Origin of the sequence: Oricola sp. (assembly GCF_022763245.1) — a bacterium.
Classification (GTDB): Bacteria; Pseudomonadota; Alphaproteobacteria; order Rhizobiales; family Rhizobiaceae; genus Oricola.
Window position 1 is genome coordinate 56,831 of record NZ_JALEGV010000012.1, and the last position, 54,679, is coordinate 111,509.

Sequence of the window (54,679 nt, forward strand, 5' to 3'; positions counted from 1 at the left end):
GCTCGCGCGCCGGGTTCTCGAGGATCGTGTCGCCCTTGGCGAGCACGGCCGCCATCAGCGCCACATGGGTCGCGCCGACCGACACTTTGGGGAAACGGTAGCGCGTGCCGATCAGCCCGTTCTTGGCCGTCGCGTGCACATAGCCGCTCTGGATGTCGATGTCGGCGCCGAGCGCCTCCAGGCAGGAGATGAAGAGATCGACCGGACGCGTGCCGATGGCGCAGCCGCCGGGCAGCGAGACGCGCGCCTCGCCCATGCGTGCCAGAAGCGGCCCGATCACCCAGAAGCTCGCCCGCATCTTGGAGACGAGCTCGTAAGGCGCGGTGATGTCGACGATGTTGCGCGCGGTGAAATGCACGGTGCGCGCATAGTCGGACGCCTCCGACTGCCGACGGCCGGTGACCGAATAATCGACGCCGTGATTGGACAGGATGCGGATCAGCGATTCCACATCCGCCAGATGCGGCACGTTCTCCAGCGTCAGCGTGTCGTCGGTCAGCAGGCTCGCGATCATCAGCGGCAGGCTCGCGTTCTTCGCGCCGGAAATCGGAATGACGCCGTTGAGCGCATTGCCGCCCGTGATTCTGATCTGGTCCATATGTGCTTTTCCAATCCCCTCGGCGGGCTCGAACGAGCCTGAAGTGCAGGTTTTCGGCGTTTAACGCATCGCCATGGCCGCTTCAAGGCAACGCCGCCCTTCTCCACGATCACGATATGCCGACGCGCATAAACCATCGCGCAGCGCTCGAAATCGGCGCCTAAACTTCGGTTATAGGAGCCGGTTTACCAACCTCCGGTCAATGGCGGGTGCACCGTTTCATTCCCAGTTTCGTCGCGTCCGATACGGACCGAAAACGAAACGAAAGGAAGACCCCATGAAACGCATCATCCCCCTGCTCGTCCTGCCGCTCGCCCTACCCTTCGCCGCGATCGCCTTCCAGGCCCCCGCCACCGCAGCGACCGGCATTGCCGTCGGCGACATGGTCGGGACGACCGAGACCGCCATCCGCGACAAGCTGGAGGCGCTCGGCGGCACGGTCGACGATATCGAGACGGAGGACGGCGTCATCGAAGCCGAGGTCGTGATGAACGGCACGAGCGCCGAGATCGGCATCGATCCGGAGACCGGCAAGGTCCTCAAGATCGACAATGACGACGAGGGTGACGAGGAAACCGACGACGACTGATCGTCGGTCGAGGGCTGCCGGCGGCCAACCCGGCAGCCCTTTCATTGCGTAACGGAAGCGCCCGCGCTAGCTAGCGACGGCACGATCGAAAGCGGAGATGACGATGCCGGCACTCGCCGCCAAACGCCTCGGACTGACCGGGCTCTTTGTCCTGCAGGGCCTGTGCGCCACGTTTCTCGGCTTCGAGATGCTGGCCGATCTCGCCGGCTGGGAAAGCCGCACGAGCCTGCGCGAGAACGACATGTTCGAATATGCGGTCGTCACCGCTCTGCTCGTCAGCCTCGTCTTCACGGGCCGCGAGATCTTCAGGCTTGCGGCCCGCAACACCCGCATCGAACGGCAGCTCCAGGCCGCCTCCGGCGCCTTCCAGGAATTGCTGGCCGAGCATTTCGACGAGTGGGACCTGACCACGTCCGAGCGCGACGTCGCGCTTCTGGCGATCAAGGGCCTGTCGATCAACGACATTGCCGGCGTGCGCAACACCCGCGACGGCACGGTCAAGGCGCAGCTCAACGCCATCTACCGCAAGGCCGGCGTCACCGGCCGTCCGCAACTGATCAGCCTCTTCATCGAAGAACTGATGGGACGCACGCCGCAGGCGGAGGGCACGCCGGCCGAATAGGATCGGCCGGCAGCGGCGTCAGTGTTCGGCGCGTTCCGCCCAGCCCGCAAAAGTCCGCTCCAGGAAGACCACGGCGTAGTAGAGCACGATGCCGAGGAAGGCGAGCGCGATCAGCACGGCGAACATCAGCGGATAATCGCCATTCGTCTCGCCGGATTTGAACAGCGCGCCCAGGCCGCGCCCGTGCGGGGAGACGATCTCCACCAGGTTCGTGCCGATGAAGGCGAGCGTCACGGCGACTTTCAGCGCGCCGAAGAATTCCGGCAGCGTCTTCGGCAGGGCGATCTTCGTGAAGATCGTGTAGCGCGAAGCCCCGAGCGAACGCAGGATGTCGCGATATTCCGGCTCAAGCGTCGACAGGCCGATGCCCACCGACACCGCGATCGGGAAGAACGAGATCATGAAGGCCATCAGCACGGTGTTGAAATTGTGCTGACCGATGAAGATCAGCGCGATCACCGGCACGAGGGTCGCCTTCGGAATGGCGTTGAAGCCGACAAGCAGCGGATAGAGCGCCGCACGCATGATCCTGGAAAAGCCCATCAGCATGCCAAGGAACGTGCCCACGAGCACGGCAATGGCGAGGCCGGCGACCGTGCGCCACAGCGTCTGCCAGCTCATGATCAGGAACAGGTTCCAGTATTTCGCGAAGGCCGGCGGCAGGTCTGAGGGCGACGCCATCTTGTAGTTCGGCCAGCCATTGGCCCAGACGAGCAGTTCCCAGAGGATGAGGAAGACGACGATCGCGGCGATTGGAACGCCGATCTTGCGCAGCGCGTCGTTCATGCCGCTTCCTCCTCGGAGCGCCCCTGGGCGATGCGGATCTGGTCGCGCAGCGTATGCAGCATGTCGGAACATTCCGGCGTGTAGAGCCCGTCGATCACCCGCGGTCCCGGATAGGTGACGTCGAGCACATATTGGGTGGTCGCGGGCCGTCCCGAGAGCACGATCACCTGGTCGCCGAGAAAGACGCTCTCGCGCAGGTCGTGGGTGATCAGGACGCAGGTGAACGGCTCCTTCGCGCGCAGGTCATGCATGGTCTGCCACAGATCCTCGCGCGTGAAGGCGTCGAGCGCGCCGAAGGGTTCGTCCATGATGAGCACGTCGGGCTTGTGGACGATCGCCCGGCACAAAGAGGCGCGCTGGCGCATCCCGCCGGACAGTTCAGAAGGCCGTTTCGTTTCGAAGCCCTCGAGCCCGACCATGGACAGCAATTCGAGCGCCCGGGCCTCGCGATCGCGCTTCGGCATGGAGGGCGCCACGATTTCGAGCGGCAGGATGACGTTTTGCAGGATGGTCCGCCATTCCAGCAGCACCGGGTTCTGGAAGGCCATGCCGACGGTCTTGCGCGGCCCCTTCACCAGTTCGCCATGCAGCCAGACTTCGCCCTCGTCCGGCTTCATCAGCCCGGCGATCAGCCGCGTCAGCGTCGACTTGCCGCAGCCCGACGGCCCGACCACGGCGCAGAATTCGCCTTCCGGCACCGCGACATTGAGATTTTCGAGCACCGGCAGCGGCCCGTTCGGTGTCCGGTAGGCGTGCGTCACGCCCTTGATTTCGATGAGATTGGCCACCCGCGCCCCCGCAGAGAAATCCGCCCGCCGAAAAACCGGCGGGCGGCAGGATTGTCGTTACTGCAGCATGAAAGGCTCAGCCGGCAGAAAGGACGGGTCGAAATAGAGCGAAGCGTCCGGCTCGGTCTGGAACTCGTAGACCGACTTGGTCTGCTCGATGGACTTAGCCATGCGTTCGTCGTCGATGCCGCCGAGCCCGTTTTCCTTCACGTAGTCGGTCAGCACGTTGTCGGCGATCGACATCTCCAGGCGCTCGGTCTCAAGCGAGGCGTCGGCGGCCGGATTGCGCTTGGTCAGGTACTCGATCGCCGCTGCCGGGTCGGCGACGGCGTCCTTCCAGCCCATGGCCACGGCCTTGACGAAACCCTTGACCAGTTCCGGCTTTTCCTTGGCATAATCCGTGTTGACGAGGATGGCGTTGCCGTAGAGGGCGACGCCGTAATCCGTCATCAGAAGCACGGTCTGCTCTTCCAGCGGAATGCCGAGACGCTTCAGGTTCAGGGTCGAGGAGAAGGAATAGCCCGTCACAGCGGCCACCTTGCCTTCGGCAAGCATCGGCTCGCGCGTCGGGAACCCGACCGGCTCGACCGTGATCTTGTCCATGTCGAGATCGTTCTCGGCGGCGAAGATCGGGAACTGCGCCCATGCGCCGTCCGGCGGCGGCGCGCCCAGCACCTTGCCTTCCAGGTCCTTCGGCGCCTCGATGCCGAGATCCTTGCGGCCGACGACCGCGAAGGGCGGGCTGTCATAGATCATCATGATCGCGGTGACCGGCGCGCCGGGGTTCTGGTCGAGGAAGCGCATCAGCGAGTTGATGTCTGCCAGGCCGAACTTGTAGGCGCCGGTGGCGACTTTCGGGATGGCGTCGAGCGAGCCCGCGCCCTCGGCGATCTCCACGGACAGGCCCTCGGCTTCGAAATAGCCCTTGTCGATGGCGATGAGATAGGGCGCGGCCGGTCCCTCGAATTTCCAGTCGAGCGCATAGGAGACCTTCTCCTGCGCTCCGGCCTGCGAGACGGCGGCGGCCAGCACCGCGGCCGCCATGAAGAGTTTCTTGATCACGTCGGTCTCCCTGGATCTGTCTTTGCACCATGATTGATGCTGCGGCGCACATCGAAGCTCATGATCAATTTTTGATCAAGTGGAAAATTTGCGCAATTTGTGCCCATAAAGTCGACATCGAGCACCGCGGCGTGACGACGTCAGGCCTGATCGTCGCTTTCGCCTGCGTCGCTCTCGCCCGCGGCATTGAGGCCCTCCGGCCGCGAATCGGCGTCGCCGGCCCGCTTCGCGCGCGCCTGCGCCTTGCGCCGGGCCAGATTGGCGCGCAGTTGCTGCGCCAGCCTTTCTTCCCGATCGCTCTTGTCCGAAACCTTGGCCATGCCTGAAGCTATGACGTATTTCGCGGCAACGGCAAAGCCCCGGCCAGAAGCCCGCCAATGGGCAAGGCTTGAACACGCAATGTGAATTGCCGGTGATTACGCCTTGCGCTCCCAAACCGCTTGTGGCAGAAGCCGGCCACGATTTTCCCGGACACGCTGCCGTAGCTCAGGGGTAGAGCACTCCCTTGGTAAGGGAGAGGCCGAGAGTTCAAATCTCTCCGGCAGCACCATCCAGGGTCAGTGACCATCGGCCAGCGCTTCGGCGAACCGCCTGACCTTCGCACCGGGCATACCTCCACAGACCGACATCCAGCGCGGATGCCCTGATTCGCCTGGAACACTGCTGTTTCACGACAGGTTCAGAGGCAATCCTCTTTTGCCGTGTCGATCAGGAGCCGGCGACGGAAGGTGCAGATCGCACCCGTGCGAGTTGCGTCACGGCGTCTGATCCTCCAACAATTCCAGTTGTTCCGATGGCTGATTCAACCCAAGGAGGAAAATGCCGACCATGAGACGGGCGAAGCATCCTCGATCGGTTGATGACGAGCGCACCTTCCTGGCCAGGCTGAGCCTCGCTGGCGTGATCGGATTCTTCGTGTTTCTCGTCGCGGTTGCGGCCGCCCTTTCGGTCGGCGTCATGGCTTTGCTGACCTTTCTGACTTCCGGCGGCATGCTGACGGATCCGATGACGCTGGCGGTCGACAGCTTCTATGCGATCCTGGGCGGCGAGATCAGCGAGACGTTCCGGCAGGTGCCCTACAGCCGGGCGATCGAGATACTTCTCAAGTTTTTATCCATCCTGCTGCCCAGTCTCCTGCTCGGCGCCGTCGTCTACAAGATGACGCGCCCGCGACGCCGGATGACCATCTTTCGCCAGACGATCAACCTGGATCCCGACACCGAATCCCTGGAAGGCACGTTCTACATCGCGACGCGGTTGAGCGTTTACGACCTGCAGATCAACACCTACGCCCGATACTACAAGACCCATCTGGATGATGGCGCTCCGAACCCCTATCCCCTCAAGACCGTGCAACTGAGCCAGCGCACGATACCGCAGCCCTTCTCCTTCGTGCCGACGCGCGTGGCGGTTCCCGCTCGCGTCGCTCGAAGCGTCGAGGACTATGACGCCCTGGTCGAAAGCACAGCCCTCGCGAACGGCGAGGCGCCGAGCCTGTTGTTCCTCGTCGAGAACGATCGGGTCAGCCGGGTCCATGTCGACGGCGAGTCCATCGACCCGAGGCAAGGCGACACATGCCGCCTGAGCATCATCGTGTCGGGCGTCGTGCCCGAGGCGCAGTTCCAGCTCATCGAGACCGAGGGCTTCGATCTGAGACGGGACGTCAAGATCGAGGCCGCGCCCGAATTTCCGTCCGAGTTCCGGCCTGACAGGAAAACCTATGTCACCACGAACTGGGATGCGTTCGGCGAACTCTGAGAGACGCGCAGATTGGCCGGCCGGTGAAGTTCACCCGGGCCGCACCCGGCCCGGTCAGGGTATTGAATCGCCCGGCCACCATCACATCTGCACATGCTAAGACCGGCCTCGGACGGAATGACGCGATTTCAACACGCTTGTCGATGAGATGGAAAGATCGGACGACAAATCGGATGGTGCGAGACGTGATCAGCTGCGAGTGCCTCGAAAGGATCAGCGGGAGCCTGCCACAAGACAGGCTGGACGCCTGCGAGTACGAGGTCGTGTCCGAAACCCGGCTTGACGGGATGGCCCGGCTCGAAATCCGCTATTCCGTCGACGAGACGCTTGAAGTTCCGGCGACTGTCCTCCTGCCGGACCGTCGCGGCTTTCGGACGGCCGTCCTCGCCCTGCATCAGACCACCATACCCCAGGCGCTTGGCCGGCGCGAGGTCGTCGGGCCTGGCGGCCGGGAGGACATGCATTACGGCCGTGAGCTCGCGATGCGGGGATTCGCGGTCATTGCACCGGACTACCCGCTCTTCGGCGACTATGAGATCGACTGGCGGCGGATCTACGACGAATTCGGCTATGAAAGCGTCACGGCCAAGGGCATCGCCAACCATGTGGTCGCGATGAATGTCTGCGCGGCGATGACGGAGGAGCCGCAATGCGATTTCGTGTCGATCGGCCACTCGCTGGGGGGATCGAACAGCCTGTTCGTAGGCGCGCAAGACCCCAGGGTTGTCGCGTCTGTATCAAGCGCCGGCTTCGGCAGCTTCCATACATACGCCGAAGCCTCGAAGACCGGCGACCTCACAGGTTGGGCCCGGGCCGACAAGTACATGCCGTTGATCGAAAGCCGTTTCGGCCTGTCCGCGGAGCGGCTGGGGTTTGATTTCGACGAGATTCTGGCTTGCCACAACACCGGCAAGCTCTTCTTGAACGTCCCCGTCTTCGATGACGTGTTTCCGTTCGACCGTCAGAAGGAGATCATCCTGAGGGCCCGGGAACGGCTACGCGACCGTGGCATCGACGGGTCTGTCGAAGCGCATTTCCCCGAGGTCGGCCACGCTTTCCCGAATGAAATTCGGGCATCGGCTTATGAATTCATCGAGAAGCACGCCATGCGCGCTTAAGTACCGGGATCGGTTCAGCCCGATCCCGGCTCTCGAGCGCATCTCGGCTCGACCGGGCTGCGACTTCGACGCCTGTCGCGGGACAGGCGTCGAAGAGCGTGTCAGCTCTCGTCTTCGGTGTCCGCGTCCGGGCCGTTCTTGCCGACGCTTTCCGCGCAGCCGATCGCGTTGCGCTTGTCGGTGTAGGTTTCCGAACGCACCATCGTCTCGCCATTGGACGCGACGAAGCGGTTGAAGAACTGGCCGTCCTTGGAGCCAGCGATTTCCCAACGGTACCCGGACCCTTCCTCGCCCTTCGTCAGATCCACGATCGGCGCGCCCGGCGCGTTCTTCTTCAGTGAATCGATGCAGTTCTGCGCGCTTGCCTTGGCCTTGTAGCTTTCCGACCAGACCATGATTTCCGAGTTGTAGAGAAACTGGACGCCGAACTGGCCGTCCTTGCGCGCAACAATCTTGAACTTGTGGGGCATGGTTATTCCTCTCCGAGTCGCTTTACGGCAGCTTACGGGTGTTACGCCGCTGTTCACAAGCCATACCCGCGTCAAACCGCCTGCCGGCCGGCAGATTCCTGGCCTGTCGGATGCCTTGAGCTCTCGGCGCGGACGATTCGCGGCACCGGACCTGCCCTAGCGTCACACTCCATTGACCCCTGTCAACAACGCCTCCCCGCCCGCAGGCTAATCTGGCTTCGCGATGCGCCTGAGGTCGGGACGCAAGTCGCGTCGGCCGCCGGCTTCATCGACACGTGGAGGAGTGAGACAATGAACAAGAAAACGACACTTGCCCTGATCGCGATTTCGGCATTTGCCCTTCCGGGAACGGCCGCCGCTCAAATGACGGCCGGTGAAATCGAATTCCAGCAGGCCTGCGCCGCCTGTCATGGCCAGAGCGGACATGGCGACGGGCCAGTGGCCGCCTATATGAGCGTTCCCGTGCCTGACCTGACGAAGGTTTCGGCGCGCCGGGACGGTGTCTTCCCCTATCAGGAACTCATGGACATGATCGACGGCCGCAACGCCGAACGGCAGCCCGGCCCGCATGGCACGGGAATGCCCGTCTGGGGCGACCGCTTCATGCTGGACAGCGGCCACCCCAACCCGGTCGAAAACGAGATCAACACGCTTGGCCGCATCTCGTCTCTGGTCAATTACATCTACGCCATCCAGGAATAGGCGTTCATGCGGGGCGCCGTCCGGATCTCACGGGCGGCGTCTGCTCCATGCGTTGACGAAGGCCAGCTTCTCGCGAATGACCGGCGTCAGCACGAAGGGATAGATGTCCTGGATCCCCATCGAACGGTTGACGTGGTTGAGCGCAAGGCCCAGTCCGGCGCCCGCCGTGATGAGCCGCTCGCCGTCCGGGTCGCGATAGGCTTCGTAGTCCGGTGACGGCAGGTCCGCAGATCGCAGCCCCGCGGCGACGAAACTGTCGGTCAGGTCGGTCAGATGCAGCAGATGGGCGAAACTCTCCGCCCAGTCCTCATGCGGATGGCTCGACGCGTAGGGCGTGACGTGGCGCTGGTTCCAGTCGGGTGGCGCGCCGTCGCGATAATGGATTTCCAGCGCCTCGCCGTAATCAGCCCGCTCATCGCCGAACAGGGCGCGAAACCGGTCGGTGAACCCTTCCTGCGGGCTCAGCCGTTCGAAAAAGAAGAAATGGCCGAGTTCGTGTCGGTAATGGCCGATCATCGTGCGCAGCCTTTCGCCGAGCGCCGTGCGCCGTTGCGTTCGCTCGGCGTCGTCGGCCTCCGTGACGTTGATGGTCACGACACCCTCGGCATGGCCCATCGTCACGGGAACGGAGCCTGCCGCGGTCTCCTCGGCCAGAAGATGGAACACCGGGCGGGGGCCGTCATCGCTCGACGTGAACCAGCCGAGCCGCATGAGATTGGCCAGCACCCAGCGCTTGGCGCGCTCGCTCGCCGCCCACAGGTCCCGGTTGTCGCCGTGGAACGTGTCGGGAATGACCGCCGTCATCTCGCAGGAGCGGCACAGCCCGCCGGGCGTCGCGGCCTGCCAGTTGCAGCCCACCTGCTGACGGTTGCCGCAGGCATCGGCCAGCGGCAGCATCCGGTCGTTTTCCGGATCGTAGCTTAGCTCCATGCCGCAAAGGCATGCCAGGCTTTCGAAAGGGAGCGGCGTGCCGCAACCCGGACAATGATGCACTTTCATCCATCGTCTCCCTTGAACGACAAGCGGACGGACCGCCGATCCGGCCCGCGCACGAGACACAAGTCGCGAAGCGATCCGCGGTTCCCGGCGCCTGCGACTTCTTTCGATCGCGGCGCTCCAGTCTCGACCGTCAAAACGCTTTGCGCAACGCGCATGGCCGGTTAGACAGGGGCATGACGAAGGCATCCCCGCTCATCGTTTTCTCCGATCTCGACGGAACCCTGCTCGACCATGCAACCTATGCGTGGGACGCCGCCAGACCGGCACTGGATGCCCTACGCGAACGCGACATTCCGCTGATCCTCGCCAGTTCCAAGACGGCCGCCGAGATGGGGGGCCTGCGCGCAGAGATGGGTTTCGCGCACTGCCCGGCCATTGTCGAAAACGGCGCCGGCCTGCTCGAACCGGAGGGCGCCGGCGCTTCCGGCGATGACGGTTCGGACCATCAACGGTTGATCGCAGCGCTCGACAGCCTGCCGGCCGACTTGCGCACGCACTATTCCGGCTTCTCAGACTGGGGCGTCGACGAAGTTGCCGCCCGCACCGGCCTGCCGCGCGACGCGGCCGCCAAGGCGGCCGAACGGCGCTTCTCCGAACCCGGCCTCTGGTCGGGCGACGAGGGCGGACGCCGCAAATTCGAGGCCCTGCTCGCCGAAAAGGGTGTCACGGCGCGCCAGGGAGGCCGTTATCTCACCCTCTCCTTCGGCGCCACCAAGGCCTCGCGCATGGCCGAGATTGCCGAGCGCTACGGCGGCGGCGACCTTTTGCCGCGGCTGGTCGCGCTGGGCGACGCGCCCAACGACATCGAGATGCTGGAAGCCGCCGATCTCGGCATTGTCGTCGCCAATCCCCAAGGCGCGGCGCTGCCGGAACTGGCCGGCGAGGCCGAGGGGCGCATTCGGCGCACCTCGAAACCGGGCCCCGACGGTTGGAACGAATCCGTTCTGCGGATATTGGAAGAGATAGCGCGCGACGGCGAGAACAGGACCTGACAATGGCGGACTTCCACCAGAACGGCCATGTGGCCACGCTTCACAATCTGCGCGCCAGCGGGCCCGACACGCTCGAGCGAGAACTGGAAGTCCTGTCGGCCCAGCGCCGCACGACGCTGATCCTGCCCTCGCTCTATTCCGAGCTGGAAGGGCCGGCGCTCGCCAACATCGTCGAGCAGCTGTCCGCCGCGCGTTTCATCAATCACGTCGTCATCGGCCTCGACCGCGCCAACGAGCAGGAATACCGCCATGCGCGCGAATTCTTCTCGGTCCTGCCGCAGGAACACTCGATCCTCTGGAACGACGGCCCGCGCCTGCAGGCGATCGACGCGCGGCTGAAGGAGCACGGCCTGTCGCCGAAGGAGCCCGGCAAGGGCCGCAATGTCTGGTTCTGCATCGGCTACACGCTCGCGCGGCGCGATTCCGAGGTCGTGGCGCTGCACGATTGCGACATCGTCACCTATTCGCGAGACATGCTGGCGCGGCTGGTCTACCCGGTCGCCAATCCGTCCTTCTCCTACACTTTCTGCAAGGGCTACTACGCGCGCTACGCCGACGGGAAGATGAACGGTCGCGTCAACCGCCTGCTCGTCACGCCCCTGCTCCTCGCTCTGTCGAAGACCATCGGACACCGCGACTACCTGACCTATCTGGCCGCCTTCCGCTATCCGCTCGCCGGCGAATTCGCGATGCGCACGGCCATCCTGCCGGACATGCGAATTCCCTCGGATTGGGGCCTGGAGATCGGCGTCCTCTCGGAGGTCTGGCGCAACCTGTCGACCCGTCTCGTCTGCCAGGTCGAGGTCGCCGACGCCTATGACCACAAGCACCAGCCCCTGTCGGAGGAGGACCCGCACCAGGGCCTGTCGCGCATGTCGATCGACATCTGCAAGGCGGTCTACCGCAAGCTCGCCACCGACGGCACCGTCTTCAGCCAGGAGACGTTCCGCACCATCAAGGCGACCTATTACCGCGAGGCGCTGGATCTGGTCGAAGCCTATTACAACGACGCCCGCATGAACGGCCTCTTCATCGACCGCCACGCCGAGGAGCGCGCCATCGAGCTCTTCGCCTCCAACATCGTCGAGGCGGGCCAGACCTTCCTCGACAATCCGATGGAAACGCCCTTCATCCCCAACTGGAGCCGCGTCCAGTCCGCCGACCCCGACCTGATGCACGACCTCGCCATGGCCGTGAAGGCCGACGAAGCCGACTTTCGCTGACGCCCGATCGGGGAGACTCGACAGCGGCGGGGCTCAGCCGGTCAGACCGTTTCGCGCGCGCCAGAGGTCGTAGCGGATATGGACGACCGCGCCCTCGTCGATATCGTACTCCGACTGCGCGCGGCGCCCTCCGAACGGGTTGGCCGCCCAGCCCGGAAGCGACCATGGCGGCGGAAATCCCAGCGCCATCAACTCGTCCATGGCCTGCTTGTGCATGCGGCGGTGGACGATAAGGTCCTCCGGCGTGAAGCCCGGCGTTTCCGGTGGCGGGAATGCGATCTGACGCCGGGTGTAGAAACCGGCGTTCAATCTCCCGACGATGGCTCTCAGCAGCTCGAACCTTCGCACGTACCCGCTGCGCGGGTCGAAGCCCTCCTGCTTCGTCCGCTCGGGAATGTAGACATTGCGTATCGAATCGCTCGGCGCGCCCATCCAGAAGATCGTCAAAGCGGTCGACAGTTCGCAGTCCGGCTGCGCCGTGACCCATTCCAGCGTCTCATGGTCGCCGTCATGGGACGTGGCGACGGTCGCCAGGTGCCATTCCTCCGGCGTCTGCCGTTTCAGCCAGGTCAGCATGTCGCCGGTCTGAACGAGACCGTCCTTCCACCAGCGATTAAAGTCTTCCTGATCGTCCACCATGCCGCATCCCCCCGTCCTCCAAGCGGAAGCCGGAAGGGTAGCAGCAGGGTGTTAGAATTCCCTGAATGCGAGCAATTCCCGGGCCCTACCACCCGCGGTTGCTGATCCACCGGCACTGATAGGGCGCGAAGGTGATCTCGCCGCGCGACGGGTCGATCGCCTCCCCGCTCAGGAGATCCTTCCAGGGCGAACCCGTGATCAGGTTGATCGACACCACGGGGATCGTGATCTCTTCCTTGGTGACGTTGTGGATCGCGAAGATCGACTGGTCGCGGTCGAGGCTCTGGCGCCAGAAGCCGAACAGCTTCTCGCCCAGATGCAGGGTGAACTGCGTCGCGTTCGGGTGGAACGCGGGCTGGCGGGCGCGAATGCGAATGCGCGCCTTCATGGCGTCGAGCACACGCTTGTGGATGCTGGAGGGATTGTCCATCACCTCGCGCAATTCCGGGTAGTCCCACCGCCGGCGGTTGATCGTGCGGTTCTGGCCGGTCCGCTCGACACCGGCATAGTCGTTGCCCGTGCCGGTCAGAGAATTGATGTAGAAGGCCGGGATGCCCTCCAGCGCCATCTGGATGGTCTGGCTGGCGATGAAGCGTTCGAACTGCCAGTCGTCCGGTCCGTCGTCGGCCGTGCCCTTCATCGCGTCGATGAAGGTGATGTTGAGTTCGTAGGGCTTCTGCGTGCCGTCCGGCATGGCGCGCATGTTCACGAGCCCGCCGAAGGACCGCACGGTGTCGATCACCCGACCGATCTCCGTTTCATCGAGCAGCCCTTCGGCCGGGCGCATGCCGATCCCGTCATGCGAGGCGGTGAAGTTGAGATAGGCGCAGCCCAGCTGTGCCGGCGGCATCCCCATCTGCCAGGCGCTCAGATAGCGCGACGTGCCAGTGAGCATCGCGTGCAGCAACAGCGGCGGCAGCGAGAAATTGTAGATCGCATGGGCCTCGTTGCGATTGCCGAAATAGGAAAGGTTCTCGGCATTCGGCACATTCGTCTCGGTCAGGAGAACGACGCGCTCTTCGCAATAATCGGCGAGCAGCCGCATCAGCCGCACGATCGCATGCGTTTCACGCAGATGGATGCAGCTCGTCCCGATTTCCTTCCAGATGAAGGCCACCGCATCGAGGCGGATGATGCGCACGCCGTTGGCGATGTGCAGCCGCATGATGCGGATCATGTCGATCAGCACGTCGGGATTGGCGTAGTTCAGGTCGATCTGGTCATAGGAGAAGGTGCACCAGACGTGCCGCGTGCCATTCGGCGTCTCAACTTCGCGCAACAGCGGATGGGCGCGCGGGCGGACCACATCGGTCAGATCGTCCTTGGGCGAGGCTTCAAAGAAGTATTTGTCGTAAGGCTCATGACCCTGCAGATACTCGTTGAACCACTTCGACTGGCTCGACATGTGGTTCAGGACGAGATCGGACATCAGCCGGAACTCGTCGCCGATGCGGTTGATGTCGGCCCAGTCGCCCAGCCGCGAATTGACCTTCTCGTAATCCGTGACCGAGAACCCGTCGTCGGAGGTGAAGGGGAAGAACGGCAGGATGTGCACGCCCGTGACCGCGTCGGCCAGGTAGTGCTTCAGGAAATCGTAGAGCAGGTCGAGCGGCTTGTGCTGGCCGTCGATGACCGCATTGCCATAGGCGATGACGACGGAATCCTTCTCTGACCACAGCGTGTTGCCCGGCGGGCGGGCGCGCTGCCGCGGCTGGAGACCGTCCGGCCAGAAGACCTCGAGAATCCGTCGCGACAGATGCGCGGCGTCCCCCTCCGGATAGATTTCCTTGACGAGACCAAGCAGTTTGGAGCGAAGCTGGGAGTTAACCGCAATCATGACCACTGTGAAATCTTGGCGTTGCGCTGCACAAAAAACAATCGTGCCCCGATTTTGGGCTTGTTGGCAAGGGTCATCTCGCGCTCACGCGCCAGTTCGCCGTTTTGATGCCGGGCGAAGCAGCGGTGACGGTCATTTCGGCACTACAAATCGATTTAAACGGACCGAAACTTGCACTAAGATGGTGGTCAGAACGCAACACGGCGGAGGCGCATCGGCAATTCCCCGGCAAGCAAAGTGGAGGACGACATGCATCTGGGCATCCTGACCGGCGGCGGCGACGTGCCGGGACTGAACTCCGCCATCAAGGCGGTGGTCAACGAGGCCTTCGCGCGCGGCTGGAGCGTCACCGGCTTCCGACGCGGCTGGGCCGGCCCGGTGGAGACCGACCCGCTCGACCTGGAAGCGACCGCGCAATTCCGCCAGGAACTGACGCCGGCTTCCGTGCGCTCGATCAACCGGTCCGGCGGCACGGTGCTGCATTCCTCGCGCACCCGCCCGTCACGCATCAAGGAGGCGAACCTGCCGCCGCATGTGAAGAAGAAGTCGCCGCATGCCGACGCCGGTTATGTCGATGCGACCGAGCATGTGCTGGCCGTCCTCGAAGCGCTGAAGATCGACGTGCTGATCGCCATCGGCGGCGACGACACCCTCTCCTACGCCGCCGAATTGCACGAGCGCGGCGCGCCGACCATGTGCATTCCCAAGACGATGGACAACGACGTCTTCGGCACGGATTACTGCATCGGCTTTTCCACCTGCGTCACCCGCTCCGTCGAGATGATCGCCAATCTGCGCACCCCGGCGGGCAGCCATGAGCGCTTCCTGATCGTCGAGATGTTCGGCCGCAATTGCGGCATGACCGCGCTGGCCGCCGGCTACCTCGCCGATGCCGACCGCACGCTGATCGCCGAGGTTCCCTTCGAACTGGAACGCCTGGCCGAACTGATGACCGCCGACCGTCGGGCCAACCCGTCCAACTACGCCGTCTGCGTCGTGTCCGAGGGCGCCATGGTCGCCGGCGAGCGCATCATCGAGAAGGGCGAGGCGGACGCTTATGGCCACAAGAAACTCGGCGGCATCGGCGAGCGCGTCGGCGTCGGCCTGAAGGAACTCACCGGCACGAACATGATGATCCAGAATCTGGGTTATCTGCTGCGGTCCGGTCCTCCGGACGCGGTCGATCTGATCGTGGCGAAGAATTTCGGCACCATGGCGGTCCAGCTGATCGCCGACGGCCACACTGGCCTGATGATGTCGATCCGCGACGGCCATTACGCGACCCAGCCCGCCAACATCTCCACCCAGGGCGAGCATCGCGTCAACATCGGCGGCGTGTATGACGTGGAGAACTACCGGCCCAAGATCACGCGGGTCGAAGGCACGACCATGTATCTGCGCTGACGGCAGCTTCGAGAAAAAAGGGCGCCTCTCCGCAACCGGACAGGCGCCCTTTTCGTATCGTCTCGCGGCATGCCGTCATGCGGTCTGCCCCAGCAGCATCGCGCCGGCGAGATAGCACGCGGCGGCTGCGATCGAGGCGATCGTGCGCACATGGTTCCACCACGTCCAGTTCCGCAGGTAGTGCTGCCAGTATCCCTGCGCCGACGCCTGCGTCAGGCCGAGCACGTCGAGCCGCTTGTTCATCGGCACGTTTCCGGCCGCCGTCACCACGAACACGCCCACGAGGTAGAGGGCCGCGCCCGACAGCAGCCACACGCGCACCGAACCGGTTGCAAGGGCCGTCGCGGCGACCGCGATCACCAGCGAAACCGGCACCATGCCCAAGAGCAGCACCATGAAGACCGAGCGATAGACCTTGCGATTGATCTCCTGCATGGCCTCCATGCCGGACATGGGTGCCGACGCTGCGAGCGAGCGCATGACGAAGTCCGAAAACGTCAGGAAGACGCCGCCGACAAGGCCCGCGGCGACCGCCGCCATGGCCAGCCCCCAGGGAATGATCTGTTCAAACATGATTGTTCCTTTCTCGCCTCTCGGGTTCAGTTCGAAATGCCGACGGCACGGCGCAGATAGGTCGCCTCGCTGAGCTGGCGGGCGAGAAAGGCGGCCACGTCGGCGCGGGCGATCTTGAGCCTCAGTTTGCGCAGCTCCGGCCCGAAATTCTCCTTGAAGCCGCCCGTCGCCGGCTGGTCGGTGAAGGCGCTCGGCCGCACGATCGTCCAGTCGAGCCCGCTCGCCCGCACCAGTTGCTCCTGCAATTCGTGATCGCGGAAGACCGGCCGCAGCAGCGCGCCGAACATGATCCGCTTCCAGAAGAAGTCGAGATTGCCCCAGCTTTCATGCGCGCCGAGCGTCGACTGGCAGATCAGGCGGCGCACGCCATGCGACTGCATCGCCTGGATCACGTTCAGCGTGCCCTGCGAGCGGATCCGGCTGCTGCGCGAGGCCCCCGCCCCGATCGTGATGACGGCCGCGTCGTGCCCGTTCACCGCTTCGCTCACGGACGCCGGGTCGAAGGCGTCGCCGGCAAACAGCGTCAGCTGCGGATGATCGATCGCGATCTTCGCCGGATGGCGGGCGAAGGCTGTCACCGAGTGACCCTCCTCCAGCATGCGCTCGACGGCAAGCCTGCCGACCGATCCCGTGGCTCCGAAAACAATGACCTTCATGATGCTTTTCCTCTCTGATTACGTCACTTGACACCATGTCAAGTTGACACCACGTCAAGTAGGGGTTACTTGACACCATGTCAAGCGAAAAATCCGACACACGAACCCGCATCCTCGAAACCGCCTGGAAGCTGCTCGAAGCCGGAGACGGCGGCGAGGTGCGAATGGCCGACATCGCGAAAGCGGTCGGCATCAGCCGCCAGGCGCTCTATCTCCACTTCCCCAAGCGGGCCGACCTGCTGGTCGCGACGACGAAATACCTGGACGAGGTGAAGCAGGTGGACGATCGGCTGGTGGCCAGCCGGACCGCCACCAGCGGCGTCGAAAGGCTGGATGCCTTCATCGAGGCCTGGGGCAATTACATTCCCGAGATCCACGGCGTCGCCAAGGCACTCATCGCGATGCAGGAGACCGACGACGAAGCGCGGCTGGCATGGGCCGGGCGCACGCAGGCGGTGCGCGAGGGCTGCGAAGCCGCGGTCGCGGCTCTCGCGCGCGACGGCATGCTCGCCCCCAGATGGTCACCGGACCAGGCGACCGACCTGCTGTGGACGCTTCTATCGGTGGGAAACTGGGAACAATTGACGCGCGACTGCGGCTGGTCGCAGGCTGACTATGTCGACACGCTCAGGTCGCTCGCCCGCGGGGCGCTCGTTCGGGAGGCTTGAGCCCGAAGCGCTTCAGTCGTCCGCGTCGCGGTCCGCCATGCACGGCACCAGGCGACGAAAGCGCCGCGCGCGTTCCCTCTTCTTCAAAATGGCGCGATGCTCCTCGTAAGGGTGGGCGTACAGGCCGCAGCGGATGCAGCCCTGCTCTATGCCGCATCGCTCCGCCCAGCACCGCACCTCCGTCTGGAACGCCAGCGCCACGCGTTCGAGATGCAGGTTCTGGGAACTCTTCAGCAGAACGACCTCGCCCTCCACCGCCGTTGCGCGCAGATGCTCATAGACCTCGCGCGCATTGACCGCCTCGATGATGCGCCCCTGCGAGACGTCGTCCTCGCTCGCCCTGTGCTTGTGTGCATTGTCGCCGACGAAGATGACCTGATCGGCGACGGCGCGTGCCGCGGCGTAGGCGGCGCGATATTTCGAGTTGGGATTGCCCGCATAGTCGGACATCTGCCCGAAGACGATCCGCTTGCGCGGCGCGTCCATGCTCCCGACAGTCCGCATCGGCAATTCGATCGTCTCCCACGGCGCCTTCGCCGTATCGACGACGAACACCGGCCCGCCTTCGGACGTCATCACCGCGCATCGCCCGTGCAGCGGCTCGAAGTCTGCGATCGCCTCTTCGATCGCCTCCGCGGACATCCCCCGTTCCGTGGCGACGGCGAACGCGGCCACGACGGAAAGCCAGAAATGCTCGCCGACGAATTTCGCCTTCAATCGTCGGGTGCCGCCCCGCCAGGCGACGTCCACCGTGAGCATGCCCGGAAAATGCTGCTCGACATGCGTCACGCGATAATCCGCGTCCTTCTCCCGGCCGAAGGTGACGACGCGCGCCGGGCTGCGCTCCGCCATGCCCATCACCTGCGCGTCGTCGGCGTTCAACAGGACGAAGCCGTCCGGCCGGGTTGCCTCGACAAGCCGGCCCTTCTCCAGGGCGACGGCCTCCCTGCTCCGGAAGGACGAGTAATGCTCGATGCCGACGAGCGTGACGATGGAGATGTCCGGCCGGGTGACGTCCGACAGCGGCCCCATGTCGCCCCGTCTGGCGACGCCGAGTTCCAGCACGGCATAGGCGTCGTCGGAGCGTGTCGCGAGAACCGCTTTCGCCACGTTGAGCAGCGAATTGCGAAACAGTTGCGTCCTGACCTTGCCTTGCCGGCGCAGCACATGCGCCAAAAGGGCGGTCGTGGTCGACTTCGCCGAACTCCCCGTAATGGCGATGAAACACCCATTCTTGCGCGGTCGCGCCCGCACGGCACGCGCGCGCAGGACCGCCAGCCCGAACCTGCGGCGAGCCGGCCGGGTCCGGGTCCGCATGCGCTTGAGAATCGCAAACACCGAAATGTCGATCTCCCCATCTGCGACATCTGATACTGCGCCATTCTGGCCAAATCCGGATCGCCGCCGTATCAGGAGGCCAGCATCACCGTCGGCGTATGCACCCTGCAGGGCTCGCTGACGCCGCGCAGCTCCACTTCGCCCAGATCTGTCAGGTCATGTTTGGTCAAGGAGGCCGCGTAGGGCCCGATCAGCATCTTCTGGCCCATCTTCTTGGTCTCGCCCTCCAGCCGGGCGGTCATGTTGATGGTCGGTCCGATCGCCGTGTAATCGACGCGCTGTTCGGTGCCCATGTTGCCGACCGAACAAACGCCCGCCTCGATCGCGGCGATGCACTCGATTGAGGGAAGGTCCTGCATGTTCAATTGCGGATTGGCCGCCGCGACGCCGGCGATGATCGCCTGCGCGCATTCGATCGCCCGATCAGTGTGATCCGGCACCTCCAGCGGCGCGTTCCAGAACGCCAGCACCGCGTCGCCCATGAACTTGTCGATCGTGCCGTTGCGCGCAAAAATTTCCCGGCTGGCGATGCCGAGGAAATGGTTGACCACCTTCACCGCCCGGTCGGCCCCCAATTCGCCGGACATGGACGTGAAACCGCGCATGTCGACCAGCATCGCCGTGATCTCGCGGTCCTCGACCTTCAGCGCGGCCGCCGTGTCGGTCTCGGCGAGATGCTTCACCACGTCCGGCGAGAGGAACTGCGAGAACTGCTTCTGCAGGACGCCGCGTCGGCGCTCGGCCTCGCGATACAGCATGTAACCGCCGGCCGCGCCCAATACGAGCAGCCCCGCCGCCGGCTGCACGCCGTCGAGCAGCACGTCTCGCCCCGCATAAGCGACCGCGCCGATGGCGAGCGGCGCGAGGATCACCGGCGCCGACAACAGGCCCGCATAGAGCGGCCGCCTGGAGAAGGCGACAAGGATGATCAGCAGAAGGACGCCGCCGCCCAGGAACATGCTGCGCTCCAGCCAGCGCGCCCGCGGCGCTTCGAAGAGGTAGCGGTTGTTGAGCATCTGCGCGAGCAGGATCGCGTGGATGTCGGCGCCGAGACGGTGTCCGCCGCGCGCCGTCAGGTGGTATTGATCGACGCCGGCCACATCGACGGCAAGCAGCACCACCCGCCCGGCGAGGTCTTCGCTCGGGCCCTCGTCGAGAAGGTCGCGCGCCGACACATGCGGCACCAGGATGGAGGTGTCGACAATCCGGATGCGCCCGTCTTCGCCCAGGGGCACGGTCACGCCGCCAACCCGTACGGCGTCGCTGGAAAGCCCTTCGAGGCGCAAGGTGAAACTCGCCTCCCCCTGCGCCACGCGCAGCAGGTCGAGCGTCATGGTCGGCCAGAGCCTGACCGCGCCGTCGCTTTGCGCCTCCGCCCAGATCAGCGGCACCTTGCGGATCGTGCCGTCCGCGTCCGGCAGGGTGCGCACGATCCCGAGACCGGCCGCGGCCTCGGCGAAAAGCGGCAAGGGACCGATCCCGCCATCCACGGACGCCGCCGCGTCGGGATCGAGGCCGACCACGGTCCAGCCCGCCTTGTCAGGCACGTCCAGCGGCCCGGCATGGGGATCGAGCGACATGGCAAGCACGCTCGGCGCCCGCACCAGAGCGTCGGCCAGCGCGGCGTCGCTCGCATCCCCGTCCGATCCGCCTTGCGGTTCCGCAAAGAAAAGGTCGAGCGCCACGCCCGCAACGCCGCTGTCGGTGATCGCGTCCACCACCGCCGCGACCTGTTCGCGCGGCCAGGGCCAGCGGCCATATTTCGCAAGGCTCGCCTCGTCGATCGTCACCACCGCGATCTGGCTGAAATCCAGAGGGATCGGCGAGACAGACTGATAGACGTCGTAGGTTTTCTCGCGCAGCGAGGCGAATGTGCCGCTCAGCGCGACGTGCAGGGCGACCAACACGGCAGCCAGAGCGCCGAAGAGCAAGACCAGGCCTCTCGCGCCTGCGAGACTGCGGCGGACTTTCTCCCCGTTCATGCGCGGTTCGTCTCGTCCCTGCTAGCTGTTAGCTGTAGCCCGTCACATCAATATGTCGGGCCGATATATCCGCCGATATCTTCCTCGAAATCGGGGCAATACGGACCTTCGATGAGGTAACATTCGACCGATCCGCCCGACGGCCCGCCCGACAGCGGATCGTTTCCGCCATTGCCGAAGCCGAGCCTCGGAAGCGAACCATTGTCCGATCCGCAGGCCTCCGAGGCGCTGGCGCTGGCGCAATGCGCCTCGTCATAGCCGCGACCGGCATCGCCGCCGCCCGGGCCGCTCGGGGTCACCATGTGTCCGTTGTTGTTGGTCAGCCGGCGGATATCCAGCGTGTTGCCGTCGGCGATGCAGGTCATGCCCGGATTGGTCACCGTGCGCGTCTTGCCGCCCACCTCACACTTCATGATGCCGCCGCGCAGCGTTCCGTAAGTCTTGTCCGACTCGACCTTGAGATCGACCACGCCGCCACGCACCACCAGCACGATGTGCGGCGTGCGGATTTCGGCGCGGCCGCGCTTGGAAATCTGGCCGCCATAGATGCGCGACAAGCCGCTGGTCTGTCCCAGCCGCACCGTGCCGCTGCGCCGGCCCGGGTCATAGACGAACTCGTCGATCGTCAGCACGGCGTTCGGCCCCATGCGCGCCGTCGACTCGTCCTCGAAGACGATGACGCCCGCGCCCGTCGCATTGGCGACGAGCTGGTCGCCGAGCGAGATGCCGCTCCCCTCGCCCACGCGCACGCCGCCGCGCGAAACCTGGGATTTCTCCAGCGTCATGCGTCCCACTTCCTGCGCCGAAGCGCTGAAGGACGCCGTTGCAACCGCGGCGACGAGCAATCCTGCCGCAATACCCTTGATCGATGCAGACATGGTGACGCCCTCAGTTGAACTGGTAGGTGAACGCGGCGTGAAGTCCCCAATAGTCCTGGGAACGGTCGAACACCGTCCAGGTATCGGTGATCTCCTCCTGGCCGTATTTGGCGCCGAAGGTGATCTCGCTGTCAGGCGACGTCTGGACGGTGTGGTTCCAGTAGATCTCCCAAGCCTCGCGATCGACCATGTCCGCGATATAGGACGGATACGCGATATTCGCCGAGAGGCTCGCATAGTCGAGGATACGCTCCTCGGTGTAGCTGCCGCCAAAACGGTGGGTCCAGCTGCGGCCGTCCTCGAACACGTAGAGCAGATGCGAGATCGCGCCGCCGACCTCGTAGCCATGACCCTCGAAATCGTAGTTCGGCGGGGTGTCGTAATCCATGCGCTTCGGAGAAACGCCCCAGTCGTAATAGCCGGACGCATAGGCGCCAAGCGCCACGCCCGGCGCAACCCGGTACTCCCCCGACGCCCCGTAACGCACCCGATGGTCGGTGTAATACTGGTCGGAATCGCCCAGCCATCCATAGCCGGCGAATACCCGCACCTGGCTCTCGACGCTTGGCTGGACGTATATTTCCGTCATGGCGCCGTAGTCGCGGATCGTGCGCTCGCTGCCATAGGCCTGGAAGGAGGCGTAGGCCGTGGTGTCGATGCGCAGCGTGTCGATCAGATCCGGCAGACCCTTGGAATAGGTGGCGTAGGCGCGGCCGCGATACATGTCGAACGACGTGATGTCGTCGTCGAAATTGATGTCGGCAAGTCCGCGCGAATACTTGATCGTGCCGCCGATGCGAATGTCGTCGTTCGACGCGGTGTCGAGATCGCGGATCACCACGCCGTCGGCGATGAAGAACGGCGATGTGAGATCGTAGTCCTGGTCGGGGATCGTCGGAACCGACTCGGTCACGGCGCGGTAGCCGACGCCGGCGGTGAAGGTCAGCCGATACTCGTACCCGCCTTCCGCGCGGTCGATCTTGGCCTTCAGTTCCTCGATTTCCTTTTCGAAGGCTTCCCAGCCGGCCGTAAGCAGCGCCTGTTCGATATGCGCGGCGGCAAGGCCGTAGGCCGAAATCTGGTAGTAGATCCGCGCCAGCGCGATGCGCGCACCAATGTCGGACGGATTGCGCAGGATGATCTCTTCGAGAGTCGAGAGCGCCTGGTCATACTGGCCCTCGTTGACGGCGGCGATCACGAAGTCGTCCATCGCGGACCGGCTTCCGATGTCGGAGACCCGGCGGTCGAACGCGTCCATATACGACGTATCGCCCGCCACTGCCGGCGCGCACAGCGTTGACACCGCCACGCACGCAAGAACAGAGCGAAACACCCACGGATTTCTATTGCCGTGTGCCATGCGCCAAAGGCCCCTCAGATTGTCCATGCCCCGATCTTTTAATAGACGGTAAAAACGACGAGCGACCAGTGCAAATTGGCAACAGAACCGCCGTTGGGTCACTTTTTTGCAAAAAAAGAGAAGACCGGACGGAATTTCTCCGCCCGGCCCTGCAAGATTTGACGGGTTGCAGCTAAGGCAACCGTAGTGACGAGGGTCGAAACCTCAGCGGCAGTCGGCGCAGAAGCGCTGAATACGCCGGCATGATTCTTCCAGCAGTTCTTCCGACGTCGCATAGGAAATGCGGAAGTTCGGCCCGAGCCCGAACGGTTCGCCATGCACCGCAGCGACGCCCTCCTTCTCCAGCAGTTCCGTGACGAAGTCCTGGTCGGTCTCGATCACCTTGCCCGTCGGTGCAGTCTTGCCGATCACGCCGGCAACCGACGGATAGACGTAGAAGGCGCCCTCCGGCGTCGGGCACTTGATGCCCTGCGCCTGGTTCAGCATCGAGACGACGAGATCGCGGCGGCCCTGGAAGATCGCCTTGTTCTTCTGGATGAAGTCCTGCGGCCCGTTCAGCGCCTCCACCGAGGCCCACTGAGCGATCGAGCAGGCGCCCGAGGTCTGTTGGCTCTGGATCATGTCCATCGCCTTGATGATCTCCATCGGGCCGGCGGCGTAGCCGATGCGCCAGCCGGTCATCGCATAGGCCTTGGACACGCCGTTCATCGTCAGCGTGCGGTCCTTCAGCCCCGGCTCGACCTGAACCGGCGTCACGAACTCGAAATCGTCATAGACAAGGTGTTCGTACATGTCGTCGGTCAGCAGCCAGACATGCGGATGGCGCATCAGCACGTCGGTGATCGCCTTCATCTCGTTGCGGTCATAGGCCGCGCCGGACGGGTTCGACGGCGAGTTGAAGATCAGCCATTTCGTCTTCGGCGTGATCGCAGCCTCCAGCGCGTCGGCCGTCAGCTTGAAATGGTTCTCCAGCGTCGTCGGCGCAGCCACCGGCGTACCGCCGCACAGAAGCACCATCTCCGGATAGGACACCCAGAACGGCGCCGGGATCACGACTTCGTCGCCCGGGTTCATCGTCGCCATCAGCGCGTTGAACAGGATCTGCTTGCCGCCGGTGCCGACGATCGTCTGCGTCCAGTCGTAGTCGAGGTCGTTCTCGCGCTTGAACTTGGCCGCGATCGCCTTGCGCAGTTCGGGAATGCCGGAGACGGGCGTGTATTTGGTCTCGCCGCGATTGATCGCTTCGATGGCCGCTTTCTTGATGTTGTCCGGCGTGTCGAAATCGGGCTCGCCCGCGCCGAGGCTGATCACGTCGCGGCCCTGAGCCTTGAGTTCCCGAGCCTTCTGCGCCACGGCGATGGTGGCGGAAGGTTTCACACGGGAAAGGGTGTCGGCGAGGAAGGCCATTTTCAAGTCTCCTGAAGTGTTTCGCCGCCCGCTCCCGGACGGCGCATCGCTATCTGCGCCATTGACGGCGGATGCGCAAGCATTGCAGTGCACATGGGAACGCGGTAACCCTGCATTAACCATGTTTTCATCGGTTCCGGCGTAATTTTCGGTCCAGCCGGGACATTTTGGGGGAGGTCCGCGTGACGCAGGCGCCGGACATGCGCATGGAAAGAGACGATGACGGCGCCTGGATTGCCATCCTGGGCGACTTCGTTCTGCGCACCGCCTTCCAGCCGATCTTCCGCTTCGACCAGGGCCACCTCGCCCCGATCGCCTGCGAGGCGCTGCTGCGCGTCAGCCGCGACGGGCATCCGGTGCTCACCGAGGCCTTCTTCGCCATGCTCGACGCGCCGTCCTTCATCGCGATCGAACCCGAGCTGCGCCGCATGCACATCCGCAACGCGTCGTTCATCCCGTCGTCGCAGCGCCGGCTGTTCCTCAATCTCGATCCGCGCCTGGCCGAGACCCCGACGCGCCTGCACCAGGCGCTGGCAAGCCTTGCCGACGAACTGCGCGCCGCGCGCATCCCGCCGGCCGACATCGTCTGCGAATTCACCGAGGTGGAAACTGCCTGCGAGGCGACGCTCCCGCATTTCGCCCACGAATTGCGCGCCCGCGGCTTCGTGATCGCCATCGACGATTACGGCGACCGCGCCTCGCGCCCCGAGCGGGTGGAAGCGCTCGCGCCCGACATCGTCAAGTTCGACGGTCGGCTGGTGAAGCGCCTGCTGGCGACGCCGGCCGGCATCGGCACGCTACGGCTGATGGCGTCGCGCTTCGCGTCGGACGGCATCCATTGCGTGCTCGAGGGGCTGGAGACGATGCGCGACATCGAGCGCGCCGAGACCACCGGCGCCCAGATGCTGCAGGGCTACGCCCTCGCCGAGCCTCGTGTCGCCGGTCCGGATTTCGGCGCCTGGATCGCCCGCTTCGAGCCGCAACCCGCCCAACGCCGCGCCGAAACCGTCGGCTGACACATCGCAACCCGGATCCAATATCCATGCTGACGCTCTATTCCATGCCGAGTTCCGGCAACTCCTACAAGGTGCGCCTGCTGCTCGCGCTGCTTGGCCTCGCCTACGAGCACAAAGACGCCGAATATGGCAGCGGCGTCACCGACACGCCGGAGTTCCGCGCCCTCAACCCGGCCGGCAAGGTGCCGCTGCTGGTGCTCGAAGACGGCCGGCTCCTGGCGGAATCCAACGCGATCCTGCTCTATCTCGCCCGCGGCACGCGCTTCCTGCCCGACGACGCCTATGAGCAGGCGCTGTGCCATCAATGGATGTTCTTCGAACAGAACAGCCACGAGACCACCGTCGCCGTGCGCGCGGCGATCCGCAACTATCCGCAGCGCGCCCATCTGCGCACGCCCGAAGTGCTTGACCCGCTGCTCGAAAGCGGCCACCGCGCGCTGTCGGTGATGGAAGCCCAACTGCAGAAGACGCCGTTCCTGACCCGCGACGCGATCACCGTCGCCGACATCGCGCTTTACGGCTACACCCACTCGGCCGGCACCAAGGGCGGCTTCGAAATGGACCGCTTCCCGGCCGTCAACGCCTGGCTTGCCCGCATCGCCGCGGAGCCCGGCCATGTGCCGCTGTCCTTCGTGCCCGGGGCGCCGGCCGCGTAAGGGTCTCGTTAACCGCCTTCTTGAAATCGCCACAGAATTTCCCGGCAACCGCCGTTTTGTGTCCGCGAACCAGCCCGAATCGCCGGTGATTGTTCGATGAAGCGCCTGAAAAGCGCTGGTATCGACCAAACACTTTGCGACGCGCCGAAAGGATGAGCGACATGTTCACGGCTCCCAGACACCTCCGCGCCAGAAACAGGAACGCCGCCGCCGGATCGACCGCAACGCTGATCGCGGTTCTGTTGCTCGCCAATCTCGTCGCCATTGCCGGTCTCGGCGCGTCGGCCCATGCACAGGGCTTTCCCGACGCCATGCATTACGCGCCGCTGAGCTGGGAGAAGAAGGCCCCCGTGCCGCTCTCAAGGCCGCAGACGAACGCCGCCCCGCAAGCCGAGGTCGTCCCGCCCGTCGAACCGGTCGAGCGCGGTGCGATCGCGCCGCTCGCCTCCGAGGCGCAGGCCGCCGAAGCCGCCGCCCGTCAGGCCGTCGCCCGCGAGGCAGCAGCCCGCGACGTCGTCTCCCGTGAGCAGGCCGCGCCGACCACCGCTTCGATCGCGAAAGCAGGCCACACCCACCGGATGCTGCTGATCGCTCTGATGAGCATCGCGCTTGCCACCATGGCCGGCGTCAGCGCCTTCATGTTCCGCAGCCTCGCCCGCGAAATCGCCGCGACCGAACGCAAGCGCGGACACTTCTGAGGCCGTTCCCTTGGCAGGCGCGTCCGGCGGCATAGATAAAGTGCCATGATGACGAAACCTCTCCTGCCGAGCCTCCTCGCCCTTGCCGCCGTCGCGATGCCCGCGGCGGCGCAGTCCGTGACTGAGAAGACCGAAACCGCCGACATCGTCGCGACGGTCGTCGCCGACACCCTGTCCCACCCCTGGGGCATGGACATCCTGCCCGACGGCGCGCTGCTGGTCACCGAAAGGGCCGGCGCCCTGCGCATCCTGCGCGACGGCGTCGCCTCCGCGCCCCTCCCCGGCCTGCCCGAGGTCGCCACGGCCGGTCAGGGCGGCCTTCTCGACGTGGCCATCGCCCCCGATTTCGCGGAAACGGGCGAGATCTACTTCACCTTCTCGGAACCCGGCGACGGCGGTGCGGGCACCGCGCTCGGCCGCGCTGTGCTGGAAGACTGGGACGGCGATGAACCGCGCCTCGCGGAAACGCAGACCGTCTTCTCCATGGCGCGCAAGACCGATGTCGGCCGGCATTTCGGCTCACGCATCGTCTTCGCGCCGGACGGCACCGTCTTCCTGACCACCGGCGACCGCGGCCAGTCCGAACGCGCCCAGGACGCCTCCGATCACGCCGGCGCCGTTCTGCGCGTCAACCGCGACGGCTCCGCGCCCGCCGACAATCCGTTTGCCGGCCAGGCGGGTGCCGCGCCGGAAATCTGGTCGAAGGGCCATCGCAACATCCAGGGTGCGGCGCTCGATCCCGCGACCGGCCTGATCTGGACGGTCGAACACGGCGCCCGCGGCGGCGACGAGATCAACCAGCCGGAAGCCGGCCTCAACTATGGCTGGCCCGTCATCTCCTATGGCCGCCACTATTCCGGCGCGCAGATCGGCGCCGGCACGTCGGCCCCCGGCTACGAGCAGCCGCGCCACTACTGGGATCCCTCCATCGCGCCCTCCGGCCTTGCGGTTTATTCCGGCGACATGTTCCCGGAATGGCAGGGCGACCTTCTGGTCGGCGCGCTCAAATACCAGTTGCTCGTTCGGCTCGACCGCGACGAAACCGGCGCGATCACCGGAGAAGAGCGCATGCTGCAAGGCAAGTTCGGCCGCATCCGCGACGTGACCGTCGCCCCCGACGGTTCGCTCTACTTGCTGACCGACGAGGACCCCGGCGCGGTCATCCACGTCACGCGCCAGTAATCATCCCCCTCAACGAGATGAGAACGCTCATGCTTGCCGTGCTTGTTGCCATCGTGGCGGTCATTGCGGTCGCCGTCGCGGCCTTCTTCCTCTACGGCCGTGAACAGACATGGGCGCTGATCGCCGGAAACCCTGATCTCGGCCCGTTCGAACGCACCGCCCCGGCCCGCTCGCCCCGCCCCAACGACGCGCTTCTGTGCACGCAGGGCCTGTGCGACGGCGTCAAGGTCGATGCGCAATTGCCGGACTATGCCGCCTCGCCCGAAGAGTTGATCGCAAGCATCGACGCCGCGATCCGCGACCTCGGCATTCCTGTCCGCCGCGTCGATGACGGCAGCGACCCGACCCGCGCGCGCTACGTCACCTGGTCGCCCCTGATGCGGTTTCCCGACACGAATGCCTTCGAGGCTGTGCCGCTCGACGACGGCCGGACGGGCCTTGTCGCCTATGCCCGCGCGCAACTCGGCTATTCCGACGGCGGCGCCAATCTCAAGCGGCTGCAAGCCGTGACCCTGAATCTAGGCAATTGATCCGGACGCCGAGGGAACGTCAATCCTGAGGCGGCCACAGGCGCGGCCAGTTCTCCGGCCCGCCGGCCGGGTCGCCGTCGCATGTTTCCTTCGCCCGCGCCTCGGTCAGCACGAAGACATGACCTGAGCCGCCCTCTTTCCAGATCCAGCGGTTGAACGTGCCGCAATCGCCGAGCCCACGGCCCTTGAAGAAACCGGTCAGTTGCTGCCGTTCCTGGTCCCAGGAGACGTTCCAGGCGAAGCTGTCCGTCGACGGGCCTTCCCCGGTCATCACCGGCAGGGGCGCCGGCCGGAACCGCGAGCCCGTCCGCTCCCAGAAGGCGAAGGGCTGGTTGTAGGCCCCGCCTGTGCCGCAGGGCAGCCCGATCAGCCAGGAATCGTCGCCGGATCCGGCCTCGAACCCGCCGAGATCGGCGAATCGGCCCGCCTCCGTACCGCGGCACAGCGCGTCGTTGCGGTCGGAGAACTCCGCCCGCAATTGGAACGGGAGATCTTCGATCAGGGCGATGGCGCGCAACATGGAACCCTCGGAGCCGTCCGCATCCCCGCCGGCCTGCAATGCGTCCTCGCGCCCGACGCGCCCCTGCACCTCGTCCATGAAGCTGAGCCCCGCAACGAAGCCGGACAGGGAAAACCGTGACACGGTGTCGAGCCCGCGAGCGCGATAGGAGACGCGCAACTGCCGGCCGGACCTGGCGGCTGCGATCAGCGCCGCGATCTCGGCCTCGCCGTCGAAACTGTATTCATAGACGGCCGCCCGATAGGAGAGATCCGACACGTCGATCACAGACACGACCTGCCCGTCGATGGAGAATTCGACGACCGAGCCTGCCGTCAGCGTCTCGCGCACGCCCAGAACCAGGCGCACCGGCGCGTCCGGCCGTGCCGCGCGCCGGAAGATCACGCTGTAGAGTTCGGACTGCGCATTGTAGGTGAAGACGTCGCAGGTCAGCGCGTCCGTGCAGCTCACCGAAATGTCGCGAATGCGTTTGAACTGGCTGGCGAGCGCGTCACCGGTCGGCGCCACACAGGCCAGGACCAGGGCGAGAACCGGCACGAAAGCCATGTGGAAGGAGGGTCGGCCTCCGCGAAGGAACTGTCGCATCGACATCCTTTTCATCATGCGTTCGATGCGGTGAACCCAATGCACGCCGCCCAGCCGAGATAGGTCCCGGCCGCAACGGCTTCAAGCCGAGGCGCCGCTCTCGACCGCAACCTGCGGGGTCCCTTCGGCCGGCGCGTCGGCTGCGTCGAGCCGGTCACGCAGCATCACCGCCTGGTGGCGGGCGAACTCCGCGGTCGCCTGCGTCGCGTCGAGCGGCGGGCACAGGAAGAAGCCCTGAACCTCGTCGACCCCGAGCCGGGCGAGCGCGTCCAGTTGGACCCCGTGTTCCACCCCTTCGGCGACGATGCGCATTCCGTATTCGCGCGCCGCATTGACGAGCATCCGCACCAGCGCGGCAACCCGCGGATCGTGCTCGATCCCGTCGACGAAGAACTTGTCGATCTTCAGCACCGAGGCGCCCAGCGTTCGGATCGACGCCAGACCGTTGTGGCCGGTGCCGGCATCGTCGATGGCGATCCGCACTCCCTTGGCCCGGAGCGCCTCGACGCAGTGACGCGCTGAACGCGCATTGCCGATTTCCTGACGCTCGGTGACTTCCAGGATGACGCGGGACGGATCCAGCCCGGTGCGGTCGACGATCTGCAGGAACCAGCCCGCGAAATCCGGCTGGATGATCTGGTTCGGAGAGATGTTGAACGCGAATTGCAGGCGCGGCTCATGCGCGATGATCTCGCTCATCGAATCCGCCGCCTGGGTGACCATCGATTCCAGCAGCTGGTTCGTCCAGCCATTGGCCTCGATCAGCGGCACGAAGGTCGATGGCGAGACCGGCGTGCCGTCCGGCAGCGTCCAGCGCGCCAGCACTTCGAAGCCGGTCATCTCGCCGTTGCGCAGATCGTAGGAAGGCTGGAAATGCGGCACGATCTCGCCCTGTGCCAGCGCGCTCTTGATGCGGCCGGAGGTCGTCGGCGGCGGCGCGAGGCCCCGCGCCACGAGATAGGCCAGCACCAGCGCCAGACCGACCGCGCCCAGATCGACGAAACGGCCGCGTTCCAGATGCACGTTGGAGATGACGTCCGGCGGCACCTCGATGCGGGCGGAAATCGGGAAACGGCTGGAGGCGTGTTCGAAGACGATCGGCTCGGCGTCGTTTCTCACTTTCGCCCCCTCGAAGAGGGCGATCGGCGCGGAGTTGCTGAGCTTCAGGATGACCCGGCTCTTGTCCCTGAAATCGGCGGGCAGGATGTCGAAGGCCATGGCCTCAGTGTTGACCAGCGCGGAGGCCTGCAGATCGTCGCTCAGATGCCAGGTCAGCGCGAGCGCCGGGCGGCCGGCGATCTGCACCGGGTTGAGCACCACCTTGGCGTTGCGCGCCGGCGCGCTCATCTGCGGGTCCTCCTGGTTGCGCAGGAGGATCGCGCTCAGCGGCTGGGCCGAGCAGATCACGTGGCGGTCCCGCACCAGGATGTCCTTGATCGAGCCGGCCCGGATCACGGCCATTTCGAGCGCCGTCACCGCATCCGCCGAGCAGTCGAGATCGTTCGCCTCGTAGAGCTCGCCAAGCTTGATGAGCGCATAGTCGATGGCGATCTCGGCACGTCCGAGCGTGTCGCGGGTCATGTTGGCCAGCGCCTCGCGATTGAGCGCGGCCATGATCTGGCGATAGGTCAGGTCGGCGGCGAACAGGAACAGCACGGCCGCCGCCGCGGTCAGAAGACCGATGCGCGCATGCCTGGACCCCAACTTTGGTGATTGCATCGCCATCGGCGAGACAGTAGCACGCTCAAGTTTACCGATCCTTGACCCGGCACAGTGCGAATCGCCGTAAAACCCCACTTTCTCCCGCGATGAATCGTGCTTCCGCCAACCTTCTTCTGTTGATCACCGGCGCCATCTGGGGCGGCGGGTTCGTCGCCCAGGCAACCGCGATGTCGGCGATCGGACCCGTCTTCTTCACGGGCATCCGTTTTCTCGCCGCAGCGCTTGCCCTTTTGCCCTTCGCCGTGTGGGAGGCGCGCCGGGCAGGCCGGCCGTTCGTTCCGGCACCGGGCGAGTGGATGCGCTTCGCGCTTCTGGGCACGCTTCTGTTCTCCTCGCTCGCCGTTCAGCAGGTCGGCCTTCTGACGACCACCGTCACCAATGCGGGCTTCCTCACCGGGCTCTACGTCGTGCTGACGCCGCTGGCCGGCATCGCGTTCTTCCGTCATTGGCCGCATCGGGTGATCTGGCCGGCGTCGCTGATGGCCTTGGCAGGCATCTTCCTCCTGTCCGGCGGTACGCTCGCCAGACTGGTCGTCGGGGACTGGTGGATCATCCTGTGTGCCGCGTTGTGGGCCTGCCACGTGCAGTTTCTCGGCCGCTTCGTCGCCGATGCGCGCCCGCTGCAACTGGCCTTTTCGCAGTTCCTCGTCGCCGGCGTGATCGGCACCGTCCTCGCGCCCTTCGTCGAGCCCGTCGGCCTGTCGATGGTGACCGCCGCGGCGGGCGAGATCCTGTTTGCCGGCGTTCTTTCCGGCGGCCTCGCCTTCACGCTCCAGGCTGTCGCCCAGCGCCACACGACGGCGCCTCAGGCGGCGATCTTCATGTCGTCGGAAGCCCTGTTCGCCGCGCTATTCGGCTTCCTCCTGCTTGGCGAGCGCATCCCGCCGATCGGCCTGGTCGGCTGCGCCCTCATCTTCACCGCCATGCTCGCCGTCGAACTCGTGCCCATGCTGGCCACGAGGCAACGGGCGAACTGACAACGGGCGGCGCCAGCCGCCCGTCGCATTCGGGCTCACACGAACATGCCGCCCGACACCTCGATGCGCTGTCCGGTCATCCAGCCGTTCTCGCCGGCCAGAAGGCTTGCGATCGCCCCGCCGATGTCGTCCGGCAGCCCCGCCCGGCCCATCGCGGTCATCGAGGCGACCATCCGGTTCGTGTCGGCGTCGTCACGCACGCGACCGCCGTTGAAGTCGGTGGCAATCGCACCGGGCGCGACCGTGTTGACCGCGATCCCGCGCGCCCCGAGTTCACGCGCCAGATAGCGTGACATGACCTCGACCGCGCCCTTCATCATCGCATAGGCCGAAGCGCCCGGCAGGGAGAAGCGGGCGAGCCCGGAGGAGATGTTCACGATCCGCCCGCCATCCGCGATCAGCGGCAGCAGCGCCTGGGTGAGGAAGTAGACGCCCTTCACATGCACGTTCATCAGCGCGTCGAACTCCGCCTCCGTCGTCTCCGCGAAGGGCTTGTGCAGGCCGGTGCCGGCATTGTTGACGAGGAAGTCGATCGTTTCGCGGCCCCAATGCTCGGCCAGCGCCGCCTTCAGCGCCTCCGCGAAGTCGGCAAACGCGCCCGTGTCGGACGTGTCGAGCGGCAGCGCCACCGCCTTGCGACCCAGTGCCTCGATCTCCGCGACCAGCGCCTCGGCCTCCGCGCGGCTGGACTTGTAGGTGACGACGCTGTCGATGCCGGTCCCGGCCAGGTGGATAGCCGTGTTGCGGCCAAGGCCGCGGCTGCCGCCGGTGATCAGTGCGATTTTCGTTTCGGTTGTCATGCTGTGATCTCCAATTCTCGGACACCGTGCAGCTAGTCGCCCGGCCTGCCGCCTGCCTGCCGGATCGTCCGAAGGACCTGCCAGATCCTCCGATTGAGCCCGGACCGCGCATGCGGACGCGCCTCACGAAACATGACGGCGATCAAATCGAGCCCTGCAATTGAGCGTCGTGATCGCGCCTGAGGGCCGGCGCGCCTTTGACGGCGCCACGCCGCCACATTTGCGCCCGGGCGGCACCCCGGAAAGCCCGGCGGATCTCGTGCCGGTGTCACAACTGTGGCCGGACAAGGGCGAAATGCACCGATTATGTCCTTGTTTTCATGTATTTTTCTTCATTCTTCGTGATTTGAAAATCGGCGCCCGCCGCGTCTTTCTCGGGCTGTCGCCGCAGCGTGCCCATCCCCCTCTCGCCAGCCGGGCACGCTGCCGGCGACGACAACAGAAACAGGAAGAGGATCCTGAATCATGAACAAGCTCGTCTCTATCGCACTTGCCGGTGCAGTCTTTGCCGGTTCCGCAGTCGCCGCCCTCGCCGGCACGGCCCAGGGCGTCGTGGAAAGCATCGATCCGGCCACCCGCACCCTGGTGCTGGAAGACGGCACGAAGTGGGTTCTCGGCGCCGAGATCGATGTCGAGGCCATCGAGGCCGGCGACACGATCGAGGTCGCCTTCGAGGACGGCACCAACATGGTGACGGCACTCGAAGAGACCGCGATGTAGCCACGGCCCTCCACCCCTCTCAACCCAGTGAAGGCGGCGTCCGGTTTCCGGACCCGCCGGATCAGCCCCGCGCGGGCAGAACCAGCACCGGACAGGGCGCGTGCCGGACGACCTGCTCGAAGGTCGATCCGAACAGCATGTCATGCACGCTGTCATGCCCTGCGCTGGTCATGACGATGAGGTCGGCGGCCACGCTCTCCGCGCTGCGCACGATCGCGTCGTGCGCATCACCCTTCATGGCCAATGCCTCGACGGCTACGCTCTTCGGCAAGGCCGGCGCATGCCGCACCGGCGTGTCGCCGGCATGCAGCGTGACGAGCCGGCCCGGCGTCACCCCAACGCGCTTCATCAGCGAAAACACGAAATCGACGCCGATCTGCGGATCGGGCTCCTCGGCGACCGGCAGCAACAGCGTGTCGAGCCGGATCTCGCCATCGAACCGCACGAACCCCTCCTGCCCCTCCGGCACGACGAGCGTCGGCAGATGGGTCTTTCGAAACAGCGCCTGCGACACCGGCCGCCGCACCATGGCGGCAATGCCCTCGCGCGGATGGCTGGCGAGCACGATCAGGTCGGCGTCATGCCGGTCGAGATAGTCCGACAGCACATTCGCCACCTCGCGCCCGCTCGCCTCGATCTTGCGCACGCGCGGCAGGTGGTGCGTCCCCTCATGCCATTCCGAGAGTGTGTCGCGAACCGCCGGAAACGCCTTCCACGGCGTGTCGGCGGACAGCGGACCATGCACATGCATGATCGTCAGCGCCGCGCCGTCATGCAGCGAAAGGCGCAGCGCATGGCGAAACGCGACGGCGCTCGCCGGAGAAAGATCCGTCGGATGGAAGATCGCTGTCATCGGGCATGTCTCCTTGTCAGTGCCTATAGCCGAAGCCGCGCCGCAAGCCCACAGAAGTTGCATTTGCCGGCACGAGCGGCATTGATGCGAGCGGCGTTGAGAAGTGTCTCGATTGGGACACCGGAAGGAGCAGATGGATCGTCTGGATGTCATGCGGGCCTATTGCCGCATCGTGGAGCGGATGAGCATCACGCGGGCGGCGGACGATCTCGGCCTTTCGCCGGCGCTGGTCAGCAAGCACCTGAAATTGCTGGAGGAAGGTCTCGGCTGCGTCCTGCTCACCCGCACGACCCGCAGCATGTCGCTGACCGAACACGGCCGCCTCTATTACGAGGAATGCCGCCGGCTGCTCGGCGAGATCGAGGCGCTCGACAGCGCCATGCGCGACAAGATCGCCACGCCGAAGGGCCGCCTGCGCGTCAACGCGCCGCTCTCCTTCAGCCTCGTCGCCCTCGCGCCGCTGATGCCACGCTTCATGCAGGCCTTCCCCGACATCGAGATCGTGCTCGATCTCGACGACCGGGTGCTGAACGTCGTCGAAGAGGGCTACGACGTCTCCATCCGGATCCGGGCCGCCCTGCCCGATTCCGCGCTGGTGGTCCGCCCACTCGGCGCGGTGCGCCAGCACATCTGCGCCGCCCCCTCCTACCTGGCCACCCATGGCGAACCGCAACGCCCGGCCGATCTCGCCTTGCATGCCGTGATCGGCTACGGCCTCGCGGACACGGCCATGAACTGGTCGTTCGAAAGCGATGCCGGACCGCAGACCGTCACGCCGCAACCGCGCATGACGGTCGGCAACAGTCTCTTCCTGCGCGACATGCTGGTGCGGGGCGCCGGCATCGGGTCCCTGCCCTCCTTCATCGCCGAGCCCTGTTTCGCCGCGCAAGGCCTGCGCCCGCTGCTGCCGGACTACCGGCTGCCGACCCGCCGCATCTACGCGATCACCCCGACGCGACGCGGCATTGATGCCAAGGCACGGGTCTTTCTCGACTTCCTGCAGCAGAATCTCGCCCTCTGAGGCGCAGATAATCAACGCAACGTGAATAAAGACCTCTCCCCGCGCGGCTTTTTCCAAACCGTTCGTTGCCCGATCCTCGCCTCATCAACTCCGGATCAACGAGGACAACATGACAAGGGTGCTGGTACTTTACTATTCGAGCTACGGTCACATCGACGCGCTGGCCCATGCGGAAGCGGAAGGCGCGCGCGAGGTCGAGGGCGTGACCGTCGATCTCAAGCGCGTGCCCGAAACCGTGCCGCTTTCCGTGCGCGAAAAGGCCGGCTACAGGCTGGATTTCGACACGCCGGTCGCCGAGGTCTCCGACCTCCCCGCCTATGACGCGATCATCTTCGGCACGCCGACCCGCTTCGGCAACATGGCCGCCCAGATGAAGCAGTTCCTCGACCAGGCCGGCGGCCTGTGGGCCTCCAACGCGCTGGTGGGAAAGGTCGGCGCGGTGTTCACCTCGACCGGTTCGCAGCATGGCGGCCACGAGGCCGCGGTCCTGACCTTCCACGTCCCGCTCCTGCATTTCGGCATGCTCGTCGCCGGCATGCCCTACACCTTCCCGGGCCAGATGCGCACCGACGAGATCGTCGGCGGCTCTCCCTATGGCGCGGGCACCATCGCCGGCGGCGACGGTTCCCTGAAGCCCACGGCGACGGATCTCGAAGGCGCCCGGTTCCAGGGGCGTCACGTCGCCGAAATGGCCGCCCGCATCGCCGGCAACCGCTCCGGCCGCAGAACGGCGGAGGCGGCGTGATCATGACCCGAGCGAGACTGACCCTCGACTTCTTTCACGACGTGGTCTGCGGCTGGTGCTTCAACCTGTCGCCGCGCCTTCGCCTCCTGGCCGGCGAGTTCGACCTCGACATCCGCCACCGCACCTTCGTCCTGCAGGCCGGCACCGCCGAGATGATCGCGCGGTTCGGCTCCATGCCCGCCGCGAAGACCGAGATCCTCGGCCATTGGCGGGCCTGCATGGCCGCGTCCGACACGCCGGACGCCTTCAATGTGGACGCCATGGCGGCTGCGCCCTTCGCCTATCCGCACGGCCTGCCAGGCGCGCTCGCCTGCAAGGCCGCCGAACGGCAGGGCGGACAGGCGGCCCATTGGGACATGTTCGACGCGATCCAGCGCGCCCATCTGACGGATGTCCGCAACGTCGCCGACATGCGCGTGCTGGCCAACGTCGCGGCGGAGATCGGCCTCGATGCCGCACGCCTCATCGACGACATGGCGGCCGATGCCACCGGCGACCGCGTGGAGGCGGATCGCAGGGAGGCCCGTCGCCTGCAGGTGCGCTGCGTGCCCACCGTCATCATCCGCGAGACCGGGCACCGCCTCGTCAACGGCCCGGTTGAGGACCTGCGCGCGCAAATCCTCGCCAATGCGCGCCTTGTGGCATAACGGAGATCGTCATGACGAAGCTTTCCGACATTCTCATCACCGCGCTCGCCCCGGCCATCTGGGGCAGCACCTATATCGTCACGACGGAATTCCTGCCGCAGGGCTACCCGGTCACGCTCGCCGTGTTGCGCGCCCTGCCCGCCGGCCTCCTGCTCCTCCTCTTCGTGCGACGGCTGCCGCCGCGCGACTGGCTCGGACGGGTCTTCGTTCTCGGAGCACTGAATTTCGCGGTCTTCTGGTCGCTGCTCTTCGTCGCGGCCTACCGGCTGCCCGGCGGCGTGGCGGCGACGGTCGGCTCGCTGCAGCCGCTTGCCGTGATCTTTCTGGCCTATCATGTCCTGAAGACGCCGATCGTCCCCCTGTCGGTCGTTGCCGCGGCAAGCGGCGTCGGCGGCGTGGCCCTGCTTATCCTCGGACCGGACGCAGCGCTCGATCCGATCGGCATCGCCGCCGGCCTGGGCGGGGCACTCTGCATGGCCGCCGGCACGGTGCTGACCCGCAAATGGCGGCCGCCGGTGTCGCTCCTCACCTTCACCGCCTGGCAGCTGACGGCGGGAGGACTGCTGCTCCTGCCCGCAGCGCTCGCCTTCGAGCCGCCGCTGCCGCCTCTCGACGCCGCCAATCTCGCCGGCCTCGCATGGCTCGGACTGATCGGCGCCGCGCTGACCTACTTCCTCTGGTTTCGCGGCATCGGCCGGATCGAGCCGTCGGCGGTCTCCACGCTCGGCCTACTGAGCCCGCTGACCGCCGTCATCCTGGGCTGGATCGCCCTCGGCCAATCCCTGACCGCGATCCAGGCCGCCGGCGCGCTGATCGTCTTCGCCAGCGTCTGGGCCAGCCAGTTCGCGGCGAGGCCGCGTACGGCAGCGCGGGCCGTTCGCACGGACGCGCAGAAGGCCGCCCCGTGATATGACCGCAGCGCCATGGCGCCGCGTCCGCCGTCAATCGCGGCAAATTCGCGGCGCTTTGGTGTCTTTTTCAAGCTACTGTTTTCAAAGAAAAAATCCGCTTGCTGGCGGCTGAAAACACGGCTACGGAATGGGCGCCCGGCAGCGCCACCGGAGACGGAGGGCCAACTGAGCCCGGGTTTGTCTTTCATGGAAAAACACCAGATGAGAAAAGCTCTCATTGCACTCGCCGCCGCCCTGGCCGCGGTCGTATCCGTCCACGCCGAGGAATTCCAGGCCGTGGTCGAGGCCGTCGATTTCGACGCCCAGGCGGTCACCTTCGACGACGGCGAAACGCTGATCGTCTCCGAAGGCGTCGACTATTCCTCCATCGCCGAAGGCGACACGGTCAACGTCATCACCGACGACTCGACCGGCGAGATCACCGAGATCATGATCGCCGAATAGGCTTCACGCCTGACGCATGCCGACGGCCGGATTCGTCCGGCCGTTTTCATTTCAGATCGAGACTTTCGTCACCGCCGTGTCCGGGTCGCCGGTGTTCGGCGTGCCCGCCGGCTCGATGATCAGAAGTTCGGTCTCCTCCTCAGCTACCGGCCTGTGCTCCACGCCCTTCGGCACGACATGCAGTTCCCCCGGCCCGAGCACGACGTCGCCGTCGCGCAATTCGATCCTGAGCCTCCCCTTCAGCACCAGGAAGAAATCGTCGGTGTCGGGATGCGAGTGCCAGACGAACTCCCCCTTCGCCTTCACCACCATCAGGTCATGCCCGTTGAACACGCCGACGATCCGCGGCGACCAATGTTCCGAAAACTGCGCAAGCTTGTCGGCGAGATTGATGGGATTGCTCATGTCGTCTCCTTACGGCTGAGCCGCCGCGTCGGCCATCGTCAGATGCAGCTTGTCGCCGTCATAGGGATGTGCGCGCGCCACGTCCTCGTCGATCTCCACGCCGAGGCCCGGCGCCTGAGGCACCAGCGAATAGCCGTTCTCCAGCGTCAGGGGCGACGTCAGGAGTTCTGCGTGGAACCCGCCCCAGTCCTTGATCGCCTCGAGAATCAGGAAGTTCGGGCATGAAGCCGCGACCTGGATGTTCGCCGCCGCGACCACTGGCCCGCAATAGCAATGCGGCGCGACCAGCGCGTGATGCACTTCCGCCAGCGCCGCGATCTTCTTGGTTTCCCAGATTCCGCCCGAGCGGCCGCAATTCGGCTGCACGATCTGCGCCGCGCCGAGCGCCAGCAGCCGCGCAAATTCGTATTTCGTCGTCAGCCGCTCGCCGGTCGCGATCGGGATTGAGGTCTTCGCCGCGATCTGCGCCATCGCCTCGGGCATGTCCGGCGGCACCGGCTCCTCGAACCACAGCGGATCGTAGGGCTCGATGGCCTTCGCCATCCGCGCCGCCCCCGACGGCGTGAACTGGCCATGCGTGCCGAACAATATGTCGGCCCGCGTGCCGACAGCCGCGCGCACCGCCTTCACCATCGCGGCCGACCGCTCGATATCGGTCAACAGCGGCTGGTGCGGGTCGTATTGCGTATAGGGTCCGGCCGGATCGAATTTCACCGCGGTGAAGCCCTGCTCGACCCAGCGGACGGCGTTTTCCGCGGCAAGATCGGGGTCGTTGTAGACCGTCCGCCCGCTCGTCTCGTCCGGATAGATCGAGCCTTCAGCAGGATAGAGATAGGTGTAGGAGCGCAGCGCCTCATGCACCTTGCCACCGATCAACGCATGCACAGGCTTGCCGGCCTCCTTGCCGACGATGTCCCAGCAGGCCATCTCCAGCGCGGAATGGCACCCCATTATCGACAGGTCCGGCCGCTGCGTGAAGCCCGACGAATAGCAGCGCCTGAAGAACGCCTCGACATCGTGCGGATCGTACCCGACGAGATGCCGCGCGGCGACATCCTCGATCATCGCTGCCATCGCCTTCGGCCCGAACGACGCCCCGTAGGCCTCGCCCCAGCCCGTCACGCCGCCGTCGCTCGTCAGCTTGACGAAGATGAAATAGCGCCCGCCCGGCGCCCCGTCCGGCACGCCGACAATGAAGGTCTCGATGTCCTTGATGAGCATGGGCTTCTCCGGTGCCGGGAGTCAGTAGTGATCAGTCAGTAGTCGGTAGACTGAAGCACGGCCATCCCTACTCACTACCAACTACTCACGACCGACTAAAGGACGATCACGTTGCGCAGTGCCTCACCGCGCTTGGTCGAGGCGATCGCCTCATTGATCTGGTCGAGCGGGAAACGCCCGGTCACAAGTTCGTCCAGCTTCAGCCGGCCGTCCTTGTAGAGCGCCACCAGATAGGGAATGTCGCGCGCGACCTGCGCCGAGCCCATTTTCGAGCCGATGATGCGCTGGCTCCAGCCGGCCAAAGTGCCCGGGTCGTATTCGCCCATGACGCCGGACGGCGGCATGCCGACGATGACGACCGCGCCGTTCTTGGTGATGTAGCGCGACGCCCCGTCGATGGGCGCCTTGGCGCCGACGGAGACGAAGACGAAATCCGCGCCGCGCCCTTCGGTGATCTCCATCAGGGCGGCGTGATGGTCCGGATCGGTTGGGTTGATCCCGTGTGTCGCGCCGAAGCGCTTCGCCGCGTCCAGCTTGGCTTCCGACAGGTCGATGGCGACGATCGTCTTCGCCCCGGCGGCCAGCGCCCCCTGCACGGCATTGAGGCCGACGCCGCCGCAGCCGATGACCGCGACATGGGCCCCCGGATGCACCTGCGCCGTGTTCGTCACCGCCCCGAACCCGGTGATCACCCCGCAGGCGAGCAGCGACGCCGCGTCGAAGGCAATTTCCTTCGGGATCACCGCGATCTGGCTCTTCTCCACCACCACCTTTTCGGCGAAGGCCCCGGTCCGCAGCCCGTGCCCGATGGCGGTTCCCTGCGCCGCCGAGAGCGGCGATGTCTCGTCGAGCGGGAACACCTCCTCGCACAGAACCTGGTGCCCGCCGGAACAGTAATGGCAGGTCCCGCAGGAGCGGATCAGCGTCACCACCACATGGTCGCCCGGCACGATCCCGCCGACGCCCTCGCCCACCGCTTCGACCACGCCGGCCGCCTCGTGGCCGAGCACCATCGGCGTCTCGCCGCCCCATCCGCCTTCGGCGAAGATGATGTCGGAATGGCAGATCGCGCAGGCCTTGACCGCGACCTTCACCTCGCCCGGACCGGGGTCGGCCAACGTCACGGTTTCGATGACAAGCGGCGCGTTGAACTCGCGGCAGACCGCCGCACGGATCGTTTCTGGCATGGAGCACCTTCCGCGAGAAAACCGGTGCAGCCTTGCCCGGTTCGACCCTTCACCTTTGCCTGACGGCGACACCGCCTGTCGGCTTTTTTTCTTCGCGATGCAAATGAAAACTCGGTCCCCGGGAAAGATCGGTCCTTGTCCAAAGTCTTGTTGCACACTTGCCACGTTTGGCCTTCATGGAAGCGCGAGACGAGGAAACGAACATGACCGAGACGAACAACGGCCCGAAGGGCGAACTCACCCTGCGCACGCTGGCGATGCCCGGCGACACCAACGCGGCCGGCGACATCTTCGGCGGCTGGGTCATGGCGCAGATGGACCTCGCGTCGGGCATTCGCGGCGCCGAGATCGCCGGCGGGCGCATCGTCACGGCCGCGGTCAACGAAATGTCCTTCGCCATGCCCGTCAAGGTCGGCGACACGCTGTGCGTATATACCGAGCTGGAGCGCGTCGGCCGCACGTCGATGGTGCTTTACATCGAGGTCTGGGCGCAGCGTTACCTGAGCAACGTCATGGACAAGGTCACCGACGCCCGCTTCACCATGGTCGCCCTCGACACCGACGGCAAGCCGACGCCCATCCCGCAATAGGCGGCGTCAGGGCGACAAAATCAGCTCGCGCAGGCAGCGCGCGAAATCGATCACCCGCGACGGCAGCAGCACCGCGTCGGGCACCGCCGGCTGGCCGTTCATCCGCCAGGACTCGCCGTCCCAGTGCCGCGCGACCTCGCGCACGAAATCGAACTCCCCGTCCTGCGACGCGCTGCGCGCGAGCCGCGCGCGGAGGAGATCGGGCATCCCTGCCAGCGCCGCTTCGGCCTCCCGCAGCAGTTCGGCTTCATGGACCGTCTTCAGGTCCTGCAAATCCTCGGTCCAGAGATAGCATTCGCGCATCGCCGGTCCCATCCCGTCCGTCCAGCGATAGGCATCGCCCCTCTTCTCGGCATAGCCGTGCAGCGCGAGCTGCCGCAGGACGGCGCGATGATCCGTGGGCGCCGCAAACGGCTCCCGCGCCGCCGGCAGGAGCGCGCAATGACCGATCGTCGCGCCGACGAAGGCCGCCAGGACCTCGCCGATCTCGACGAAAAGCTGGTCGCGCATGTCCTGGATGAAGCGCTCGAAATCCTCCGGCGCGACGACGAGCTGGTTGAGGTAGCACGGCCCGACGCTCATCCTCAGCGATCCGTCCGGCTCGACGCAGCGCGTCAGTCGCAGCCGGTTGGAGACGACGCTGGCATTCTCAAGGTCACCCTGGAAGGCATGCTCGAAACGCGCGCCGGCCCCGAAGCGGGACACGTCAGGCCCCGGCGGCTGGTGGACGATGATGTCGCGCAGCATGCACCGGGCAAGTTCGGCGCAAAGCTGGATTTCGTTCGGCTGGATCAATCCCGGGCCCCGTCAGGATGGCGTGTCCGTCCAGCCTAACCGAAGCGCCGTTCGGCCTCCAGCGCCAGCCCGATGCCGACGCTGCCGAAGCGGTCGCCTTCCACCACGCTCGCCTGCGGCGCCGCGTCCAGAAGCGCGCGGCGCACGACCGGAATGGCGGTCGTGCCGCCGGTCAGGAAGATCGTCGAGATCCGCTCGAGCCCGATGCCGGCCTGCGTGACGGTGGCCTGCAGGGCCCTCTGGATCGCCCGCGTCTCGTCCGCGATGATCGCGTCGAATTCGGCCCGCTCCATGGTGACGCCCAGCCCCGCCTCGATCGCATCCAGCATGATCCGCGCGTCGCGGCGGTCGGTCAGCTCGATCTTCGCGCGCTCCACCTCCAGCGCCAGCCGGTGGCCCAGCCGCTCGTCCAGCACATGCGCCAGGCGGTCGATCAGCTCCGGCCGCTCCGCCAGGCGCAGATACTCCTGCACCTCGCGCAGGATCGACCGGTCATAGACGAGATGGATCTTCTGCCAGGTGCTCAGCGAGACGAAGACGTGGCGGGGAATGGTGATCAGCCCGTCGCCGAAATCGCGCCTCAGCCGGCTCTCCAGACCGAGTTCCGGCATGACCTTCCGCAGGCTGGTCAGCCGGTCGAGATCCGTGCCGCCGACATGCACGCCGCCGGTCGCCAGGATGTCGCCGCTGCGATCGCGGCGCGCCCTCCCGTCGGGCGAAATGCGCACGATGGAGAAATCCGACGTGCCGCCGCCGAGATCGGCGATCAGCGCGATTTCCTCGGCCCGCACGCTCTGCTCGTAATCCAGGGCGGCGGCGATCGGCTCGTACTGGAACGCCACATGCTTGAAGCCGGCGATATGGAAGATCCGTTCCAGCGTCTCCTCGGCGCGCCTGTCGGCCGCGTCGTCATGATCGACGAACCGCACCGGCCGCCCGGCGACCACCGTGTCGATCTCCGCCCCGCGCACGTCCTCGGCAGTGCGCCGGATCGACCGCACGAACCCGGCGATGATGTCCACGAACGCCACCTTCGCGCCCTGGACATAGGTGAAGTCTCCGTCGAGGCTGGTGCCGAGAATGCTCTTCAGCGCGCGCATGAACCGGCCTTCGCCATCGCCGACATAGGCCTCGATCGCGCTGCGCCCATAGAGGCGCTGCCGGGTCTCGAAATCGAAGAAGACGGCGCTTGGAAGGTCGAACTTGCCGTTCTCGAGCGGCACGAGAACCGGCCCGGTCCGATCGACGAAGGCGGCCGTGCTGTTGGACGTGCCGAAATCCACGCCAAGCGTGTTCGTGCTCATGAAGCCAGCTCTTGTGTTTGAACGCGAAAGGAGGCCGGGAGGAAGGGCCCGGACGACGAAAGACGGCGCGCCTAGCACGATCCGTCACCTCATGGCGACCGCTATCCGGGACAGGCGGCCAGAAAGAGGACCGCCGTTGCATCTGTGCAACCCTGAAAGCGGCAAGGCGATGCCCGCCGCAACCCGCAGCCTCAGCGAAAATCCGGACGCGAAGGCCTATCCCGCCGCATCGCCATGCGCCCGCACGATCGCGTCGGCCTCCTTGCCGTAGAGCTCCTCGAAATGGTCGAAGGCGCGGGAGAACCAGCCGATGCCCTGCGTCGCCGAGCGCAGCGCATGCGCCAGTTCATCCAGCGAATGGCCGGGGATCAGCGCACGGAACACGTCCCATCCCTTGGCGCTCTCGTCGCGGTCGAAGCCCAGCACCTGTCCCTTGAACGACGAGACGATCGGCACCAGCCCGCCGGAAAACACCGAGGGAATGTGAAACTCGATGCGGTAGATCGGCTGCATCAGCACCGGCGCCGCGTCGCCCAGCGCCTGGCTGACGCCCATGCGGCCCGCCGCGCGAAACGCGAATTCGGAGGAATCCACGGAATGGTGCTGGCCGTCGGTCAGTGTCACGCCGACATCGATCACGGGAAAGCCGAGCGGCCCCTTGCCCAGCGCCTCGCGCGCCCCGGCCTCTACGGCGGGAATGAAGTTGCGCGGCACCGCGCCACCCTTCACAGTTTCCTCGAAGGTGAAGCCGTCGCCGCGCCCGTTCGGTCGTACGCCCAGCTTCACGTCGGCGAACTGCCCCGCCCCGCCGGTCTGCTTGCGGTGCCGGTAATGCACGTCCGCCTTTTTGGTGATTGTCTCGCGATAGGCCGGGCTCGGCGTCTTCTCCTCCACCTCGATCCTGAACACCTCGGCAAGGCCGCGCATCAGGTCGCGAAGATGCACCGGCCCCTGCACCTCGACCATCTGCGCGCCGGTCCCCTCCTCCTGGCGAACGACCAGGCCCGGATCGGTCTCGGCGATCTTCGAAAGTACGCCCGACAGTTTCGTCTCGTCGCGCTCGTTTTGCGGCGCGAGCACCCGCGCGATCATCGGCGTCGGCGCTGCCGTCCAGCCCGGCGCGGGCAACGAGGCGGCCCCCGCCAGCACCGCCGGCGCGGTCAGGTGATCGGATTTCACGGCCGCCGCCACCGCGCCCGGCGCCAGTTCGCCATCGGCCGCCGGCTTGCCCGATCCGGGATCCTGCAGCGCGCCTAGCCCGTGGCCGGCCAGTTGCGCGCCCTGTTTCAGCCCGCCGGCAAGCGCCCGGATCAGCACCGTCTTGCCGACATTCTGCCGGTGATAGGCATGAAAGCCGACCGCGCTGACCGTCGCCGCATCCGACCCCGCCTGCTCCGCCAGCCTTTCGCGCAGCGTCTCGACCGGCGGCGCCTCGTGACGCAGCGCCTTCATCAGCCGCATCACGCCATTGTTGTGGCTGGCCGCGCCGACCATCACCGGGAAGACCTTGTTTTGCGCCAGCACCCGCGCCGAGATCGAATAGACGGCGTCATTGGCCGGCTCGTGATCCTCGATCAGTTCCTCCAGCAGCCAGTCGTCGAATTCCGACAGATGCTCCAGCAGTTCGACGCGCGCCTCGTGCTCGCGCTCGATCAGTTCGTCGGGGATCTTGACCAGCGTCGACGTCTGTCCCTCCCGGTAGCGCCAGGCGCGCTCCGATATCAGGTCCACCGCGCCGACGATCCTGTCGCCCTCGCGGATCGGCACCTGCCGCAGCACCAGCGGATGGCTGGAATAGTCCTGCAGGGCGGCGATGATGTCGCGCACCCGGCCCTGCGGCGCGTCGATGCGGTTGACGAACAGGATGCAGGGCGTCCCCGACGCCTCGATCGCCTTCAGATAGGGCGCGGCGAGCACCGCCTCGTCGGGGTTCGGCGACACGACGAGAATGCAGGCGTCGCTCGCCATGAGCGCGTCATGGGCATGCGCCAGCGCCTCGCCCGATCCGGGCGTGTCGAGCGCGCACCACGTCTCGCCGAGAAAGTCGAAGAAATCGACGCCGAGCCCGTGCGGGGTCTCCGATCGTCGCGGCGTCCCCTCCAGCGAAGCGAGTTTGTCCGCCAGCGTGGTTTTTCCGCCGTGTGACGGACCGAGTATGCTGAAGCATCGCATTGGCCATCCTCCCTTGACGTCTGCGGGGAAGACAGCATGCCAAGAAGTGCGGCCCGACGCCAGACCCGGCCCCGAAGGGCCGGGCGGCGGGATGGAACGGGAAGGCCCGTCAGCCGGCTATCAGGTAGAGGCCGCCCGCGGCGGTCAACCCGCCGAGGAGGCGCGCCACGAGGTCGGCGTGACGTGCGTCGGTGCCGAACACTTTGCCCAGCACGAAGCCGAAGCCGAGGCCCACCGCATGCAGCGCCGCCGTGGCGATCGCGAAGCCCGCCGCATAGCCGAGCGCGCCGGCGGACCCCAGTTCGCCGCCATGGGCGTGGCCGTGGAACAGCGCAAAGACGCCGACGATGACGGCGGCCGGCAGCACCGGAAGCTTGGCCGCGACCGCCACCAGCAGGCCGAGCGCGACGACGGAGGCGAGGATCGCCGGTTCCACGAAGGGCAGCGGAACGCCGACAAGCGCCAGCACGAACCCGAACAGCATCGTGCCGACGAAGGCCGCGGGCACGATCCGGATCGCCCGGCCGCCGATCATCCAGGCCCACAGGCCGACGGCCACCATGGCGAGGATGTGGTCGGCGCCGAAGAGCGGATGCGAAAAGCCGGCCGAAAACGAGCCGTGCTCGGCGGGATTGAGATGCGCGAAGGCCGGCGCGCCGGCCGACAGGAGGAAGAGCGCGGAAAGCGAGAGACGTTTCAGCATTGATGATCCTTTCATGGGTTTTTCAGGCGCCCCGAGATGGGTCGCGCCATGCTGCACCGCACGATAGGCTTGATTCCGGAACGGTGACAATGCTGACCAAACGTCACCTGAAGGAGGATTTTCGGCGCCGCCGCCTCAGTGCGGCCCTGCGCCGGAATAGTCCTCGGCCCACACCAGACGGTAGCTGTGGATCGGCAGCCCGTAGCGGCGGATGGTGAATTCGCGCACCGGCGTCACCTTGCCGAAGACCTGCGTCACCAGCTCCTGTTCCGGCAGGTAGTCGTCGACGAGCACCAGCGCGTCCTTGCCCTTGTAGGCGGCCGGATCGAACCAGAAATCGAACTGGTCGTTGCGCAGGCCCATCTTGACGATGTCGGTGCGCCCGGCCTCAAACGACAGCATCGAGGCCGTGCGATAGTCTGTCGTCACGACGAAATCCGCCCCGAGACGCTTCTCCTCCTCCGAGACGATCGCCGCGATCTCGGAAAGCCCGAAGGTGATGTCGTTGTCGCGCACGTCGGTGCCGCCGAGCTTGTAGGACGGGTACATCACCTGGAACGCCACGATCCAAAGGCCCATCGCGATCCCGTAAAGCGCGTGGATGGTGAATTCCGCCCGGCTGGTGATGAAGAACACCGCGACCGGCAGGAAGAACAGATAGGCGGCCAGGTTCCAGTAATGCAGGATCGTGTTGGACGCGCACAGCGCCACGAATGTCAGCGTCGAGGCGAGGAAGACCATCCGCCCGATCGGCGCAAACGGCGTCGGCACGGTGCCGCGGACGAAGCGGACCAGCCCCAGCAGCATGACCGGCGACACCATCATCCCGGTGCGGAACACGAAATCGAACAGGTTGCCGGCAAAGCCGCCATGCATCGACTGCCCGATGCGGCCGTCCAGATTGTACTGGAAGCTCGGCCAGTCATGCGCGACGTTCCAGGCGACGACCGGGAGTTGCATGACGACCGCCACGCCCGCGCCGAGCCACAGATGCGGCGACGCCAGAAGTGGCCGCCCCATGGCCGAGACGAACACCCAACCCGCGAAGCCCAGCCCGATGAAGACGGCGTTGTATTTCGACAGCCCCGCCAGGCCGAGCGCCACGCAACCGGCGTAGAAATAGCGCCATGCGCGCTGCGGCCGGTCGAGCGAGATCACGAACAGCGCCCAGAAATGCGCCGTCAACAGGCCGAAGAACACCAGCAGATGGTCCTGGTGCGCCAAGGACTGGAACCGCATGAGAAGCGGCATTGACAGCCACGCGATCACGCCCGCCAGAAAGACGCGCTGCCCCTCGCCCGGCCCCGCCAGGCGCTTCGCCCAGAACCACAGGATCCAGAGGTCGCCGGCAAAGGTCAGCACGGTCTGGACGCGCAGCGCGAACAGGTTCCAGCCGAACAGCTCGGCCGACAGCGCCTGCAGCCAGGCCGTCAGCGGCGGATGGTCGTAATAGGACCAGTCGAGATGCTGGCCCCACATCCAGTAATAGGCTTCGTCGGGCGTCGGCGCGGCGAAGAACACCTGCACGATCTTCAAGAGCGCGAGCGGCACGAGCAGCACAACCAGCCAGCGCGTCGCCGGCAGGATCTCGGCGATCCCAGTGGATTGCGCCGGCATGGCGCCCGCACCCGAATGGGCGCCCTGCGCCTGCGCGATCTGCGTCATCGCATCGCTCCGTTTCTGCGCGAAAGCCGCCGATCAGTGGCAGGCGACGCCGTTGCTGCGCTGCCTGAGGTCGAGATGGAAATGGTCGGCGTGATCGCGGTCATATCCTGGCCCGAGCACCGTGCCGAACCGGTCGCAGGCCTCGCCGCGCACCCGGCGCAGGAAGCTGCGCTCGCGAAACGCGAACAGCCCCGGCCGGCTCACGTCGATCACGCGGCCGTTCTTCAGCTTGATCGAGCCGATGTCGAGCGCGTTGCCCTTGGAGTGCTGCGAGAAATTGCCGGACCCGCGAATGCGCCGGCACGAATAGGACGACATCTGCCGCACCTCGGCGATGCCGGATAGATAGCGGGTGCGCGCGGCCGGTGCGAGATCGCCCTGCGCCCAGCGCGCCGCCGCTTCGGCCATGGCGCAATTCAACGTCGCCGCCGGCGCCAGCTTGATGGTACGGCCGAGCGAGGTCACCTCGACGGGAAAATCGATGCCGCAGGAGGCGGAATCGCGGATCGTCGGGATGTCACGAAACGAGACGCCGAGGCGCTTCAGCCGCTTGCGGCACTGGATTTCCTCGGCCGGCATGTAGCTGGTGACCGTCCCGCCGCCGAACAGCGACCGCGACCCGCTTGGAAAACCGAGCGTCACGGGCGTCGCCGATGTCATGGTGGAGCGGTCCGGAATGGGCGCGAGCACGTCCGTCGTGCTGCATGCGCCGAGCCACACGCTCGCCACCGCCAGGGCGAGCAGGCTTGCCACCGAAGTCCTTCGCATCGATCCCATCCATCCGTTCTGTCCCGGCGAAAGGGTATGCGACCACGGTAAACAAGACTTTTGGAAACGCCGTTAACCGGGGGTTAACGGCGTTACCGGGGCGCGAAACTCTCAGTTGGAAAGGCGGGCCAGGTCGGTGGCCGGCGTCAGAAGCGCAGTCGCCTGCGTCGCACCGAGCGACAGCGACACGAAGTCCGGGGTCAGCGCGGCGTAGCGGATCGGCAGGTAGACCGGCGCGTAGAGCGGGCTGTCGCCGCCTTCGGGTTCGATCACCAGCTCGTCGATCGAGCCGTCCTCGTTGACGAAGGCGTCGCTGACATAGCCGAGCACCACGCCGTCGGCGCTGAGAACCTGCATGCCCATCCAGGCGTCGTTGAGCTCGTGCTCTTCTTCCTGCGGATAGACGTCGTCCAGGATGCCGCCGAAGCGCTCGGTGTTGAAGTCGGCGTAGGCGACCTGGTAGCTCTGTTCGAACTGGCCTGCCGTCGCCTGGCTTGCCGAGACCAGCGCGGTGCCGGCGAAGACCGTGGCCGAGACGATCGCCAGGGCCAGGGCGCGGCGCATGCCGCGGGCTTCTGCCGCGTTGCGGGTCTTGGCGGACTGAAAGGTGAAAGTGCCGAATGTGGTGTGCGTGTTGGTCATGATCGTGTCCGGTGATCCCTGCCACCGCCTCCTTGATCACGACAATGCCGCAAGGCCGGCCGCGGCGATGTGCACTCGGTCACACGGCCGCGACACGCGTCTTCGTCACCCCTGCCCGGCGATCTCCGCCAGGATGTCGGCCAGCGCGTCCGGGTGGGAATCGAAGGGCGAATGGCTGGATTGCAGCGTGTGGACCGCCGTCCGGCCGCCCATCGCCTCGTCCATCAGCGCGATCATCTTCTTCTGGCCCGCGGGCGTCACGGCGCGGTCCTCCGTGCAGTGGATGTAGTGGCGCGGCACGCGGCCGTAGCGCTCCCGCGTCACCGGGCTCGGCACGGTCGTCACCTGCGCCGGCTCGTCGCAATGGAAATGTGCCAGCCCGTCCTCGAACATCGCCCGGTCGACGTCGCCGGCATAGGCCGCGTGGGTGCGCGCGCGATAGGCTGGATCCTCGCTCTTGAAGTCCACCCGCATCGCGCCGATCTGCGGCGGCGGCGCGGCGAAGAGCGACGGCACCATCGCGTCGGCCATCAGCGGATCCTGGATCATCGAGACGGGCGGCATGCCCGGCGGCAGCATGAAGGCGCAGACATAGACGATGGCCGCCAGCAGTTTGGGCACTTCCTCCGCCACATGCGAGACGGTCGCCCCGCCCAGCGAGTGGCCGGCGAGGATCACCTTGCCATTGGCCCGCGCCGCCATCTCGCGCACCGCGTTGACGACGTGTTCGGTGCGCTCCGCCTGGGTCACACCGGCATTCGGCGACGGCTCGGTGGCGAAGGCCTGCGCGTCGAGCGGCCGCTCGAAATAGCTCTTCGGCATTTTCGCGTCGAGGCCCGCGCCCGGCAGGTCGAGCGCGTGGGTCAGAAGGTCACGCGCCGAAAGGCGCTCGATGACATGGTCCCACGTATTGTGGTTGTGCCACGCCCCGTGCACGAAAACGAAACCCGGTCTGCTCATGTGATTGTCCCCCCATCATTGACGCCGTCTGCATAGCAGGGGCGCGGCCGGGGGTCATGCGCGGATTGTCGCGGCGGCGTCAGGCGGCGACGGCGCGCTCGACGCGGTTGCGGCCGGCGTTCTTGGCGCGGTAGAGCGCCGCGTCGGCCTCGTCGAAGGCGCTCCAGAACACCGTCTCGGACGTGTCGACCACCACGTAGCCGACGCTGACGGTGACCTTCAGGTTGATGCCGCTCACCTCGATCGCCGTGCCCTCGATGCCCTGGCGGATCCGGTCGGCGATGACGCTGGCCTGCGCGGTGTTGCAGCCCGGCAGCACCAGCGCGATCTCCTCGCCGCCATAGCGCACCGTCAGGTCCTGCTCGCGCGCATGCGAGGCGATCATCCGGGCGACGACCTTCAGCACCTTGTCGCCATTGGCATGGCCGAACGTGTCGTTGATGGTCTTGAACCGGTCTATGTCGACGATCATCAGCGCGTAGCAGCCGTTCTTGCGGAACCCGTCCTCCGCGATTTCCGGTCCCCGCGTATCGAAGACGCGCCGGTTGAAGAGGCCGGTGAGCGAATCCGTCGACCGGTCATGCATCAGCGACTGCTCGCGATAGAGCTGGGCGCGGAAGCGATTGAGCGATTCCGCCGAGATCAGCACGCCGACGAAATTGATCGCCATGAAGGGCAGCGCGATCCGCTGCAGGACCTCGCTGGCGAGCGGCCAGGGCAGCGTCAGCACGCTTGTCAGCGACAGCGACGCGCCGACGCCGAGGATGAAGATCTCCCGCATCGTGTATTCGCGCCGCTGGTGCAGATAGGCGAAGACCAGCCCGACCGTCATCGAGGTCAGAATGGCGAGCACGCCCGCCGGCATGCCGATGCCGCCCTGGATCATGCGCAGGATCGCGCAGGTCACGCCGGTCGCCAGCGCCGCCGGCATGCCGCCGAACGGCCCGGCAAGAACAAGGAACACATGCCGGAGGTCGAAGACGACGCCCGGCGCGAATTTCAGCGGAAAGGCCATGGAAACGGCGGCGCCGACGGCGAATGTCAGGGCCGTCGCGACGATTTCGGAACGCGGGGTCGCACATCGCGTGACGGCAAGCTCGTGCAGCCGAACAACGAATGCGACTACGCCAAGTCCCTGTAGGAAAGCAGAAAATATCGCTATCCCGTCCATTACCATCCCCACGTCGCGTTGCCGGGAGTATTCTTCGGGGACGCTTGCGATCCTGTTAATTCTTGCAGGGGAAAGCCGGAAGGCGAAGACATGATTAACGGAGGGTAAGCCGAAGCTGTCAAAGTGCGGCGCCTCGCGCACGCTTCGATTGACGTCCCTTCCGCCCCCTGCCAAGAGAGCCGCCTCTGGCGCCGGACACCCGGCCTGCCTCGCAACCGGGATAGCCCCCATGCTCATGCGCGTCGCGCCCATCGTCTTCGTCCTGCTCTGGTCGACCGGCTTCATCGGGTCGAAACTGGGCGCGGAGGACGCCGAGCCGTTCACCTTCCTTTCGGTGCGCTTCCTCCTGACGCTGGCGCTGCTGGTGCCCGTCGCGCTGATCGCGGGGCGCGGCACGCGCGGCTGGGCGGAGCGCGGCCACGCAATCGTCGTCGGCATGCTCATTCACGGGGCCTATCTCGGCGGCGTGTTCTGGGCGATCCGCCACGGCATGCCGGCCGGCGTCTCGGCGCTGATCGTCTCGCTGCAGCCGGTGCTGACGTCGCTTCTGGCCGCGCCGTTGCTGGGCGAGACGCTGCGCCTGCGCCACTGGATCGGGCTGGCATTGGGCTTCACCGGCGCCCTGCTGATCTGCGCCCCCGGCCTGCGCGACGTGGTCGCCGGCGGACAGGGCATCACGCCTGCGACCCTGACGGCGGTGATCCTCGCCCTTTTGGGCATCACCGCCGGCACGCTCTACCAGAAGCGGTTCGCGACCGGCGCCGACCTTCTCGCCGGCACGATCTGGCAATATGTCGGCGCGGTCGCGCTCATCGGGGCCGGCGCCTTCCTGTTCGAGACCCGCGAGATCCACTGGACGCCGAAATTCGTCTTCGCGCTCTCCTGGCTGGTTCTCGTCCTGTCCATCGGCGCGATAACGCTTTTGATGCTGCTGATCCGCCAGAACGCGGTCGCCAGCGTCTCCGGCCTGTTCTTCCTCGTGCCGGCCGTCACCTCGCTGATCGCCTGGTTCATGTTCGGCGAGACCCTGAACGCGACGCAGCTTTCCGGCCTCGTCCTCGCGACGCTCGCCGTGCTGATGATTTCCGGCGTGCGATTGCGGCGCACGCCGGCCTGACGGCCGGTCGCGGTCAGGTGCCGGGCACCCAGTCCGTCGGCGCGTCCGGCACCTTGATTGTCCGCCACCGCGCCTCGATGGTCGAATAGCCGGCAAAGGCGATCAGGCCGATGCCGGTCGCGATCAAAAGCCATGTTCCGCCCGGCAGCGACTGGACATGCGACAACGCGTCCTTGAGGCCCGGGTGGTCCTCGCCGCCCTCCGCATTGAGGAAGCGGGTGAAGAACAGGAAGGCGATCACCGCGAAGACGAAGCCGCGCGCCGTCAGGCCGGCGATCGAGACCGGGTGGATGAACGCCATCGCCTCCGGTCCGGCGTCGAAGCGGTCGGCATATTTGCGCGTCACCGCCTTCCACACATGCGCGCAGGCGACCCCGAACACGGCCACGGCGAGCACCAGCGAGACGTATCGCTGCCCGACGGCCCCGTCGACGGCGCCCGCAAAGGGTGACCCGCCGCCGCTTCCGCCGTCATCCGAGGCGAACACGCCGAGCAGCGACAGCGCGTAGAGCGCGACCGTCGCATAGGTGAAGGCGCTGACGAGCAGCCCGCCGCGGATCGCCAGACCCTTCGGCCCGAGACCGTGCCCGTCCGTGTCGAGCAGCGACTGCACGAGCCGCCACAGCACGTAGCCGGCCAGGCCGGCGACCATCAGCCAGACGATCGCCTCGCCGAAGGGCTGTTCGAGAAGCGTCCTGAGCGCGTCCTTGGAGCCCTTCTTCTCGCCGCCGCCGACGGCCGAAAGACAGGCGAACACGCCGATGATCAGATAGACGAGCCCGCGCGCCGCATATCCCATCCGCGCAAGCGGGTCGATCCAGGTCCCGGGCGTGTTCAAGGGCGCTCTCCTGTCAGGTCTTCGAATGGCCGAGCGTGTCGCGTCCGCCGCTGCGGCAGGAAAGGTAATGCGCGGCCAACCAGCAGAGGCTTGCCCAGCCGATCCCCAGCGACCATCCCGCCAGCACGTCGCTGGGCCAGTGGACGCCGAGATAGACGCGGCTCGCGCCGACGATGATGGCGATCGCGAAGGCCTCCGACACCACGAACACGCGCACGGAATGGCGCGGAATGAAGCGCACCGCCACGGCGGCGAGCGTCAGGTAGAACAGCATGCTCACCATCGCATGCGCGCTCGGAAAGCTCGACGTGAAGGTGCGGTCCATATGGTCGACGAGGTCCGGCCGCGCGCGTTCGAACACCCGCTTCAGCCCGGAGGAGAGCAGCGTGCCGCCGATCAGCCCGCCCGCGAGGAACAGCGCCGCGGCGCGGTTGCGCATCAGAGCCAGCACGGTCAGCGTCGCGGCCGAGATGGTCACCAGGATGGGATAGCCGCCAAGCGCGGTCATCTCTGTTGCCGTTTCCTCGAACCATACCGGCCCCCAGGCGTCTGACACGTCCTGCGGGTCGCGCAGCGCCAGGAGGACGGTCCGGTCGAGCCCGTCGGTCCAGCCCAGCCGCACCGCGACCGCGATCAATGCGAAAAGGAGGAGCCCGCCAATGGCC

Annotated in this window: 58 protein-coding genes, 1 tRNA gene and 1 pseudogene (2 of these 60 cut by a window edge); 26 read left to right on the plus strand and 34 right to left on the minus strand. The window is 66.0% G+C overall.

Going from position 1 to position 54,679, the window contains the following annotated elements:
- Positions 1-598 carry the 5' portion of a UDP-N-acetylglucosamine 1-carboxyvinyltransferase gene (gene murA / locus MRY80_RS04440; RefSeq protein ID WP_293288454.1) on the minus strand. The gene continues 692 nt to the left of window position 1, outside the view, so the window shows 598 of its 1,290 coding nt (coding positions 1-598); the start codon lies at positions 596-598; its stop codon lies beyond the left edge, outside the window.
- A gap of 277 nt (positions 599-875) precedes the next feature.
- Between murA and MRY80_RS04445 the strand changes: the two genes are divergently transcribed.
- Entirely contained in the window at positions 876-1,187 is a 312-nt protein-coding gene (locus tag MRY80_RS04445) for a PepSY domain-containing protein (protein ID WP_293288456.1), read from the plus strand.
- 103 nt (positions 1,188-1,290) lie between these two features.
- On the plus strand, positions 1,291-1,809 hold the full coding sequence (locus tag MRY80_RS04450) for a LuxR family transcriptional regulator (protein WP_293288458.1): 519 nt from the start codon (positions 1,291-1,293) through the stop codon (positions 1,807-1,809).
- Between the two features lie 18 nt (positions 1,810-1,827).
- Here the strand turns inward: MRY80_RS04450 and MRY80_RS04455 are convergent, their stop codons facing one another.
- Genes MRY80_RS04455 through MRY80_RS04465 form a run of 3 tightly spaced genes read right to left on the minus strand, consistent with a single transcriptional unit; the run spans position 1,828 to position 4,445 of the window.
- Positions 1,828-2,595, minus strand: a complete 768-nt coding sequence (locus MRY80_RS04455) for an ABC transporter permease (protein WP_293288459.1) — start codon at positions 2,593-2,595, stop codon at positions 1,828-1,830.
- A complete protein-coding gene (locus tag MRY80_RS04460) occupies positions 2,592-3,383 on the minus strand; it encodes an ABC transporter ATP-binding protein (RefSeq protein ID WP_293288461.1) in 792 nt (263 codons plus the stop codon). Before MRY80_RS04460 ends, MRY80_RS04455 begins: the two co-directional genes overlap by 4 nt.
- A 57-nt stretch (positions 3,384-3,440) precedes the next feature.
- The gene (locus MRY80_RS04465) at positions 3,441-4,445 is read right to left on the minus strand and encodes an ABC transporter substrate-binding protein (RefSeq protein ID WP_293288463.1); all 1,005 of its coding nucleotides are present in this window, start codon (positions 4,443-4,445) and stop codon (positions 3,441-3,443) included.
- 29 nt (positions 4,446-4,474) lie between these two features.
- Between MRY80_RS04465 and MRY80_RS27265 the strand changes: the two genes are divergently transcribed.
- The 4 genes from MRY80_RS27265 (at position 4,475) to MRY80_RS04485 (ending at position 7,321) form a co-directional block, all read left to right on the plus strand.
- Entirely contained in the window at positions 4,475-4,771 is a 297-nt protein-coding gene (locus MRY80_RS27265) for a hypothetical protein (protein WP_346433379.1), read from the plus strand.
- 149 nt (positions 4,772-4,920) lie between these two features.
- Positions 4,921-4,995: transfer RNA gene (locus tag MRY80_RS04475), tRNA-Thr, on the plus strand.
- Between the two features lie 278 nt (positions 4,996-5,273).
- A complete protein-coding gene (locus MRY80_RS04480) occupies positions 5,274-6,203 on the plus strand; it encodes a hypothetical protein (RefSeq protein WP_293288467.1) in 930 nt (309 codons plus the stop codon).
- A 23-nt stretch (positions 6,204-6,226) separates the two neighbouring features.
- The gene (locus MRY80_RS04485; RefSeq protein WP_293288469.1) at positions 6,227-7,321 is read left to right on the plus strand and encodes a hypothetical protein; all 1,095 of its coding nucleotides are present in this window, start codon (positions 6,227-6,229) and stop codon (positions 7,319-7,321) included.
- A gap of 101 nt (positions 7,322-7,422) precedes the next feature.
- Here the strand turns inward: MRY80_RS04485 and MRY80_RS04490 are convergent, their stop codons facing one another.
- The gene (locus MRY80_RS04490) at positions 7,423-7,629 is read right to left on the minus strand and encodes a DUF1508 domain-containing protein (RefSeq protein WP_293289602.1); all 207 of its coding nucleotides are present in this window, start codon (positions 7,627-7,629) and stop codon (positions 7,423-7,425) included.
- Positions 7,618-7,791, minus strand: a pseudogene (locus tag MRY80_RS04495) (DUF1508 domain-containing protein); the annotation flags it as partial. The gene MRY80_RS04490 and the pseudogene MRY80_RS04495, both read right to left, overlap by 12 nt.
- Positions 7,792-8,082: 291 nt before the next feature.
- Between MRY80_RS04495 and MRY80_RS04500 the strand changes: the two are divergent.
- Complete coding sequence (locus tag MRY80_RS04500) at positions 8,083-8,493, plus strand: c-type cytochrome (protein WP_293288471.1); 411 nt, start codon at positions 8,083-8,085, stop codon at positions 8,491-8,493.
- Between the two features lie 27 nt (positions 8,494-8,520).
- On the opposite strand, the gene MRY80_RS04505 is transcribed toward MRY80_RS04500, so the two are convergent.
- On the minus strand, positions 8,521-9,492 hold the full coding sequence (locus MRY80_RS04505; RefSeq protein WP_293288473.1) for a putative zinc-binding metallopeptidase: 972 nt from the start codon (positions 9,490-9,492) through the stop codon (positions 8,521-8,523).
- A gap of 173 nt (positions 9,493-9,665) precedes the next feature.
- On the opposite strand from MRY80_RS04505, the gene MRY80_RS04510 reads away from it, so the two are divergent.
- Both MRY80_RS04510 and MRY80_RS04515 read left to right on the plus strand, forming a co-directional pair.
- Complete coding sequence (locus tag MRY80_RS04510) at positions 9,666-10,484, plus strand: HAD-IIB family hydrolase (protein WP_293288475.1); 819 nt, start codon at positions 9,666-9,668, stop codon at positions 10,482-10,484.
- A gap of 2 nt (positions 10,485-10,486) precedes the next feature.
- A complete protein-coding gene (locus MRY80_RS04515; RefSeq protein WP_293288477.1) occupies positions 10,487-11,707 on the plus strand; it encodes a glycosyl transferase in 1,221 nt (406 codons plus the stop codon).
- 33 nt (positions 11,708-11,740) lie between these two features.
- On the opposite strand, the gene MRY80_RS04520 is transcribed toward MRY80_RS04515, so the two are convergent.
- Together MRY80_RS04520 and MRY80_RS04525 are read right to left on the minus strand one after the other, a co-directional pair.
- Complete coding sequence (locus MRY80_RS04520) at positions 11,741-12,346, minus strand: DUF4274 domain-containing protein (RefSeq protein WP_293288479.1); 606 nt, start codon at positions 12,344-12,346, stop codon at positions 11,741-11,743.
- Between the two features lie 85 nt (positions 12,347-12,431).
- Positions 12,432-14,183, minus strand: a complete 1,752-nt coding sequence (locus MRY80_RS04525; protein WP_293288481.1) for a sugar phosphorylase — start codon at positions 14,181-14,183, stop codon at positions 12,432-12,434.
- Between the two features lie 249 nt (positions 14,184-14,432).
- Here MRY80_RS04525 and MRY80_RS04530 point away from each other — a divergent pair, with 249 nt between their 5' ends.
- Positions 14,433-15,587, plus strand: coding sequence for an ATP-dependent 6-phosphofructokinase (locus MRY80_RS04530; protein ID WP_293288483.1), 1,155 nt, complete (start codon positions 14,433-14,435; stop codon positions 15,585-15,587).
- Between the two features lie 75 nt (positions 15,588-15,662).
- Here the strand turns inward: MRY80_RS04530 and MRY80_RS04535 are convergent, their stop codons facing one another.
- A complete protein-coding gene (locus MRY80_RS04535) occupies positions 15,663-16,160 on the minus strand; it encodes an anthrone oxygenase family protein (protein ID WP_293288485.1) in 498 nt (165 codons plus the stop codon).
- A 26-nt stretch (positions 16,161-16,186) separates the two neighbouring features.
- Positions 16,187-16,816 carry an SDR family oxidoreductase gene (locus MRY80_RS04540; protein ID WP_293288487.1) on the minus strand — a complete coding sequence of 210 codons (630 nt, stop codon included), beginning with the start codon at positions 16,814-16,816 and terminating at the stop codon, positions 16,187-16,189.
- 77 nt (positions 16,817-16,893) lie between these two features.
- Between MRY80_RS04540 and MRY80_RS04545 the strand changes: the two genes are divergently transcribed.
- Positions 16,894-17,484: a TetR/AcrR family transcriptional regulator gene (locus MRY80_RS04545; protein WP_293288489.1), complete on the plus strand. Its 591-nt coding sequence runs from the start codon at positions 16,894-16,896 to the stop codon at positions 17,482-17,484.
- A gap of 12 nt (positions 17,485-17,496) precedes the next feature.
- Here MRY80_RS04545 and MRY80_RS04550 read toward each other — a convergent pair whose 3' ends face one another.
- From MRY80_RS04550 to MRY80_RS04570, 5 genes are all read right to left on the minus strand, one after another.
- Entirely contained in the window at positions 17,497-18,822 is a 1,326-nt protein-coding gene (locus tag MRY80_RS04550; protein ID WP_293288491.1) for a Mur ligase family protein, read from the minus strand.
- A 71-nt stretch (positions 18,823-18,893) separates the two neighbouring features.
- Positions 18,894-20,804 carry an adenylate/guanylate cyclase domain-containing protein gene (locus MRY80_RS04555; RefSeq protein ID WP_293288493.1) on the minus strand — a complete coding sequence of 637 codons (1,911 nt, stop codon included), beginning with the start codon at positions 20,802-20,804 and terminating at the stop codon, positions 18,894-18,896.
- Between the two features lie 47 nt (positions 20,805-20,851).
- The gene (locus MRY80_RS04560; protein ID WP_293288495.1) at positions 20,852-21,682 is read right to left on the minus strand and encodes a FecR domain-containing protein; all 831 of its coding nucleotides are present in this window, start codon (positions 21,680-21,682) and stop codon (positions 20,852-20,854) included.
- 10 nt (positions 21,683-21,692) lie between these two features.
- On the minus strand, positions 21,693-22,940 hold the full coding sequence (locus MRY80_RS04565; RefSeq protein ID WP_293288497.1) for a tetratricopeptide repeat protein: 1,248 nt from the start codon (positions 22,938-22,940) through the stop codon (positions 21,693-21,695).
- A 306-nt stretch (positions 22,941-23,246) separates the two neighbouring features.
- Positions 23,247-24,449 carry a pyridoxal phosphate-dependent aminotransferase gene (locus MRY80_RS04570; protein WP_293288499.1) on the minus strand — a complete coding sequence of 401 codons (1,203 nt, stop codon included), beginning with the start codon at positions 24,447-24,449 and terminating at the stop codon, positions 23,247-23,249.
- 182 nt (positions 24,450-24,631) lie between these two features.
- Between MRY80_RS04570 and MRY80_RS04575 the strand changes: the two genes are divergently transcribed.
- The 5 genes from MRY80_RS04575 (at position 24,632) to MRY80_RS04595 (ending at position 28,531) form a co-directional block, all read left to right on the plus strand.
- Complete coding sequence (locus MRY80_RS04575) at positions 24,632-25,465, plus strand: EAL domain-containing protein (protein ID WP_293288501.1); 834 nt, start codon at positions 24,632-24,634, stop codon at positions 25,463-25,465.
- A 26-nt stretch (positions 25,466-25,491) separates the two neighbouring features.
- On the plus strand, positions 25,492-26,121 hold the full coding sequence (locus MRY80_RS04580) for a glutathione S-transferase family protein (protein WP_293288503.1): 630 nt from the start codon (positions 25,492-25,494) through the stop codon (positions 26,119-26,121).
- A 161-nt stretch (positions 26,122-26,282) separates the two neighbouring features.
- Positions 26,283-26,819: a hypothetical protein gene (locus MRY80_RS04585; protein ID WP_293288505.1), complete on the plus strand. Its 537-nt coding sequence runs from the start codon at positions 26,283-26,285 to the stop codon at positions 26,817-26,819.
- A gap of 45 nt (positions 26,820-26,864) precedes the next feature.
- Entirely contained in the window at positions 26,865-28,001 is a 1,137-nt protein-coding gene (locus MRY80_RS04590; RefSeq protein ID WP_346433380.1) for a PQQ-dependent sugar dehydrogenase, read from the plus strand.
- A gap of 29 nt (positions 28,002-28,030) precedes the next feature.
- Positions 28,031-28,531, plus strand: coding sequence for a DUF1499 domain-containing protein (locus tag MRY80_RS04595; RefSeq protein ID WP_293288507.1), 501 nt, complete (start codon positions 28,031-28,033; stop codon positions 28,529-28,531).
- A gap of 19 nt (positions 28,532-28,550) precedes the next feature.
- On the opposite strand, the gene MRY80_RS04600 is transcribed toward MRY80_RS04595, so the two are convergent.
- On the minus strand, positions 28,551-29,636 hold the full coding sequence (locus MRY80_RS04600; RefSeq protein WP_293288509.1) for a DUF1176 domain-containing protein: 1,086 nt from the start codon (positions 29,634-29,636) through the stop codon (positions 28,551-28,553).
- An 81-nt stretch (positions 29,637-29,717) separates the two neighbouring features.
- Positions 29,718-31,355 (minus strand): EAL domain-containing protein, encoded by a 1,638-nt coding sequence (locus MRY80_RS04605; protein WP_293288511.1) that lies wholly within the window; start codon positions 31,353-31,355, stop codon positions 29,718-29,720.
- 89 nt (positions 31,356-31,444) lie between these two features.
- Between MRY80_RS04605 and MRY80_RS04610 the strand changes: the two genes are divergently transcribed.
- Complete coding sequence (locus MRY80_RS04610; protein WP_293288513.1) at positions 31,445-32,335, plus strand: DMT family transporter; 891 nt, start codon at positions 31,445-31,447, stop codon at positions 32,333-32,335.
- A gap of 35 nt (positions 32,336-32,370) precedes the next feature.
- On the opposite strand, the gene MRY80_RS04615 is transcribed toward MRY80_RS04610, so the two are convergent.
- Positions 32,371-33,135, minus strand: a complete 765-nt coding sequence (locus MRY80_RS04615) for an SDR family oxidoreductase (RefSeq protein ID WP_293288515.1) — start codon at positions 33,133-33,135, stop codon at positions 32,371-32,373.
- Positions 33,136-33,295: 160 nt separating this feature from the next.
- Between MRY80_RS04615 and MRY80_RS04620 the strand changes: the two genes are divergently transcribed.
- Complete coding sequence (locus MRY80_RS04620) at positions 33,296-33,604, plus strand: hypothetical protein (protein WP_293288517.1); 309 nt, start codon at positions 33,296-33,298, stop codon at positions 33,602-33,604.
- The gene (locus tag MRY80_RS04625) at positions 33,601-33,855 is read left to right on the plus strand and encodes a DUF1344 domain-containing protein (RefSeq protein WP_293288518.1); all 255 of its coding nucleotides are present in this window, start codon (positions 33,601-33,603) and stop codon (positions 33,853-33,855) included. Before MRY80_RS04620 ends, MRY80_RS04625 begins: the two co-directional genes overlap by 4 nt.
- A 61-nt stretch (positions 33,856-33,916) precedes the next feature.
- On the opposite strand, the gene MRY80_RS04630 is transcribed toward MRY80_RS04625, so the two are convergent.
- Positions 33,917-34,708 (minus strand): universal stress protein, encoded by a 792-nt coding sequence (locus tag MRY80_RS04630; RefSeq protein WP_293288520.1) that lies wholly within the window; start codon positions 34,706-34,708, stop codon positions 33,917-33,919.
- 133 nt (positions 34,709-34,841) lie between these two features.
- Between MRY80_RS04630 and MRY80_RS04635 the strand changes: the two genes are divergently transcribed.
- The 5 genes from MRY80_RS04635 to MRY80_RS04655 all read left to right on the plus strand — a co-directional run bounded on the left by MRY80_RS04635 (position 34,842) and on the right by MRY80_RS04655 (position 38,476).
- Positions 34,842-35,729, plus strand: coding sequence for a LysR family transcriptional regulator (locus MRY80_RS04635; protein WP_293288522.1), 888 nt, complete (start codon positions 34,842-34,844; stop codon positions 35,727-35,729).
- Between the two features lie 109 nt (positions 35,730-35,838).
- Complete coding sequence (gene wrbA, locus MRY80_RS04640) at positions 35,839-36,474, plus strand: NAD(P)H:quinone oxidoreductase (RefSeq protein WP_293288524.1); 636 nt, start codon at positions 35,839-35,841, stop codon at positions 36,472-36,474.
- 2 nt (positions 36,475-36,476) lie between these two features.
- Complete coding sequence (locus tag MRY80_RS04645; RefSeq protein ID WP_293288526.1) at positions 36,477-37,121, plus strand: DsbA family protein; 645 nt, start codon at positions 36,477-36,479, stop codon at positions 37,119-37,121.
- Between the two features lie 11 nt (positions 37,122-37,132).
- Positions 37,133-38,029 (plus strand): EamA family transporter, encoded by an 897-nt coding sequence (locus tag MRY80_RS04650; protein WP_293288527.1) that lies wholly within the window; start codon positions 37,133-37,135, stop codon positions 38,027-38,029.
- A 204-nt stretch (positions 38,030-38,233) separates the two neighbouring features.
- Positions 38,234-38,476, plus strand: a complete 243-nt coding sequence (locus MRY80_RS04655; protein ID WP_293288529.1) for a hypothetical protein — start codon at positions 38,234-38,236, stop codon at positions 38,474-38,476.
- Positions 38,477-38,527: 51 nt separating this feature from the next.
- Here MRY80_RS04655 and MRY80_RS04660 read toward each other — a convergent pair whose 3' ends face one another.
- The 3 genes from MRY80_RS04660 to MRY80_RS04670 all read right to left on the minus strand — a co-directional run bounded on the left by MRY80_RS04660 (position 38,528) and on the right by MRY80_RS04670 (position 41,289).
- Positions 38,528-38,881, minus strand: coding sequence for a cupin domain-containing protein (locus MRY80_RS04660; RefSeq protein WP_293288531.1), 354 nt, complete (start codon positions 38,879-38,881; stop codon positions 38,528-38,530).
- A gap of 9 nt (positions 38,882-38,890) precedes the next feature.
- A complete protein-coding gene (locus MRY80_RS04665) occupies positions 38,891-40,102 on the minus strand; it encodes a mandelate racemase/muconate lactonizing enzyme family protein (RefSeq protein ID WP_293288533.1) in 1,212 nt (403 codons plus the stop codon).
- Positions 40,103-40,197: 95 nt separating this feature from the next.
- Positions 40,198-41,289 carry a Zn-dependent alcohol dehydrogenase gene (locus MRY80_RS04670; protein WP_293288535.1) on the minus strand — a complete coding sequence of 364 codons (1,092 nt, stop codon included), beginning with the start codon at positions 41,287-41,289 and terminating at the stop codon, positions 40,198-40,200.
- Positions 41,290-41,492: 203 nt separating this feature from the next.
- Between MRY80_RS04670 and MRY80_RS04675 the strand changes: the two genes are divergently transcribed.
- The gene (locus MRY80_RS04675) at positions 41,493-41,879 is read left to right on the plus strand and encodes an acyl-CoA thioesterase (RefSeq protein WP_293288537.1); all 387 of its coding nucleotides are present in this window, start codon (positions 41,493-41,495) and stop codon (positions 41,877-41,879) included.
- 6 nt (positions 41,880-41,885) lie between these two features.
- On the opposite strand, the gene MRY80_RS04680 is transcribed toward MRY80_RS04675, so the two are convergent.
- The 9 genes from MRY80_RS04680 to MRY80_RS04720 form a co-directional block, all read right to left on the minus strand.
- On the minus strand, positions 41,886-42,674 hold the full coding sequence (locus tag MRY80_RS04680; protein ID WP_293288539.1) for a hypothetical protein: 789 nt from the start codon (positions 42,672-42,674) through the stop codon (positions 41,886-41,888).
- 35 nt (positions 42,675-42,709) lie between these two features.
- The gene (locus tag MRY80_RS04685; protein WP_293288540.1) at positions 42,710-43,978 is read right to left on the minus strand and encodes an Hsp70 family protein; all 1,269 of its coding nucleotides are present in this window, start codon (positions 43,976-43,978) and stop codon (positions 42,710-42,712) included.
- Positions 43,979-44,194: 216 nt separating this feature from the next.
- On the minus strand, positions 44,195-46,150 hold the full coding sequence (locus MRY80_RS04690) for an elongation factor G (protein WP_293288541.1): 1,956 nt from the start codon (positions 46,148-46,150) through the stop codon (positions 44,195-44,197).
- A gap of 109 nt (positions 46,151-46,259) precedes the next feature.
- Positions 46,260-46,853 carry a HupE/UreJ family protein gene (locus tag MRY80_RS04695; RefSeq protein ID WP_293288543.1) on the minus strand — a complete coding sequence of 198 codons (594 nt, stop codon included), beginning with the start codon at positions 46,851-46,853 and terminating at the stop codon, positions 46,260-46,262.
- A gap of 135 nt (positions 46,854-46,988) precedes the next feature.
- The gene (locus MRY80_RS04700; protein ID WP_293288545.1) at positions 46,989-48,518 is read right to left on the minus strand and encodes a glycosyltransferase family 39 protein; all 1,530 of its coding nucleotides are present in this window, start codon (positions 48,516-48,518) and stop codon (positions 46,989-46,991) included.
- A gap of 33 nt (positions 48,519-48,551) precedes the next feature.
- Positions 48,552-49,286 carry an extensin family protein gene (locus MRY80_RS04705; protein WP_293288547.1) on the minus strand — a complete coding sequence of 245 codons (735 nt, stop codon included), beginning with the start codon at positions 49,284-49,286 and terminating at the stop codon, positions 48,552-48,554.
- A 111-nt stretch (positions 49,287-49,397) separates the two neighbouring features.
- On the minus strand, positions 49,398-49,928 hold the full coding sequence (locus MRY80_RS04710) for a PRC-barrel domain-containing protein (RefSeq protein WP_293288549.1): 531 nt from the start codon (positions 49,926-49,928) through the stop codon (positions 49,398-49,400).
- A 105-nt stretch (positions 49,929-50,033) separates the two neighbouring features.
- Positions 50,034-50,888, minus strand: a complete 855-nt coding sequence (locus MRY80_RS04715) for an alpha/beta hydrolase (RefSeq protein WP_293288551.1) — start codon at positions 50,886-50,888, stop codon at positions 50,034-50,036.
- A 79-nt stretch (positions 50,889-50,967) separates the two neighbouring features.
- Positions 50,968-52,344, minus strand: a complete 1,377-nt coding sequence (locus MRY80_RS04720) for a diguanylate cyclase (RefSeq protein ID WP_346433381.1) — start codon at positions 52,342-52,344, stop codon at positions 50,968-50,970.
- Here MRY80_RS04720 and MRY80_RS04725 point away from each other — a divergent pair.
- The gene (locus tag MRY80_RS04725; protein WP_293288555.1) at positions 52,289-53,176 is read left to right on the plus strand and encodes a DMT family transporter; all 888 of its coding nucleotides are present in this window, start codon (positions 52,289-52,291) and stop codon (positions 53,174-53,176) included. The two genes, MRY80_RS04720 and MRY80_RS04725, sit on opposite strands and share 56 nt — an antisense overlap.
- Positions 53,177-53,189: 13 nt before the next feature.
- Here MRY80_RS04725 and MRY80_RS04730 read toward each other — a convergent pair whose 3' ends face one another.
- Positions 53,190-54,014 (minus strand): DUF1206 domain-containing protein, encoded by an 825-nt coding sequence (locus tag MRY80_RS04730; protein ID WP_293288557.1) that lies wholly within the window; start codon positions 54,012-54,014, stop codon positions 53,190-53,192.
- A gap of 13 nt (positions 54,015-54,027) precedes the next feature.
- A protein-coding gene (locus MRY80_RS04735) for a phosphatase PAP2 family protein (RefSeq protein ID WP_293288559.1) crosses the window boundary here: on the minus strand, positions 54,028-54,679 show its 3' portion. Its footprint extends 119 nt past the window's final position; the window shows 652 of its 771 coding nt (coding positions 120-771); its start codon lies off the right edge, out of view; its stop codon occupies positions 54,028-54,030.

What these genes read in the sequence shown, in the direction of transcription:
- MRY80_RS04560 (WP_293288495.1), bottom strand. Translation starts at nt 21,682, where the DNA reads ATGTCTGCATCGATCAAGGGTATTGCGGCAGGATTGCTCGTCGCCGCG.
- MRY80_RS04455 (WP_293288459.1), bottom strand. Translation starts at nt 2,595, where the DNA reads ATGAACGACGCGCTGCGCAAGATCGGCGTTCCAATCGCCGCGATCGTC.
- MRY80_RS04480 (WP_293288467.1), top strand. Translation starts at nt 5,274, where the DNA reads ATGAGACGGGCGAAGCATCCTCGATCGGTTGATGACGAGCGCACCTTC.
- MRY80_RS04710 (WP_293288549.1), bottom strand. Translation starts at nt 49,928, where the DNA reads ATGACCAACACGCACACCACATTCGGCACTTTCACCTTTCAGTCCGCC.
- MRY80_RS04545 (WP_293288489.1), top strand. Translation starts at nt 16,894, where the DNA reads ATGTCAAGCGAAAAATCCGACACACGAACCCGCATCCTCGAAACCGCC.
- MRY80_RS04615 (WP_293288515.1), bottom strand. Translation starts at nt 33,135, where the DNA reads ATGACAACCGAAACGAAAATCGCACTGATCACCGGCGGCAGCCGCGGC.
- MRY80_RS04450 (WP_293288458.1), top strand. Translation starts at nt 1,291, where the DNA reads ATGCCGGCACTCGCCGCCAAACGCCTCGGACTGACCGGGCTCTTTGTC.
- MRY80_RS04540 (WP_293288487.1), bottom strand. Translation starts at nt 16,816, where the DNA reads ATGAAGGTCATTGTTTTCGGAGCCACGGGATCGGTCGGCAGGCTTGCC.
- MRY80_RS04635 (WP_293288522.1), top strand. Translation starts at nt 34,842, where the DNA reads ATGGATCGTCTGGATGTCATGCGGGCCTATTGCCGCATCGTGGAGCGG.
- MRY80_RS04605 (WP_293288511.1), bottom strand. Translation starts at nt 31,355, where the DNA reads ATGCAATCACCAAAGTTGGGGTCCAGGCATGCGCGCATCGGTCTTCTG.
- MRY80_RS04445 (WP_293288456.1), top strand. Translation starts at nt 876, where the DNA reads ATGAAACGCATCATCCCCCTGCTCGTCCTGCCGCTCGCCCTACCCTTC.
- MRY80_RS04670 (WP_293288535.1), bottom strand. Translation starts at nt 41,289, where the DNA reads ATGCCAGAAACGATCCGTGCGGCGGTCTGCCGCGAGTTCAACGCGCCG.
- MRY80_RS04720 (WP_346433381.1), bottom strand. Translation starts at nt 52,344, where the DNA reads ATGAAGCCGGTCGACCAGAGCAGGACGAAGACGATGGGCGCGACGCGC.
- MRY80_RS04555 (WP_293288493.1), bottom strand. Translation starts at nt 20,804, where the DNA reads ATGAACGGGGAGAAAGTCCGCCGCAGTCTCGCAGGCGCGAGAGGCCTG.
- MRY80_RS04525 (WP_293288481.1), bottom strand. Translation starts at nt 14,183, where the DNA reads ATGATTGCGGTTAACTCCCAGCTTCGCTCCAAACTGCTTGGTCTCGTC.
- MRY80_RS04600 (WP_293288509.1), bottom strand. Translation starts at nt 29,636, where the DNA reads ATGCGACAGTTCCTTCGCGGAGGCCGACCCTCCTTCCACATGGCTTTC.
- MRY80_RS04610 (WP_293288513.1), top strand. Translation starts at nt 31,445, where the DNA reads ATGAATCGTGCTTCCGCCAACCTTCTTCTGTTGATCACCGGCGCCATC.
- MRY80_RS04515 (WP_293288477.1), top strand. Translation starts at nt 10,487, where the DNA reads ATGGCGGACTTCCACCAGAACGGCCATGTGGCCACGCTTCACAATCTG.
- MRY80_RS04705 (WP_293288547.1), bottom strand. Translation starts at nt 49,286, where the DNA reads ATGCGAAGGACTTCGGTGGCAAGCCTGCTCGCCCTGGCGGTGGCGAGC.
- MRY80_RS04505 (WP_293288473.1), bottom strand. Translation starts at nt 9,492, where the DNA reads ATGAAAGTGCATCATTGTCCGGGTTGCGGCACGCCGCTCCCTTTCGAA.
- MRY80_RS04700 (WP_293288545.1), bottom strand. Translation starts at nt 48,518, where the DNA reads ATGACGCAGATCGCGCAGGCGCAGGGCGCCCATTCGGGTGCGGGCGCC.
- MRY80_RS04510 (WP_293288475.1), top strand. Translation starts at nt 9,666, where the DNA reads ATGACGAAGGCATCCCCGCTCATCGTTTTCTCCGATCTCGACGGAACC.
- MRY80_RS04580 (WP_293288503.1), top strand. Translation starts at nt 25,492, where the DNA reads ATGCTGACGCTCTATTCCATGCCGAGTTCCGGCAACTCCTACAAGGTG.
- wrbA (WP_293288524.1), top strand. Translation starts at nt 35,839, where the DNA reads ATGACAAGGGTGCTGGTACTTTACTATTCGAGCTACGGTCACATCGAC.
- MRY80_RS04585 (WP_293288505.1), top strand. Translation starts at nt 26,283, where the DNA reads ATGTTCACGGCTCCCAGACACCTCCGCGCCAGAAACAGGAACGCCGCC.
- MRY80_RS04520 (WP_293288479.1), bottom strand. Translation starts at nt 12,346, where the DNA reads ATGGTGGACGATCAGGAAGACTTTAATCGCTGGTGGAAGGACGGTCTC.
- MRY80_RS04530 (WP_293288483.1), top strand. Translation starts at nt 14,433, where the DNA reads ATGCATCTGGGCATCCTGACCGGCGGCGGCGACGTGCCGGGACTGAAC.
- MRY80_RS04645 (WP_293288526.1), top strand. Translation starts at nt 36,477, where the DNA reads ATGACCCGAGCGAGACTGACCCTCGACTTCTTTCACGACGTGGTCTGC.
- MRY80_RS04630 (WP_293288520.1), bottom strand. Translation starts at nt 34,708, where the DNA reads ATGACAGCGATCTTCCATCCGACGGATCTTTCTCCGGCGAGCGCCGTC.
- MRY80_RS04590 (WP_346433380.1), top strand. Translation starts at nt 26,865, where the DNA reads ATGATGACGAAACCTCTCCTGCCGAGCCTCCTCGCCCTTGCCGCCGTC.
- MRY80_RS04715 (WP_293288551.1), bottom strand. Translation starts at nt 50,888, where the DNA reads ATGAGCAGACCGGGTTTCGTTTTCGTGCACGGGGCGTGGCACAACCAC.
- MRY80_RS04500 (WP_293288471.1), top strand. Translation starts at nt 8,083, where the DNA reads ATGAACAAGAAAACGACACTTGCCCTGATCGCGATTTCGGCATTTGCC.
- MRY80_RS04535 (WP_293288485.1), bottom strand. Translation starts at nt 16,160, where the DNA reads ATGTTTGAACAGATCATTCCCTGGGGGCTGGCCATGGCGGCGGTCGCC.
- MRY80_RS04660 (WP_293288531.1), bottom strand. Translation starts at nt 38,881, where the DNA reads ATGAGCAATCCCATCAATCTCGCCGACAAGCTTGCGCAGTTTTCGGAA.
- MRY80_RS04675 (WP_293288537.1), top strand. Translation starts at nt 41,493, where the DNA reads ATGACCGAGACGAACAACGGCCCGAAGGGCGAACTCACCCTGCGCACG.
- MRY80_RS04685 (WP_293288540.1), bottom strand. Translation starts at nt 43,978, where the DNA reads ATGAGCACGAACACGCTTGGCGTGGATTTCGGCACGTCCAACAGCACG.
- MRY80_RS04695 (WP_293288543.1), bottom strand. Translation starts at nt 46,853, where the DNA reads ATGCTGAAACGTCTCTCGCTTTCCGCGCTCTTCCTCCTGTCGGCCGGC.
- MRY80_RS04725 (WP_293288555.1), top strand. Translation starts at nt 52,289, where the DNA reads ATGCTCATGCGCGTCGCGCCCATCGTCTTCGTCCTGCTCTGGTCGACC.
- MRY80_RS04570 (WP_293288499.1), bottom strand. Translation starts at nt 24,449, where the DNA reads ATGGCCTTCCTCGCCGACACCCTTTCCCGTGTGAAACCTTCCGCCACC.
- MRY80_RS04565 (WP_293288497.1), bottom strand. Translation starts at nt 22,940, where the DNA reads ATGGACGCGTTCGACCGCCGGGTCTCCGACATCGGAAGCCGGTCCGCG.
- MRY80_RS04650 (WP_293288527.1), top strand. Translation starts at nt 37,133, where the DNA reads ATGACGAAGCTTTCCGACATTCTCATCACCGCGCTCGCCCCGGCCATC.
- MRY80_RS04665 (WP_293288533.1), bottom strand. Translation starts at nt 40,102, where the DNA reads ATGCTCATCAAGGACATCGAGACCTTCATTGTCGGCGTGCCGGACGGG.
- MRY80_RS04655 (WP_293288529.1), top strand. Translation starts at nt 38,234, where the DNA reads ATGAGAAAAGCTCTCATTGCACTCGCCGCCGCCCTGGCCGCGGTCGTA.
- MRY80_RS04595 (WP_293288507.1), top strand. Translation starts at nt 28,031, where the DNA reads ATGCTTGCCGTGCTTGTTGCCATCGTGGCGGTCATTGCGGTCGCCGTC.
- MRY80_RS27265 (WP_346433379.1), top strand. Translation starts at nt 4,475, where the DNA reads ATGATTGATGCTGCGGCGCACATCGAAGCTCATGATCAATTTTTGATC.
- MRY80_RS04625 (WP_293288518.1), top strand. Translation starts at nt 33,601, where the DNA reads ATGAACAAGCTCGTCTCTATCGCACTTGCCGGTGCAGTCTTTGCCGGT.
- MRY80_RS04690 (WP_293288541.1), bottom strand. Translation starts at nt 46,150, where the DNA reads ATGCGATGCTTCAGCATACTCGGTCCGTCACACGGCGGAAAAACCACG.